Raw genomic sequence first — 57,671 nt, 5'->3', positions numbered from 1 at the left:
TTAAATACGATTTGCCATGGCGTTGCGCCCATTGCCTGTGCGGATTCGATAATGCCATCATTAACTTCAAGCAGAGAATTTTCAATCAATCGTCCCATGTAGGGGCCGATAAAAATCGTTAAAGGAACAATCGCAGCCCAAGTACCAATGGATGATCCGACAATCCATTTCGTCAATGGAATCACAGCAATCGCTAAAATGAAAAAGGGTAGAGAGCGCAAAGCATTAATAATCGGATTCAAACCATGATAAATGGCTTTATTGGGTAAGATGCCTTTGTCACGGGTGACAACCAACGCTACACCTTGAATTAAGCCCCAAATTCCGCCAAATAGGAAAGACAACAGCACCATTTGTATGGTTTCTTGCATGGCATCAACAAATTGATCCATGCCGAGCGGACTGGTCCAGAGTGGTTGTGTAATTACAGTGAGCCAATGCACAATGAATTCTTTCATTATTCATTCTCCGCTTGACTGATCAGAACATCATGCTTTTTCATATAGTCAACTGCTTGTGCAACAACATCGACACTGCCTAATATTTGGACAAACATCTGGCCAATAACCGTGCCATTAATTTCAGTCATATTGGAAAATAAAATATTAAAATCGATATCAAATTCACGGATGACCGTTTGAATCACAGGTTGATGTGCTGATTTGCCTAAAAACTGTAAACGGTAGATGGTATCAATTCCTTTATGTTGCAAATTATCCAGAATCTTACGTGGTAATTGTTGCTGAAACACGGTTTGAATAAAGGTTTTGGTCGTTGGGTGTTGGGGGTGGCTAAAAATTTGCACGGTTGGGCCATGCTCAATCACTTTACCTGCTTCCATTACCGCAACCTGATCGCAAATACGTTCAATCACATCCATTTCATGGGTGACGATAACAATGGTAATTCCTTGTTCTTCATTAATTTTTTTAAGTAAATCGAGTACAGATTTGGTGGTTTGCGGATCAAGTGCTGAGGTCGCCTCATCACATAATAGAATTTTAGGGTGATTTGCCAAAGCACGTGCAATACCAACGCGTTGTTTCTGACCGCCAGATAATTCATCAGGAAAAGCATTACGTTTATGTTTTAGGTCGATGAAATCCAGCAATTCTTCCAGACGTGCCTGACGTTTGGCTTTATCTACACCTAAAAGCAGCAGCGGCATTTCAATATTTTCTGCTACGGTTTTGGTTTGTAATAAATTGAAATGCTGAAAAATCATACCAATATGGGTGCGTTCTGTACGCAAATCTTTAGCACTCAAAGCGGTCATATCTTTTTGATTGACGATGACCTGACCTTCGCTTGGGCGTTCAAGTAAATTGATCAATCTTACGAGGGTACTTTTACCTGCACCACTATAGCCAATGATGCCAAAAATACTACCAGCAGGAATGGTCAGGTTAATTTGATCCAGTGCTGGAATGGTTTGCCCATTTTGAGTGTAGAACTTGGAGATATTCTTAAATTCAATCATATGATCTAGAGTGCTAAAAAAAGAAAAACAGGCAACACAGTGTGCCTGTTTGTGAAGAGGGTATTATATTACTGTTTTCCGCCAGTCAGGTAGCTGATTGGTTCATTTACATCAACTTTTGTGCCCTGAAATTTTTCCTGAATGAATTGTTTTACAGGTGCAGAATGATAAAGGTCTTTCAGCTTTAATAACTCAGGATCGTTTTGACGACCTTCTGCCACGGCAAGAACATTGACATTCATTTTGGTAGATTGATCTACAGGTTCATGGAAAATTGAATCTTTAAGCACATTCAAACCACCTTCCATGGCCAAGACATTACCCAATACAATGGCATCGACTTCGCTTTTTACGCGAACAGAAGTTGCCATTGGAATTTCTTTAATCACGAGTTTCTTAGGATTTTCAATAATGTCAGCAGGAGAGCCTTTAGCGACATCAAACTCAGGTTTTAACTTAATCAAGCCCGCAGTTTGAAGCAATAACAAGGCACGAGCTTCATTGGCAGGATCGTTTGGAACGGCAATAGTTTCGCCATTTGTGAAGTCTTCAATCTTCTTGATTTTATCTGAATAAATTCCCATTGGTTCTAAATAAGTTGTTGCCAATGGAGCAATTTTAGATTTGTTTCCCGCATTAAATGCAACCAGATAAGCATAAGACTGGAAGGCATTGACATCAATTTCTTTATTTGCAACAGCAGTATTCATCGAAACATAATCAGTAAAGTTTTTTACATCAAGTTCGATACCTGCTTGTTTGGTTTCTGGAAGTTGTGCGATAAAACGCCAGATATCTGTATCTGAACCACTAGAGGCAAGCGTAATTTTATGCAAAGCATTTGCAGGTGCAGAAGCTTTATTGTCTTCAGGTTGTTTTGAACAAGCTGCGAGAACAATGACTGCAATACTTAAAAAAACACTAAACAGTTTTTTCATTGCTTGAGTTCCTGGATTTAGTCAGGCTAAATCAATGTAAGAGTGAAAGCTAAGTAGAAAATAAGGAGCTGTTGATTTTAGCTATGCAACTATCTGTAAATTGTCAACAGACCCTACTATGCTTGAAATTTAAGCACAAAAATTGCTTTTAAATCAAAAAAAGTGAGTATAAAGATATCTTGTTATATGTCAAAAAGAAAAAGGGTAAATCATTAATAATTTCTGCTATGGTTATTAAGTTACAGTATAAAGTAGAAAATAACTTTATCACTTCAGATTTTTTAGCAATTTGATCAATTTTTGAAAAATAAAAAACCTCTATTTAATCTAAAAAAGAATAAATAGAGGTTTGAATTATTTAGTTATCTGCTTTTTCACGTGCGATAGCGCGATAACCAATATCACTACGATATTGCATACCTGCAAAAGTCACTTGACCACACACTTCTAAAGCATTCACTTGAGCTTCAAGGACACTGTCGCCTAAGGCTGTTACGCAAAGTACACGACCACCTGCGGTAACGACATGACCATCATCTTTCACGCTAGTCCCTGCATGGAAAATTTTAGTACCTTCAGGAGATTGACCTAAACCAGAAATAACATCGCCTTTACGTACAGTTTCAGGATAACCTTCAGCAGCAAGTACCACACCTATCGATTTGCGTTCATCCCATTCGGCTTGAGCAGGGAGTTTACCTGCGATACCAGCTTCAACCAGATCAACCAAAGATGATTTTAAACGCATCATAATAGGTTGTGTTTCTGGATCGCCAAAACGGCAGTTAAATTCAATCACACGAGGTTGACCCTGATCGTCAATCATTAAACCCGCATAAAGGAAACCAGTATAGATGTGACCGTCACGTGCCATACCTTCAACGGTTGGGCGCATGATTTCAGTCATGACACGATCAAAAACTTCAGAAGTCACCACAGGGGCAGGAGAGTAAGCTCCCATACCACCTGTATTTGGGCCTTGATCGCCTTCAAAAATTCGTTTGTGATCTTGAGAAGTCGCCATCGGTAAAATGTTTTGACCATCAATCATACAAATAAATGATGCTTCTTCACCTGCAAGGAATTGTTCGATCACCACACGCGAGCCTGCATCACCAAACTTATTGCCAGCCAGCATATCGTCAATAGCTGCAAAAGCTTCTTCATTGCTCATCGCAACAATCACACCTTTGCCAGCCGCAAGACCATCAGCTTTAATGACAATTGGAGCGCCATGCTTTTTGATATAGTCTTTAGCAGGCTCTACTTCAGTAAATACCTCGTAGAAAGCCGTTGGAATGTTGTGCTTTTTCAGAAAGTCTTTGGCAAATGCTTTAGAACCTTCAAGTTGTGCTGCATATTGAGTCGGTCCCCAAATTTTTAAGTCAGCCAAGCGTGCTGCGTCGACGATCCCGTTGACTAAAGGTGCTTCAGGGCCAACAATAATCAGATCAACATGGTTATTTTTTGCAAAGTTGATAATTTCTGGATTGTTTAAAATATCAATTTGAACATTTTCACATTTGTTTTCGGTTGCAGTTCCTGCATTACCAGGTGCAACAAAAACTTTGGTGACTTTAGCATCTTGCGCGATTTTCCAAGCAAGTGCATGTTCGCGACCACCACTACCTAAAACAAGAATATTCATTGGGTTCATACTCCATGAATCCATAAACTGATCTGGACTTTTACACGATTCTTGATGTAGAAGACCCTCTTCATAAGAAGAGGGCGATCAGCTTAAAGTCAAAAAAATTTCTTATACTTTAAAATTCAGTCAAATTAATGACGGAAATGACGCATACCAGTAAAGACCATCGCAATACCATGTTCATTGGCTGCTGCAATCACTTCTTCATCACGCATCGAACCACCTGGTTGGATGATACATTTAATGCCTGCTTTGGCTGCATTATCGATCCCATCACGGAAAGGGAAGAATGCATCAGAGGCCATTACTGCACCTTCAACCACAAGTCCTGCGTGTTCTGCTTTAATCGCGGCAATACGAGCTGAGTTTACACGGCTCATTTGACCTGCACCAACCCCGATGGTTTGACGATTTTTTGCATAGACAATCGCATTTGATTTCACATATTTTGCAACTTTCCATGCAAAAATCAGGTCATCAATTTCTTGTTCTGTTGGTGCACGTTCAGTCACGACTTTCAGGTCAGATGCTTTGATCATACCCAAATCTTGATCCTGAACCAATAAACCACCATTAACACGTTTATAGTCTAACTGTGGAGCACGTTCATCTATGGCAGGAAGCTCACCACACACCATCACGCGAACATTCTTTTTCGCGCCAGTCACTTCAAGTACGCCATCTGCAATGCTTGGTGCAATGATTACTTCAACAAATTGACGATCCACAATCGCTTGTGCAGTTTCAACATCTAACTCGCGGTTAAAGGCAATGATGCCACCAAAAGCAGATTCGGTATCGGTTGCATAAGCAAGATCATAAGCTGCTTTGATGCCATCTAATGACACAGCAACCCCACACGGGTTAGCATGTTTGACGATGACACACGCTGGTTTTGCAAATGATTTTACACATTCAAGTGCTGCATCGGTATCAGCAATGTTGTTATAAGACAATTCTTTGCCTTGTAACTGTTTTGCTGTGGAAACGGATGCTTCTTTAGCAGCAGGATCAACATAGAATGCAGCAGATTGATGAGGGTTTTCGCCATAACGTAAGTCTTGAGCTTTAACCAATTGAGTATTAAAGGTACGCGGGAATAAATCGGCTTCGCCCTCTTCTTTACCTACACGTGCACCTAAATAAGAAGCAATCATGCCATCATATTGTGCAGTGTGTTCAAAGGCTTTTACCGCAAGATCAAAACGCGTAGCATAAGACAATGCACCAGAATCTTTAAGCTCTGCAATCACAGTAGCGTAGTCAGATGCATTGACCACAATACCCACTGAAGCATGGTTTTTCGCTGCTGCGCGAACCATGGTTGGGCCACCGATATCGATATTTTCAATCGCATCTGCCAAAGAGCAGTCTGGTTTAGCAACGGTTGCTGCAAATGGATACAGGTTAACTACAACCAAATCGATAGGCGCAATATCATGCTCTTGCATGACCGCTTCGTCCAGACCACGACGAGCCAAAATACCCCCATGAATTTTAGGATGTAGGGTTTTTACACGACCATCCATCATTTCTGGAAAACCAGTATGTTCAGAAACTTCTACAACAGCGATATTGTTGTCTTTAAGCAACTTATATGTACCGCCAGTAGATAAGATTTCTACCCCTAAAGCTGCAAGATTTTGAGCAAATTCCACAATTCCTGTTTTGTCAGAAACAGAAATCAAAGCACGTTTAATAGTCATGATTAAATCAACGGTTTAAGTTTACAGATTAAAACAAATAGGCATAAAAAATGCCCACAGGACGTGAGCATTTTATCATTTATTCACTCATTAAGCCGTGAGCTTTTAACTTTTTGCGTAAAGTTCCACGGTTTAGGCCTAGAATCTCCGCAGCACGAGTTTGATTGCCACGGGTATATTCTAAGACGACAGATAAAAGAGGTTTCTCCATTTCTGCTAGCACCATGTCATAAACTTGTGATGGTTGCTCACCTTGCAATTGTGCAAAATAATGGCGAACTGCGCGATCCACGTGGATGCGAAGAGCAACATCAGATTGTGCAGTAAAAATAGGAGATTTGCTATTCATGCGAGTTAATCCGAAATCATATTACCGCTTGGGTAAAGCAGTATGTAAATGTGGTCTAAATAATGAACCCTGTTTTAGATCCTAAAACAGAGGCTCTAAAACATGGAAACAACAGCTTGCCACAACTCTGTATATTGTGCGAAAAATAAGCGTAACAATAGTTTAATATTTGTTACAGCCCAGATTCAAAAACAAAAAAGCCACGCAATGCGCTATCACTTGATAAAGCACAGATGACGACAGTAATTGTTGTGGATAAATCCGAAGATGTTGTAGGGTCAAGCTTTCGTGGCGCGTATGATACCATTGTCTAAGAAAAAGTGAGCAAATTAACTGCATTTTTTTTCATTTTTTTTATGTTTTTTTTAGTGATTAGGGGTGGACTATTTCTAAAGTATAATCATCAAAGCTTTTTCTGGGCTGATTAATGTTAAATTCGAACTTATAAGGCAGGTTTTTAGGAATACGCTGAATACCGTTTAGGCTGGCGGCTAAATAATCTTGAGGCTTTAAAATAATACTCTTATTCTCATGTTTATTTTTTAAAGTCAGCTTGAGTAGAGGAAGCTGTAAGCTTTTATCATGATAATTGACCAAAACACCTGAAAAACGAGTTTTATGCTGCTCAATGCTCACGACTTTAACTTTATTAATAGTCAAAAGTGCGTAGTTCTCTTCAAGTTTCTTACAACTAAATACACTGCATAATTGATTGAATACCGCGCCTAGTACAGGGCTATTATGCATCACTCTTGGGTTAAACCATAAAATTTGGAAGAACAGGATTCCCAATAAGACGATGTTAATAGAACTCCACATTACATAATATAGCAGGCTATGCTTTTTACGTTTTTTGGGACTATTGTCTAAACTTAGACCTTCGCTCTCGGCAAGATTGAGTTGGGGGAAACTGCTGATTTCCTCATTTTGAAAATAGTTTAAATTATTGAGATAGGTCAGCAGATCAATATTTGAATTTTCAATTCTACGATCAAAAATATCCAGAACATTAAAGTTATTGTATTGCAAAGCAGAGGGTGAAATCGCACATTGATTTAAAGCTGAATACTGAATCGAGCTGGCAGAATGATCTTCTGCCAGAATGAGATTAGTTAGTGCATTGAAGTTTAAATCACATTTGGGGCAACAAACCATACCCTGAGCAACTGTGAGCTGAGTTAGTGAGACTTTATATACTGTCAAACATTTGGGGCAGCGGGTTTGTTTTTCACTCATGGAACCGTCATCTACTTTTATTTGTTATTGGCGCTTCCCTGATATGCGACACCAGTTTTCTTCGCGCTTCTCGATATGTACTATATCAAAAAACTCAGAATAAACACCAGTAACATCAGCAACTTGCTCTTCGATTACGCCTGCAAGTGCGAACTCTCCCTCAGATTTGAGCAAAGTTGCAAACTCTGGCGCAAGTGCCATGAGTGGCGCAGCTAAAATATTGGCCACTAAAACATCCGCTTTTTGCGATTTAAATTCTGCATTAAACTCTTCAGGTAAACCGACAAATAAACGATCTAATACATGATTGAGTTCAGCATTTTGTTTGGTAGCTAATACAGCTTGCGGGTCGATGTCAGTGGCATAGACTTTTTTTGCCCCAAGCAACAATGCTGCGACACCCAAAATACCTGAGCCACAACCATAATCGATCACAATTTTATCTTTAAGATCAGTTTGTCCTAACCATTGCAGGCAAAGAAAAGTACTAGCGTGATTGCCTGTACCAAAAGCCAGACCCGGATCAAGTTTAATGTTAACCGCATTGCTGTCTGGAGCTTCTAACCATTCAGGTACGATCCAGAACTTTTCTGCGATTTGAATGGGTTCATAATAATCCATCCATGCGCGTTCCCAGACTTGATCTTCGAGTTGTTCATGGCGTATAGGTGCATCAGGAAGTTGTTCTTTTAGAAAAGCTTCCAGTTTTTCTACATCGATAGGGTCTTGATCATCTTCCTGATAAATCCCAGTTACAATCACTTTATTCCAAAGCGGAGTTTCTCCAGGAAGCGGTTCAAGCAATGCCTGATCTTCGGCATCATCTAGCGTTACACTTACTGCACCTAATGACATAAGTAATGTTTCTGTAAAATCCACTTGCGCTTGATCAACAGTAATGTGTATTTGTAACCACTTCACGGGAATAAGACCTAAATTCGATTTGAAACATCTATTGTAACGGATAAATGGATCACTCGAGAAATAATTTCAACGAGCGACCCATTGATCTGATGAGAAGGTTATTCATTTTTTGCAACTAAGTGAGTTTCGGCTCTTTGAGGCTCATAACGATTTAACAACGTCCCAAAAATAGCAGCAAATATGTACATAAATATTGAATAAACTGCCGCAGGCATTGCGATAGTAGTGCTTGCAAGTATGGTGAGAGCAATGGTCATGGCCAGCGTACTATTATGGATACCAATTTCAAAAGCACAAGCACGTGCTTGCGTACTACTGATCCCAAATATTCGTGGGATAAAGTAGCCGATCAATAAGCTTGCGATACAAAATAGAGATGTTGCCAGTCCAACCTGCATAATGTATTCCAATATACTATTTCGTTCTTTTGCCACAGCACCAATAATAATCAGTATTAAAAATACCACTGCAAAGGTACGCACTGGTTTATGTAATTTGTCCGCAACATTAGGTGAAAAATAGCGAACAAGCATGCCTAAACAAACAGGTACGATGATAATAAGAAAAACCTGAATGACTTTGCTAAACTGAAGTCCAAGCTGTTGACCATCATTAATAAAATGTTGAATAGACAGATTGACAATAACAGGCAAGGTAAATGCTGCAATTACAGAATTGATCGCTGTTAAAGTAATATTGAGTGCAATATCACCTTTATAAAGATAGCTAAATAAGTTTGCTGTAGGCCCGCCCGGTGACGCTGCCAGTAGCATCACACCAACGGCCAAAAGGGGAGGAAGGGCTAATAGCTTACAAATTACAAATGCGATACTGACCAGAATCACCAATTGACAAAATAAGGCCAAGAAAACTGCTTTAGGATGTTTTGCAACACGCTTAAAATCCTGAGGCCGTAACTCCAAGCCTAGTCCAGCCATAATGATTGCAAGTGCTATAGGTAGAAAAATCGTAATTATTCCAGAATCCATATGTTATTTCCTTTTGTTGTTTTATATCCCGATGTCATAATGATTCTAACTAAAATTGAATATATTTCAATCAGATAAATTACATTTATAAGTGGAATTATTATTTTTTCCATAAAAAAACACAGGCATAGTAAGCCTGTGTTTTACAGATTAAATTAAAGCAGTTTTACAATTATGGTGCAGGCGCTTTAAATTGCAATTTACCATTTTCATTCGGCTGACAAGTACCATTAAAAGTAACGCCTTTGTAGCCGTAAGTTGCCCAGTCACCTTGCTTTTTCTTGGCACATGCTTTGACTTGTGCATTAGTTTCTGCTTTGCTCACTGTTGCTTCTTCAGCATTTGCTAGCGTCATACCACCAAGAAGTAAAGCAGATACAGCGATTGTTTTTAACATGATGTTTTTCATTTCAATACCTTTTTTAAAGTTGATTTTAGGTTTTTAACTATAAAGCACTGACACAGTCTTATTCTAAGAGTCGGTTTTTAAAAAGTTAATTCGTTTTATGCTGAAATACTTATATAAAATGTCACATCTTGTATATTGCTGTAAATTTTGTGTCTTTATTTTTGTAAAAAAACCATATTGCTACAGGGTTTTTTGATATAATTTTTCGTCCTTTTTTCTTGGTGTTTTTCAGCCATGCATTACCCTAAAGTTTATGATGTTATTGTTATTGGTGGCGGTCACGCAGGTACGGAAGCGGCGCTTGCTGCTGCGCGTATGGGACGACAGACCTTGCTTTTGACGCATAACATTGAAACATTGGGGCAAATGAGCTGTAACCCTGCGATTGGTGGTATTGGTAAATCGCATCTGGTTCGTGAGATCGATGCTTTAGGCGGTGCCATGGCATTGGCTGCCGATAAAGGTGGTATCCAGTTTCGTATTTTAAATTCGCGTAAAGGCGCAGCAGTTCGCGCAACGCGTGCTCAAGCCGACCGTGTGCGTTATAAAGCCGCCATTCGTTATACCCTTGAAAATCAACCAAATCTGGATATTTTTCAGCAAGCAGCCGATGATTTAGTCGTTGAAGGCGATACGGTGAAGGGTGTGATTACCCAAATGGGCGTACACTTTGAAACTAAAACGGTGGTATTGACCACGGGTACGTTCTTGGGTGGTGTCATTCATATTGGACTCGAAAAGTCGAGTGGCGGTCGTGCAGGTGATCCACCCTCTATTGCGTTGGCACATCGTTTGCGCGAATTAAATTTACCAGTGGGTCGTTTAAAGACAGGTACGCCACCACGTATCGATGCGCGTTCAGTTGATTTTTCTGTAATGACTCCGCAACCGGGTGATTTTCCATCACCCGTGATGTCTTTTATGGGTGACGTTTCAATGCATCCAGAGCAAGTGAATTGCTACATCACACACACCAATGAAAAAACGCACGAGATTATTCGTGGCGGTCTTGATCGTTCTCCAATGTATACAGGTGTGATTGAGGGTGTAGGGCCGCGCTATTGTCCATCCATCGAAGATAAAATTCACCGTTTTGCTGATAAAGAATCTCATCAGGTGTTTTTAGAGCCAGAAGGTTTGGATACGCATGAACTTTATCCAAACGGCATTTCAACCTCTTTACCATTCGATGTGCAGTTTGAATTGGTGCGTTCGATTCGTGGTATGGAAAATGCGCATATTTTGCGTCCGGGTTATGCGATTGAATACGATTATTTCAATCCGCAAGCTCTGAAATTTACCCTTGAAACGAAAGCCATCAATAATTTGTATTTTGCTGGTCAGATCAATGGAACAACAGGATACGAAGAGGCGGGCGCACAAGGCTTGCTTGCAGGTCTGAACGCTGCGCGTCGTGCATGGGATCAAGAGCAATGGACACCAAAACGTGACCAAGCCTATATGGGCGTATTGGTTGACGATTTAATTACCTTGGGAACCAAAGAACCGTACCGAATGTTTACTTCTCGTGCAGAATATCGTTTAATGCTGCGCGAAGACAATGCAGATCAGCGTTTAACGCCAGTTGGTCGTGAGCTTGGTTTGGTCGATGATACTCGTTGGGCAGCTTACTGTGAAAAAATGGAAGCTGTTGAAACTGAAACAGCACGTTTGGCACATTTATGGGCTGCACCAAACAATCCAATGGGTAAAAAGTTTGTGGAAATGACGGGTGCGGATTTAAGTAAAGAATCCAGTGCCATTGATTTACTTAAACGTCCAAATGTGAATTTCACCCAGATTGCTCAATTAACAGATTCTCAAGTATCTCCGCATGTGGGTGAACAGATTGAAATAGCTGTCAAGTACGAAGGCTATATCAATCGTCAACATGAAGATGTGGCTCAAATGAAGCGTTTGGAAGAAACTAAAATTCCAGCAGATTTTGATTATGATGTGGTTTCTGGCCTGTCTCGTGAAATCACGCAAAAGCTGAAAACCGTGCGTCCTGAAACCTTGGCACAAGCCAATCGTATTCCAGGTGTAACACCTGCTGCGGTGCAATTGGTGATGATTACCATCCGTAAAAATAATCAGACCAAAAAAATTGCTTAAATCATGTGTTAAATAAAAATAATTGAAATATAAAAAGCTCAGTTAAAACTGGGCTTTTTATATTGTGTAAAATGATATATGAAAAAATCTTAAGAATTTAAATGCATTTATTCTGTCAATTTTGTTATTTCTTATACGACCTGAAATTTCTTATAGTGGCTTTACGTTCAAAACAAAGAGGTAATCAACATGACCATGAAGTCGATTCGTTATAATGGTTATGATTTAGCATGCTTATGTTAAATCATGGTTCTCAGCACGAATTGGTATCCATTTTCTTTGGTGTCGGGGCTTGGGAAAGTGGGTGCCAGTATTTTAATCACCAAGAAAAAGTAATATTGTTTGAATATCAAAAATTATAAAAACTCTAAGAGAGCAATGCTCTCTTTTTTTTATTCATTTTCAATTTCTCTGACCGCATGATGAACTTCAATTGGTTCTATATGCAGAATTTTTTTACCAAAACTGCGTAGCCACCAAACCAATTGAGAGGTAAAAGGGAGCGTTGCTCGAATTTCTACAATATTTTCATCGATGGGAGTAATGCTTTGGTCTTTACTAAGCTGACTTTCATAAAAGCTCTGTGCCGTATTTTCAGTCATGGTCAGCTTTAACTCAACAATTTCAGTCGGTTTGTTGTAGTCAACACGAAAACCTAAAGCGCCAGAGTCAATATATTGATCAATATCAAAATTTACTGGGTGTAAAGCGCGCGAATTTAGTACAGAAGCTGATTTAAAACGGTGCAAAGCAAAAGTTTGGACATCGGATTTATCGTGCCGTGTACAAATTAAATAAATAATCGCACCTTTTTGTACCAAAGCCAGCGGATTTAAAATATAGGTTTTTTCTTCAGCATGAATATTACGTGGTCGATAAATACATTCGATCTGTTTATCTTGGAGTAAACCTTCATAAACGGCTTGTTGTGCATGTTTATCGACCAAAGGCGGAATTAATGGTTGGCTTGCAGGCACAATTCGAACACGATTAATCCATTGGCGAACATTATTTTGAGTCGACAGGCTGCGACGTGCCAGATCAAACCATGGATTCATTTCTTCGATCAGACTGGGGGGTAACAGGTGTTTTAAATGTTCTTCGACCATCATAAATGTCACCGCTTGAGAACTGGTCATATGCGGCAGACTTTGAATAGGAGCATCAGAACGCCAGCGCCAGCCTTGCGGTACGGTCTTATTGCTTTCAATGGGAAAGCGTTGTGCAATCTGGTTTAAGTCACGCTGAATAGTGCGCAGGCTAATATCAACCCCTTCACGTTCCAGCATTTCCTGTAGTTCACGCGTTCCCATCCATTTACCTGTCGAAAGGCGCGATAGAATTTGCCATTGTCGGTGCAAACTATTGGAGGTTTCTTTTTCTTGTAAAGACATAGTCGATCGTAAGTAGGTCAATAATGTTTTGAATAGCAACACAATAGAAAAACTTGATCGTTTTGGCAAGAATGTAACAGAAATATTGCTTATATCCCGATACAACTTTCTACAAGAACCTCATTGAAGCCAGTTCACTTTTTTTCCAAAAATAAGGAAAGCATCTGCATAAATGGCACTGTATTTGCTTTATAGGATAATGAGTCAACAAGAAAAAAGGCAGGTAATTATGTTAGAAGAAGATAAAGAGATGCATGCCCTAGGTGAGCAATATATGAAAGATAAATTGAGCGGAGTAATCAACAGCCAGTCTTTATTCATTGACCAGTTAAGTGTAAATACCAATTTGTTTGAGCAGTTAAAATCAAAATTTTTTAACGAAATGCTAGATGATGTCAGCTCAAGTGGTGAAGTTTCTAAAAAGATAGAGCAATGGCTGTCAGTGCATAGTCTCGAACAATTGAAGCAACTGAATGCTGAGGCAAAGCAACATTTTTTATATGAAGGGATTACCTTTACGGTTTATGGTGAAGAAGAAGGCACGCAACGAACGATTCCATATGATCTCATTCCGCGAGTGATCGAAAAAAAGCAATGGGAGAAAATATCCAAAGGCTGCGAGCAGCGCGTCAAAGCTTTAAATTTATTTTTAGATGATATTTATCATGATCAGCATATTTTGAAAGAACAGATTGTTCCTCAAATGCAGGTGATGACACATGAAGCTTTTCAGCCTCACATGTTAAATCATGATTTAAAAGGAAAAATTTATTCTCAAATCAGCGGGATCGATATCATTCGTGATGGAAAAGGTGATTTTTTTGTTCTCGAAGATAATTTAAGAACACCGTCAGGTGTCTCTTATATGATTGAAAGTCGAAAAATCAGTAAAAAACTCATGCCAGAGCTATGTGCGGCAAACCCGTTACAAGAAATCGAACAATATCCAACATTACTCCGCGCAATTTTGGAGGAAAATGCTTATGTTGATCAGCCTTTTATAGTGGTGTTAACCCCAGGACGCTTTAATAGCGCCTATTACGAGCATGCTTTTTTAGCCCGTGAAATGGATGTGCCGCTAGTCAGTAGTCGCGATCTTTTTGTTGAAAATGATCACGTCTATGTCAAAACTATTCGAGGTCGTCAACGTGTCGATGTGATTTATCGCCGTGTTGATGATGCATTTCTCGATCCACTTGCTTTTAGACCTGATAGTACTTTAGGTGTCGCAGGTTTGATGTCTGCTTATTTGCAGCACAATGTCGTGATTGCAAATGCTCCGGGTACAGGGGTTGCGGATGATAAATCAATCTATCCTTATGTGGATGATATGATTAATTTTTATCTGAATGAAGCACCAATTTTGAAAAATGTGCCAACCTTTCAATGTCGACGTGAAGATGAACTGGATTATGTAGTTGCCAATCTGGAACAACTGGTCGTCAAAGAGGCACAGGGTTCTGGTGGATATGGAATGCTGATTGGGCCACAAGCAACCAAAAGTGAAATCGCGGAGTTCAGAAAAAAAGTTTTGCAACATCCGCATTTATATATTGCACAGCCGACACTCGAATTATCTGTGGCGCCAACTTTGACTCAGGATGGCATCGCAGAGCGGCATATCGACTTACGTCCTTTTGTATTGTCATCGCCTTATCGAACCGAGATTGTACCGGGAGGCTTGACACGTGTGGCCATGAAAGCTGGCTCACTTGTTGTGAACTCATCACAAGGTGGTGGCATCAAAGATACTTGGGTTGTTGAAGCACTACATTCTTGATCAATGTTCATTTAACAAGGAAGAAATTATGATTTTACTGAGTTCAAATGCACAACATATTTACTGGTTAGGCCGTTATTTGATGCGCATCAACTTTTTTTGCAATCGGATTCCATTTACACAGGATCAGGCTGCAATTGAATTTTGTCATGCTTTTTGTTTACCTGCTTATGATGCAGCATCACTGAATGAATTGGCACTAGATCCTGAGCAACCGTATTCATTGATGAAACAATTTAGCTATGCAAGTGACAATATTCATGAATTACGCGCTGTTTTACCTGCAAAAGCCTATGCTGAACTTAATGCTCTTATTCGAAATGCAGGTGAACAATCGGGTTATATTTGTAATGTAGTCCAAGAGTGTAATGAGATTTTGGAAGCAGAAACAGATACCGATATTTTACTGTTTTTTGGTTTGGGTCAAAAAATTGAGCAATTAGATGCGACTTTGCGCTTTAAACAAAATCCTGAAAATTTAATTGATGAACTCGACAAAACCGTTGCAGCTTTAAAAAATTATGGCTGGTTGGCTCTTGAAACAGCATGGCTTGATTTGAAGCAACAACCTGATTTGATGTCTTTTTATCATTTTCATGATCAACTTCATCTCATGTTTGAGGCGCCTGTATGAAACTTATGGTGAATCATCAAACACATTACACTTATAGTGAAAATGCGTGCAACAGTATCCAATATATTAAGATGATTCCTCAAAGTTCACAGCACCAATACGTTCATTACTGGGACATTAGTGTTCCGGGTGAACGGGTACTTAAAAAGGATGTTTTTAATAATCTATGGCTGACTTGTTCACAGCGTTTTGACTATCAACATTTAACCATCATGGCGCAAGGGATCGTTGAATTACATTGTGGTGGAAATGAGGGACACCAAGCAAGTTTACCGTTGTCACTATTTTTGCAGCCGACACATGCTACGTTGTGGGACGCGAATATGTTGGAATTTGCCACCCAATTTGTGACGATGGGTTCGTTGAAAGAACTTATTGTTTTAGCAGAACAAATTTTGTTGAAAGTTCCTTACTGTCCGCATGCAACCACAGTTCAGTCCACAGCAAAAGAAGCATTTTACGCAGGTCTAGGGGTGTGTCAGGATCATGCACATTTAATGATTGCCATGTGTCGGGCTTTAAATTTACCAGCGCGATACGTTTCAGGCTATTTGTATGATAAAAATACGCCTCATCTAGCAAGTCATGCATGGGCTGAAGTATTTTTGAATAAACAATGGTATTGTTTCGATGTGAGTAATCAATTGTTTGAACCTTCTTCACATATTTACGTCGCAATTGGTCGTGATTATTTTGATGTTGCGCCAGTAAGGGGTATTCGTGAAAAAGGTGGTGTGGAAAAAATGCGATCAACAGTGCAGGTACTTGCTTGTTGAATGGAATGAAAAAAATGACTTATTGTTGTGCTTTACGGCTTAAAGATGGCTTGGTCTTCATTAGTGATACGAGGACCAATGCGGGTGTAGATCAGATTTCAGTTTTTCGAAAACTTTACACTTTTGGGAAATTAAAAGAGCGCTTTATTGCGATTCAAACAGCGGGTAATCTGGCAACAACACAGGCTGTGATCGGTCATTTGCGAAATCAGCTTGAATTACAGGAACAACCCAATCTATACACTGTAAATACCATGTTTGAAGTTGCCCAATTGGTCGGGCGAACTTTGCGCAAAGTCATTGAAGATGTGACCGAAGATACGCTTGAACAAAGTAATTACTACTGTAGTTTGACTGTGGGTGGTCAAATTGGGGAAGGAGAGCATCAACTTTATAATATCTATCCACAAGGGAATTTTATTTGTGCAACTAAAGACACACCTTTTTTTCAGATTGGTGAAAGCAAGTACGGTAAACCAATACTAGATCGTGCTTTAACTTATGATATGCCTTTGGATGAAGCACTGCGTTGTAGCCTACTTTCATTCGATTCTACCTTACGTTCGAATGTGTCAGTGGGATTGCCGCTTGATGTATTGGTGTATCATATTGATAGTCTGGAAATGCCAAAAGGTAAACGTGTTACTCAAGATGATGAGTATTTTCAAAAAATCAGTAAACAATGGTCGGAAATACTGCGTGCAGGTTTGCATGAAATTCCAAAACCTTCAGAGGATTATTTGGAATAATTGAAAACGGCAGGCATAATTAATTTATTAACAGATAAAGAAATATAATTATGAATTATCAAATTTGTTATGCAAGTCAAACCACCTCATCGCATGAGCAACTTATGGTTGATCTGAGAGAAATTCTTTCAACTGCGATGCATTTCAATTATATTCACAAAATACAAGGTGTTTTATATTTTGCGGATAACTATTTTTTTCAATGTCTTGAGGGCGAACAGCAACAAGTTTTGAAGTTACTGGATTCTATAAAGAAAGATCCGCGTCATTCACATTTTCATGTTCTTGATGAAAGAAGTGCTGAACACGCCAACTTTAAAGACTGGTCGATGAAATATGTGCGTAAACGTAGTGAAGTAAAAAGTTTTTTTGCTGAGCTCGGGAGCAACACTTTTAATCCATATCTACTTAATCCAACTTCGCTAGAACGTTTGCTCGAAATTTTAAAAGATGTACAAGCAGAAACCCATGGTTAAACATGGGTTGATCTGATTTAATTTTCAATTTTTCGGCGAATCGGTCGGTTGCTTAAACGGCAAAGTAACTCGTAACCAATCGTTCCATTCGCTTCGGCAACGTCGTCAACCAAACGATGTTGCCCCCACAGCTCAACTTCATGATCTAACGATACATTTAATCCCGTCACATCAATCGCGATCATATCCATGCTAACACGTCCGATTACTCGTGTAAGACGTCCATTCACTGCAACGTAGTTTTGTTTAATATAAGCGCGTGGATAGCCATCCCCATAGCCAATTGAAACAATGGCAATATCCATTGCTTCGTCGGCGGTAAACCATGAGCCATAACCGACTGAATCACCTGCTTGAATATGGTTAAGCGCAATGATTCGGGCAGTAAAGGTCATGACTGGTTTTAAATCCAGCTCATGTACAGTTTTGTCTGCAAAAGGACTAGCGCCATACAGCATGATGCCGGGACGTACATAATCAAAATGAAGTTCTGGCCAGTTAAAAATTGCAGCTGAATTGCAGCATGAAACCTCAATTGGCGCACAGCTTTCTTTAATGGTGAGTAGTTGTTGAATTTGTTGCTGATTCATTGGATGTTCTGGAACATCGGCATTGGCAAAATGCATTGCAAGTACACAATGGAAACCTTCAGTTTTCAAATGTGTGATGACATCAATAATTTCATCTATTTTAAAACCTAAACGGTTCATTCCACTATTGAGTTTGATCCAGACTTTTAAGCCTTGTTGAATATATTCAGCTTTATATTGTAATAACCATTCTACTTGCTGCTGCTGATGTACGACACATTCAAGTTGATGTTGTAAAACAGCATGCATTTCATTGGCATTGAAAATACCTTCAATGAGGGTAATCGGATGCTTTGAGCCTTGAGCACGAAGCTCGAGTGCTTCTTCCAGAGTGGCAACACCGAAAGCATCGGTGTTATTTAAGGCTGCTAAACAGTCTTTGACTCCATGTCCATAAGCATTGGCTTTGACCATACTCACGATTTTTGAGTTTGGTGCAAGTTGTTTGACACGGTTTAAATTATATTGCAGCGCAGCGCTATCAATATAAACTGTTGCTTGGCGCACCCTGATTTCTCCTTTGGGACGACATGGAAAAATTTTAAAGAGGATAAATAATTAAGACCTTATTCCTCATCATCATACTGACTGTAATACTCAGGTGAGAGGTTACTAAAGCGGGTATATTGACCTTCAAAAGCCAAACGGACTGTTCCAATCGGGCCGTTACGCTGTTTACCAATAATAATTTCGGCAGTACCAGCTTCTTTAGATTCTTTATTGTAGACTTCATCCCGATAGATAAACATGATCAAATCGGCATCCTGCTCGATCGCACCCGATTCACGTAAGTCAGACATGACAGGACGTTTGTTGGGACGATTTTCCAGACTACGGTTTAACTGAGACAGTGCTATAACAGGACAATTCATTTCCTTAGCCAGTGCTTTTAAACTTCGCGAAATTTCTGAAATCTCGCCTACACGGTTATCACCCATACCTGGAACTTTCATCAATTGCAAATAGTCGACCATGATGCAGCCAATTTTACCATCATGCATTTTAGCAATACGTCGTGCGCGGGAGCGTACTTCCGTCGGCGGGAGTGCAGAGGAATCATCAATATAGAGATGTTTTTCCTGAAGCTGCAAGATCGTACCTGTGACTTTCGACCATTCATCGCCATCCAGTTTGCCTGAACGTAAATGCCCTTGGTGCACTTTGCCATAGGAGGAAATCAAACGCATTGCGATGGAATCAGCAGGCATTTCCATCGAATAAACCAGTGCAGGCAAATTACTATTGAATAAAACACTTTCGACTAAGTTCATGGCAAAAGTGGTTTTACCCATTGAAGGACGTGCGGCAACAATGATGAGATCTCCTGCCTGCATCCCATAGGTTTTATTATCAAGTTCTAAGAATCCAGTCGTTAGACCTGTGATATTGCCATCAAGTTTAGAAAGCTCATCGAGTTTACTAATAACATCAGCAGTCACTGAGCTAATCGATTTTGGTCCCGCGTCTTTCTTATTGTTATTGTGTTGTTCTGCCAATGAAAAAATGTTGGTTTCAGCCAAATCCAAAATTTCACTGACTGCACGACCCTTAGTGTCATAAGCATTTTGCAAAATATCAGTACTGACTTTAATCATACTACGCAGTGTAGAAAACTCTTTAATTTTGCCTGCATAAGTTTCCAGATTGTAAAAACTCGACGGGGAGTCCGCCATAAGCTGCATCAGGTATTCTTCACCGCCAATGGCATCGAGTAAATTTTGCTTCACCAACCAGTCATTGACCAATACTGCATCATAAGGTGAGTTTTCTTGTGCCAGTTTCTCAATAGCACGGAAAATATATTTATGACGAGTTGCATAAAAATCACTTTCTTTGAGTAAATCACCCACTTGTTCAAATGATTCAGCAACGGTCATCAGCGCTGCTAGTACTGCTTGTTCAATGGCAAGGTTATGCGGAGGAGTGCGAAATTCTTTTAGTTGACCTGAGTCATTCACTTTATTCTCTGTATTGGGAGAATTTTTTGTAAAATTGGCATTCGCCTGTGACATAACAAGACCTAATCAAAAGATGAAACGATACCGATGGGCTATCTTAATCCAAATAAAGGTCATCGGGACAATTTAATTCGGTGAAAATTGTATAAGTGGCGAAAAATTGTAGTGGTCGCGTGAGAGCTGATGTGATGCATTTCATTTGAGTATCGAATCATGTCTCATCAAAGGTATTACAGACAGCACGTATTTAGCGAAGCGGTATTTGCAAATGGGTGAAATCGAAGTACAGGTCAGTTTGGAAATAGGGCAGTTAAGCATTCAAAAAAAGGCATCTGATAAAGATGCCTGCTTTATTTAAGGCTATTTAACCCGAAATATACTGCTGTAATTGATCAATCAAGTTTTTTTGATCTTGCATCGCTGCTTTAACTAAATCACCAATGGAGATGAGTCCAACCAACTTATTCTCTTCAACCACAGGTAAATGACGTAAATGTCGGTCTGTCATCAGTTGTAAACATTCTTCAACTGTATTTGAACGTGAAATAGTTAAAACCTTTGCGGTCATAATTTCACTCACCGTCGTATCATAAGAGGAGCGTTCCATCAGGGCAACTTTGCGGGTGTAATCACGTTCAGACAAGATTCCAACGACTTCATTATCTTGAGTGACAACTAAAGCTCCAATCCCTTTTTCTGCCATGATCGAAATTGCTTCAAGTACGGTTGCGTCTGGCGAAACAGTATAAATGGCTTGTTCAGCTTTATCTTGTATAACTTGAGCAACGTTTGTCATCTTTTATGTCCCTCTGGCGAGTGTTATCATTTTAAATTAACTTAGCGCGATTTGAAGAAAATGCAAAGCCTTTGAAAGTATAAATGAATAATATTTTGCCAAATGGCGTTGGCGTTTTGTATTGAGTTTTACCGATTAAAACTCAATACACATTATTTTATGCAATTTTTAAATTCGATGCGGGTGCAAAGAAAAAATGTCGCATTTGTTGTGTCGATAATTTAAATTTGCGTTGATTCGAATTAAACAAAGCAGGCGTAACATTTAAACGGGTCAATGTAGGTAATAAAGACTCCTGAAAATCTTGGGGCGTAATTTTTTTGGGAACATAATTTGGCCAGTGTTTTTTAGCGTAACGATGTGCTTGCACACCATTGAGCCAAAAAGGAAAAACAAAATCATCTTGATCTGATTTAATTGCCCAGCCTTGATGGTATAAACCCCAAAGTGCGCCGCAATACATCATGGTTTTTAAAATAGAAATTTTAATTATCAAGTCTTTAGATACAGGATTTAACTGTGTGTAGGTTTTCATGGTTTTGCTGCGATTTAAATTCGTGTTTATTATAAAAAATAAATACTTAATTTCAGTTACTCGTTTGCTTTAAATCGTAATAAAGTTTTACAGCGGCATTAAAAAACGCCACCTAGGTGACGTTTGATTATGCTTGCATGGTGGCCATTCGTTGCCAGTATTGTGCTTTCAATGAATCTCGTTCTACACGAAAGCCTTGGTAGTAAAGTTCAGCCAGAAACATCGCTGCTTTACCGTGTCCTGCACGTGCTGCATCTTCAAGCTGCTTCACAGCGTCTTGAAAGTTCATCTGTGATTGAATTGTATTGACCGCAGATGCGTACACATGTTCTAAGTCATGATGAGAAATTTGTTGAATCATATTAAAAACTCCTTATAGTTGTAATTATGATCACATCAACTCGGCTTACTTGCCTCGCAAAACTAATTTAGCAGTTGATTGTTAAACTAATATTACAATAAGCGTGATAAGTCAAGTAATAAATGGGGCGTGTTGCCCGAATTACAAGCTTACATGATTAAACATTCAACAAAAATATTTTTTAGTAAAATCAATATAACAATTAAATATGACATGACAAGGAGAACAACATGCTAACAACGGTCGATGGTTTTAATTTTGAAGTTCCTCCAGATGAGTCTCAAATTGTGGCTTTGGCACAATATCATCGCAAACAACTTGATGAGGCCATATTTCATCAAGAGATTCATTTAGGTGATTACTGTCTGGCACAGCGTAAGCGTGTGCATGATTTTACCCAACAGCTTGATCCGCAAACCAAGGCATGGTTTTATCGCGTCTATGATGGTGAATTATTGCGTTTGGCGGATGAAGAAGATTTGCATCCAGCAGATGCAGAAACAGGTTTGAGTTATTTCGCTATTTTGATTGTTTTGGCGATTATTGCCTTTATTTTATATTTTGCCGTTATTCGTGCGTTAATCAGCTAACTTTTATTATTTGTTCGGATGTCAAAGTACCTAATCTTCTATTTTGTTAGGAGAATGAGGCACTTTGACTTGTGTGTAACTGAAATGAGCCATACACTACATTCATTCGAGGTAAGGTATGCTCATATCAAAATATAATTTTTTAAAATTTGTAAATGAAATCAAATTAGATCGCATTTACAACAGTATCGTCGCCATCATGATTATTGCGATGTTACTGTTGGCTTTTATTGCATTACAACGTCCTATTTCTCATCCACAATATCAAATTGTCGTAAATTTATCCGACATGGCCAATAACCCAGAAACCCAAAAAATGGCACGTCGGTTATTGCATGAACAGACGATTAACCGCGCGAAATATTTTAAATTGATGCGGGCGTATCAGTTTGAGAATGCAAAGGCTCGGCACTATCCTGCGATGGCTTTAGAGGATGAATAATCTGTGGGTCAATCTGTACAGGCTTAATCGGTTCTAAATGATTTTGAAGATCTTTTAATAATTGTTCTTTATCTAGCTTTTCACTGGCAATAATGACTGTAAGGTTATCAGGGTGAATGTGTGTTCTAATTGCCCGTTGTACATCTTGTGCTGTCAATTTACGGAGCTGTTCTGGATACTTCGATAAATAATCTGAGGGTAATCCATAAAAACCAATGGAGCCAAGTTGTGCATTAATATTGGCATTGCTGCTATAGGTCATTGGAAAAGCCAGTAACATTCCACTTCGTGTTTCTTCAAGCTGTTTTTTATCGATAGGTTGTTTGACAAAATCAAGCAAAGTTTGATGTGCAACCCGAATACTATCCATCAGCTGATCTTGTTGAGTTGAATAGTTTAAACTAAAAATGCCGCTTGTCTGCGTAAAGCTAAATGTACTATATGCGCCATAAGTATAACCACGTTTTACCCGAAGCTCTTTCATGAGCAATGAGTTAAATCCTGAACCACCTAGCATTTGATTGGCAAGTTCTAGAGCTAGCTGATCTGGATCATTTCGACTTACACCCAAATGTCCCATCGTGACATAGCTTTGTGTGGACTGATAAGGAATGTGCTGAATGTTAAAGCCCTGCTGTAGCTTGGGTTGAACAAGCGGTGGAGCAGCATGCCCTTGGGGTAAGGATTGAATGATTTTAATGCTGAGATCACTGGCTTGTTGTGTGGTGAGTTGTCCTGTCATTGCGATATTCATATTTTGTGCGACCAGTAACTCTTGGCGAAACTGTTTGAGCAATGCAGGAGTAATCTTACGAATGCTGGCATGAGTTCCCGTGATTGGTTCTGCATAGGGGTGTGTTCCATATAAAGTACGATAAAGTTTAATATCAATTAAACGATTTGGATTTTCTTGCAGCTGGCGTTGACCAACTTGCGTATTGCTATATATAAGATTTAAGCTGGATGGATTAAATGTTGCGTGATTAAGTACTTCTAGCATGAGGTTGATAGCGGACTGCATTTTTTGGGGATCTGACATCACTCGTAAACGCACGACAAACATATCTCGATATGCTTTGACACTAAATTGTGCACCGAGTTGTTCAAAGGTATTGGCGATTTGGGCAGCAGTATAGTTTTCGGTTCCTTCAGTCATCAGATTGGCAGCCATATTGGCAATACCAAATAAACCTTTGCCTATACGCTCATCTTGTGCCGAACCCGCATTAAAGGTGAGTTGTATATCCACAATCGGCAATGCTTGTGATTCAACAAATAGTGTTCGCACTTGATTGGCATTTTTTAGATCATGCACATAAGGTGCTTGTTCAGCAGTACTTTTTGAAATATTTTTGAGACTACTCAGTTGTGAAATGGATTTTAGTTGAGACGGATCATCTTGTTCAGCAACACTTTGATCCACAATATCTGCAAAGGCTGGACTAGAGAGCAGGGATGTCAATATGAGCACGAGTAGGGTATTGTTCATTATTAATCCTTTATTTTTCTTGTTCTGGTTCTAGGTATAAAGTGGTGAGATTGCTTTTAACAAAATAAGCATTAGCTACTCGTTGAATATCTTGTGGTGTTACCGTCTGATAATGTTCAGGCAAATTATCCACCAGCCGATAACTCAAACCATTAACTTCAAGTAATCCAATCATATGTGCCTGACCAATAATATCGTCTTGGCTATAGATCAGATTGGAAACAAAGTTATTGGTGACACGCTCTAGTTCAACGGGTTCAATCAGTTCAGTTTTAAGGGAATCTATTTCTTTTTGAATGGCTTCTTGAGCAGATGAGAGACTGATCCCATCCGCAGGCAAGGCGGTAATTGTAAATAAACTGTCACCACGATTATAAGGATCATAATTGATACTTATCGAGCTAAGAATTTTTTTGTCACGTACCAGTTTTTGTTGCAAACGTGAAGAAATATTGCCATCCAAAAGTGCCTGAATAATTGTTAGTGCATAGGCATCTTGCGGATTTTTGGCGGTCTTGATAGAACGAACATTCCAGGCCATATACAAATTCGCTACATGGACAGGCAATTCAACTTCCATGTGTCGATAGCCCACACGATCAAATTCCAACACGTCATTACGCTCGCCTGAAACCTGTTTGGGAATCTGTCCGAAATACTTTTGAACCTGTTTGAGCGTTGCCTCTGCATCCACATCACCAATAATCACTAAGGTGGCATGATTAGGGCTATACCAAGTTTTGTACCATTGTTTAAGGTCTTCTAACTGAATGTTTTGCAGATTTTTCATATAACCAATTACAGGTTGCCGTGCATGACTGGTGGGGAAAGCCAGCCATTTAAAACGTTCAAATGCGAGCGCGCGAGGATTATCGTCGGTACGTTGACGACGTTCTTCCATGACCACATTCATTTCAGTTGAAAAATCGCTTTGACGTAATACCAGATGGGTCATCCGATCTGCTTCAAGTTCCAAAGCCATAGGTAGATAAGCTTTGGGATAAAGTTGATAATAATTGGTATAATTGCTCGAAGTGGCCGCATTGACTCGACCACCATAAATGCGGCTTAAACGGGTAAACTCATTATCAGGAACTTTAGTTGTTCCTTTAAACATCATATGTTCAAGCGCATGAGATACCCCTAAAATATTGCCTGATTCGTCACTGCTACCGACTGCATACCAAATTTGACTAATTGCAATCGGGGCACGATGATCTTCCCGAATAATCACTTTCAAACCATTGGTGAGTGTGGTTTCAAAAGTAGTGCGTCCAAGTTGGCTTTGTGTTTCTGCATGACTTGTAGTCAGCGTTAAGAAAATTAAAGAAAAATGAAGTACAGGGAGTTTAAGACATTGTCGTAACGATTTGAACACAAGCCGTCCATAGGTATTTCTCATATTTCAATCTATTTTTAAAAAAATAACGTTTAAACTCAAGAATATCCTGTTGTGTTTTAGTGAAGTTTCTTTATCTGGATGATCGCAAAACACCTTGCAATACCAATCATTTTCAGGGCTAATTGCACTTTAAAAGCAGTTTGAATAAGCTCAGGCAATACAGAGAATCTGTGCTAAACTCTTTGTTTTTTAACCCGCTGCTTTTCAAGGGAATCGGTATGCAACAGCAATCGAATATGCAAAATAAATTCTTGATTGATGCTGACATTGGCGATGACGATGTCACATTACCAAACTTACCTGCTGTCAATGTTCCAATTATTGATGATGCTGTAAAAACACAAGAATCCGCTTTACCTGCTGCTGTTAAATCTGAAACCTATGATCTTGAAGATACTGAGCAAAGTTCGGCTGAGACCCAATCTAAAGGTGGCTTCTTTAGCCGTATGAAAGATGGATTGACCAAAACTCGCCGTAATTTGGCTGATGGTATGGTCAACATCCTGATTGGCGGTAAAGAGATCGATGATGAGCTTTTAGAGGAAGTTGAAGAGCAATTATTGGTTTCTGACATTGGCGTAGACGCCACCAAAACCATTATTACCAATTTGACTGAGCGTACTGCGCGTGGTGATTTGATCTATTCACATTCACTTTATAAAGCGTTGCAGGAAGAACTGGTGGCTTTGCTTGCACCAAGAGTTAAACCTTTACATATCGACCCAAATAAAACACCTTATGTGATTTTAATGGTGGGCGTAAATGGTGTAGGTAAAACCACAACCATTGGTAAATTAGCCAAGCGTTTACAAGGCGAAGGTAAAAAAGTCATGCTAGCAGCAGGAGATACCTTCCGTGCTGCGGCGACTGAACAGTTACAAATCTGGGGTGAGCGCAATAATATTCCAGTAGTGGCACAAGGGCATGGTGCAGATAGTGCATCGGTGATTTTTGATGCTTTTGAAAGTGCACGCGCGAAAGGAATTGATGTATTAATTGCCGATACAGCAGGTCGTTTGCATAATAAAAGTAACCTGATGGAAGAGCTTAAGAAAGTTAAGCGCGTAATGCAGAAAATTGATGCGACTGCACCGCATGAAATTATGCTGGTGGTAGATGCGGGCACAGGACAAAATGCCATCAATCAGGTTCAGGAATTTGATCAGGCAGTTGGTTTAACAGGAATTACCATTACTAAACTGGATGGTACAGCGAAAGGTGGAGTGCTTTTTAATATCGCCAGTCGTACTCATGTACCTATTCGTTTCATTGGTGTGGGTGAAAAAATTGATGATTTACGTCCATTTTCAGCCAAATCTTTTGTGGCAGCATTATTTGAAACCGATAAATAATCTGATCTAAACTTTGAAACTCCACTTCGTGTGGAGTTTTTTGTTTTGATGACGCGCTAAAGCATGAAACTGTTCTAAAAATAAAACAGTATGTAACCCGAATCCTGCTTAAGCTAATGATTCCATAACTTGAATTGTTGGCTTATTCCGATGAGTTAATTGATATGCACATAACGATGCATAAATTCCGCTAAGAAATCCATGAATACTACGTGCTTTACTCGTCACTAAATTGTATTGTCCTTTCAATAAGCTGAATAACGTTTCTATCTTATTGCGTTGTTTTAAATGATATTTATCTGATGAACAGAGTTGAATAGCCTGCATGTTCTTTCTATGGTAAGTAATCAAATCAACCCCTTGATCTTTTAACCTGCTTTTTAAATTTTGACTGATATAGCCACGATCCGCATAAAGCTTTGCGTCTAAGCCTTCAACCAATTGTTCAACCATTTTTATGTCAGCAACATGCCCATTAGATAAGCCTGAGCTAACGATCTCACCGAATTGATTCATCACGATATGTAACTTACAGCCATAAAACCATCCCATTGAACTTTTACCGCGAGATGCAATCTTGGCTAATGATTTATGACGCTGAATACGCTGATTTTTACAGACAGGCAGAGTCGTTGAATCAATCCATAAATATTGTTTGTATTCACCTTTCATCAAAGCGACATGTAAAGCATGTAGAGCTAATTGATGCATATTGATCAGGTGAATCATCCTTTGGTAACAGGGTAAGCGTTTAAATAAATGATTTTTATCCTGCTTCAACCATGAAAAGAAAGCTTTGAAATTGTTGAAATGAGAACACTTATACCAAATGGCGATAAAATGTATTTCTGAGAGACTCAGCTGGGCTGGTCGAATTCTTACAGAGCGACGACTTTGTTTGAGAAACTTCCAATAAGTTGCTTCAAATTTAAGAAAGAAATCATCAATGATGCAGAATAATTCGGTACTATTGAGCCTGTAAATTATTTTGTGTAAGTTCTATTTTTTATAAATGATCTTTTAATCGATCATCGAACTGAATCGTAAACCAATTCATTGCTAAACGCCAATTTTGAATTGGCATTGTCCATTTCTTAGCAGCATTGGTTGTTGCTAAGTAAATGACTTTTTTGACTGAATCATCTGACGAGAAGATCTTTCGCTTCTTGGTTGAATGGCGAATTACGCTATTCAACGATTCAATTGCATTGGTTGTATAAATCGCATGACGTATTTCAGCTGGATAGCTAAATATTGTACGGATATTTTCCCAATTGGCTCTCCAGGATTCTCCAATTTTCGGATATTGATGATTCCATTGATCACAGAAGATATCTAGAGATTTTAAGGCATTTTCTTCTGTACTTGCTTGATAGATCGCTTTTAGACCAGCTGTAACAGCCTTGTAGTCTTTCCAGCTTACAAATCTCAGGCTATTGCGTACAACATGCACGATACACAGCTGAATGTCCGTATGAGGATAAACAGAGGCAATGGCATCAGGAAAGCCTTTTAACCCATCTACACAGGCAACAAGAATGTCCTGTACCCCTCGATTTTTGAGTTCTGTCATGACGGATAGCCAGAATTTGGCACCCTCTGTCTGAGCAATCCACATACCGAGTAATTCTTTTTGCCCATCCATATTGATGCCCAAAGCAAGGTATACAGACTTGTTAATCACATTGGAGTGTTGACGGACTTTTACAACAATACAGTCGAGATAGACGACTGGATACAGACTATCTAATGCTCTATTTTGCCACTCAGTCACTTGCTCAATCACAGCATCGGTCACTTTGCTTATAAGTGATGCTGAGACATCTGCATCGTACATTTCTTTGAAAAATGCGACAATTTCTCTATTGGTCATTCCTTTGGCATACAGGGAAAGAATTTGGTCATCCATACTGGTAATGCGTGTTTGATGTTTTTTGATAATTTGTGGCTCAAATGAACCTTCCCGATCACGTGGAATATCTAAAGCCAATTGCCCATCTTGAGTTGAAACAGTTTTTGAGCTAAAACCATTTCGGCTATTTGAGCCTTTTTTCGGCTGATGCTTTTCATAACCAAGATGATCTGAAAGCTCTGTATTGAGTGCAGTTTCGATCATGAACTTTTTAAATATGGCGGTCATTTGGTTTAAGTCTTCTGGTGTTTTTAGACCCTTAGCCAATTCAGCAGCCATACTTTTGATTGTTGCTTCATCCATGTGAAGTACCTTTTGTAATTATCCTCTGAAGGATAAATGAAAATTAAGTACTTACACAAAATTTAGAACAGTCCCGTACTATTGAACATCATGAACCGTACCGGGTTTGTCGGAGACTTTTTTATTTAAGTTAGGCCACCTGACCTAACGGATTAATCTTATCATAGTACATTGCTTCAAACTCAAAAGGCGATACATAACCCAGTGCACTGTGTACACGCTTTTTGTTGAACCAATCTACCCAATTTAATGTCGCAAGTTGTACATCCGCTAAACCTTGCCAATCTGCTTTTAAATATTCAATCACCTCTGTTTTGTATAAGCCATTCACCGTTTCAGCCAAAGCATTATCGTATGAATCACCTGTCGTACCGACTGATGCTCGTAAATTTGCTGCTTCTAAACGATTGGTATAGCGAATAGAAAGATATTGAACACCTCTATCGGAATGATGAATTACATTCTTTGGCATGCCTCGATCGTGCAATGCTTGCTCCAATGCATCGAGCACCATATCTGTATTCATCCGTGTAGATACTTTCCATCCAACAATTGCTCGCGAGAACACATCAATAATAAATGCAGTGTAGACCCAGCCAGAATTGGTTTGAATATACGTAAAGTCACTGACCCATAATTGGTCAGGTCGATCAGCACTAAAATTCCGTTTCACTAAATCATCTGCTCGTTTTTGATCATCTCGGCTGCGGGTAGTTTGTTTGTTCTTACCACGCCAAACACCTTGTATATCTAGCTTCTGCATCAATCGAGCAACTGTACAACGTGCAATAACATAGCCTTCACGTTTCAATTTTTGCCAGACTTTACGTACACCATATCGACCTGAACTTTCTTTCCAAATACGTTTGATTTGTTCTGCATGATGTAAATCATGCTGAGCACGTTTCGCTCGATGTTCTGGGTTATCAACGAGATCTAAAGCCCGATAATAGGTCGAAGCTGCAATCGGTAAAATTCTACAAATCGCTTCAACACCATATCGATCTTTATTGTTATGGATAAAATCCACCATTATTTGTGTGGGCGGTCGAGCTCCGCCTGGGCGAAAAAAGCGGCTGCTTTACGTAGAATTTCATTGGCACGTTTTAATTCTTTAATTTCACGTTCCATTTGCTTCATTTTTTCTTGGTCAGATATCTGTTGTACTTTGGCAGGATTTAGTTGATCCATATGCTTTAAATACCAAACACGCAATGTTTCAGGAGTACAACCAATCTTAGGTGCAATAGCTGTGATTGCTGCCCAAGTAGAAGGATAATCTTTTTCAGATTCAATTAGTAATTGAACCGCTCTTTCTCTAATTTCGGGGGTATAGTTTGGTTTTTTCATCGGAATAGTCTCTCAGAATATTGACCCTCCGACAAACCCGGTACGGTTCATCAGGGCTAGAGCTTTAGGTTTGGTGTGGTAACTCAACTGATGGCTCTAGTCCCCTTATTTTTCAAGTCAATTGCTTATCCGCGATTCGGGTTATGTAATAAAATTAGTAATGAAGACGCCATAAGAGTTGCATAAACTAATCATCATTCCAGATCACGACCGATTAGGTCAAATGTACACAGGACATAACAAATGACATCGTTCTTAGATAAAATTAAAAATCGTCGCAGTATCTATGCAATCGGAAAAAATGTTGCATTAGAACAAGCTGAGATTGAGCAAATCATTAAAGATGCTGTAAAACACAGTCCATCTTCATTCAACTCACAATCTTCACGTGTAGTGATTCTATTTGGTGATTCGCATCATAAATTTTGGGAAATTGTACGTGAAACTTTAAGAAAAATTGTTCCTGAAGCTGCTTTTGCCGCGACAAGTGGCAAGCTTGATAGTTTCTCTGCGGGTTTTGGCACAGCGCTATTCTATGAAGACCAAGCTGTGATTAAAGGTTTACAAGAACAATTTGCATTGTATGCTGATAACTTCCCAGTTTGGTCTGAACACTCAACTGCGATTGCACAATTTGCAGCGTGGACAGCATTGGCAGAACATAATGTCGGTGCGTCACTTCAACACTACAATCCAATTGTGGATGATGAAGTTGCAACAACTTTTGGTATTCCACATAACTGGAAACTTCGCGCGCAATTGGTCTTTGGTTCAATTGAAGCAGAAGCGGGCGATAAAGATTTTATGAGCGATGATGAGCGTTTTAAAACCTTTAACTAAGCTTTAATATTCTTTTAAACATCAAGAGCGCGTTTACGCGCTCTTTTTTATGAGGATGTATTGGAAGTTATGTTTAGCATTGATGCATACACCTGATGACTAAGTATTTAAATATTATTATAAAATTTAATAGCTTAGTCATATATTTGAAATATTTGTCATAAAATTGTCACAACTGCGCTGCATAGTGCTCATGGTTTAAAAAAATGTAGAGAAATCCGACAATGACTTCAAAATTCACACTCGCCGCATTAAGTTTATGTTTAAGTAGCTCTGTTTTTGCAGCTGCGACGATTACGGCTCCAGAGGAAATCGTAATATTGGCGGTCAATGACCAAGAGGTGAATTCAGGGTTATTGCGTAAAAAAGAAAATGATTACAAAGTTGATGCTGGCGAAATCAGTATTAGTGTTCGTTATCAGGAATTTTTTCAGCATTTAGATGGTGAGCACGATATTGTTAAATCTGGAATAGTAACGTTAAAAACGCCACCCCTAAAAGATGGAGCAACTTATCAACTAGATTTGGTTAATGCGCCGTCAAATTTTGAAGATGCAAAAAAATACGCTGAACAACCAACAATTGGTCTTTATAATGCAAATCACCAATTACTTGTTCAGCAAACAGGTGCCAATACAGAAGCTAAGCCTTGGTTTAACAGAGGGCTTTTTGGCAAAGCTTATGATTTAACTCAAACTAAATCTGCACCAGCAAATCAACCTGCACCCGTATATGCAACTCAAACTGTAGTGGCTAAAGAAAGCGTTGCTGTTCCAACCACAGTGATCAACCCTCAAGCTTCGAATGCAGTTAAAAGCAACGATCAACAATTGGTTGAGTTATGGCAAAAATCTTCAAAAACAGAACGCCAAAAATTTATGGCGTGGCTAGCAGGGCAGTCAAATTAAGATAAATCTTAAGCATAAAAAAACCTCCGAAATTTCGGAGGTTTTTTATTGAGTGACTATTATTTAACAAACCATAGATAATAACCAATCAACATCAGTGGCCATGAGATGTAAGGACTAAATAACCATTTCCACAACCAAAATTGGGGAATGTAGCCTACACCATGAATAAAGCCGCCTGAAATTCCTAGCATAACCAGCATAAGAACACTGTGATTGTAGTGTCCGTTTGCATCTAGCATCATGCCAGGATGGACCAACAATACAGCTGCAAGTGGCAATGCCAACAAAAATGAAATTACCATCGCAATGGTCTGCGCTTTACTTCTTTTTACTGTTGTCACTGCTTCAGCCATAATGTTATTCCTCATCTAAATTTTGATGATGCTCAATATAAAGAGCGCTTAGAACACCTGCAAAACAAGCCATCAATATTCCAAGAATCCATGCGAAATACCACATATATTTCTCCTCGTGACCTTAGTACAAACTATGTGAATTAGCTTGAATGTCTTTATTGGTAATGACACCCCACATTTTATAGTAGCACCAGAAGGTATAACTTAATACGATTGGTACAAAAATACATGCAGCAACGGTCATGACACCTAGTGTTTTATGACTTGAAACAGCATCCCACATAGTAAGACTTGAAACAGGGCTGATACTAGATGGCATAAGGAACGGAAATAATGCAAAACCAGCAGTTAAAATAGTTCCAACAATCGCTAAAGCAGACCCAAGAAAGCTTAATCCTGCTTTATTTTTACTCGAAGCAAATAAAGCAATCAGACCACCAAGAATACCCACAATAGGTGCAACCATAGTGATTGGATATTGGCTATAGTTGTTTAGCCAACCGTGATTCGCATTGGTCACTACTTCTTTTGCTAAAGGATTTGCAACACCGTTGGTATCAAAAGGTTGTACCAAGGTATAACCTTCAATGTTACCAAAATAAAGCCAAGCACCAGCAGCAATAAAGCAAATAAGGTATACAACAGACATAATTTGAGTTGCTTTAGCCGCACGGCGATGTAGCGCAGCATCTGTACGCAGCATGAGCCAAGCTCCACCGTGGGCACACAACATAGCAACACTCACTAGACCACATACCACAGAGAATGGGTTAAGTAAGCCAAAGAAATTACCGTCATAGTGAGAACGGACAGTTTCATCCAGACTAAAAGGTACACCAACCAGCATGTTGCCGAATGCTACACCAAATACAAGTGCTGGAACAAAACTACCAATACAAAGTCCCCAATCCCAAGAGTTACGCCATTTGGTATTTTCAAGTTTAGATCGATAATCAAAACCAACAGGTCTTAGAAAAAGTCCAAACAGAACGAGCAATAAGGCCCAATACATCCCCGAGAAAGCGACCGCATAAACCATTGGCCATGCTGCAAAAATTGCACCACCCGCAGTAATTAACCAGACCTGATTACCATCCCAGTGCGGAGCAATCGTATTAATTGCTACGCGACGTTCATTATCAGTCTTACCGACGAAAGGCATCAAAATCATGGCACCCATGTCGAAGCCGTCAGTTAGGGCAAGCCCGATCAGGAGTACCCCGACCAAGACCCACCAAATTATTTTTAGGAGTTCATATTCGATCATGATTGAGCCTCCTCAGCGACCAAATTCGAGTTCTCTTGTTTTTCAAAATGGTATTTACCAGTATGAAGTGAGCTTGGACCTAAGCGTGCAAACTTGATCATTAGATACATTTCAATAATGAGCAGTACTGTGTAGAACGCTGCAAGTGCAATGATTGAGCCCCATACATCTCCAGTACTTAAACTAGATGCTGAGAGGTGAGTAGGTAATACTTCACCGATCGTCCAAGGTTGACGACCACCTTCTGCTACATACCAGCCAGTTTGAGCCGCAATCCACGGTAATGGCAAAGCAAACAAAGCAAACTTAAGTAACCACGGTTTATCTTCAGCATTGCGTTTAGCCACAGACCATGCCGCCAAGATGAAGAGCAAGAGCATGAGGAAGCCACAAGCAACCATGATACGGAACGTAAAGAATAAAGCAGGAACGTTCGGAATACTGTCTTTTACAGCAGATTGAATATTGGCTTCAGTCGCATCAGTGACATTTTCGGTATATTTTTTCAATAATAAACCGTAGCCTAAATCTTTCTGGTTTTCTTTAAATGAGTTAAGCAAATCTGGAGATTTATCGCCTGCACGAAGTTTCTCAAGCTCGCTATACGCCACCATACCATTACGAATGCGTAGTTCATGTTCTTTCATCAAGTCGGTAATACCAGTGACTTGCTGATCGGTTGAACGTGTTGCAATTAGACCTAATGCGTAAGGAATTTTAATCGCATAATCAGTGCGCATTTCTTGCTGATTTGGGATACCAAATAGAGTAAAACTGGCGGGTGCTGGTTGAGTTTCCCATTCGGATTCAATAGCGGCAAGTTTTGCTTTTTGGACATCGCCTAATTCATAGCCAGATTCATCACCTAGTAAAATAACCGATAATGTAGAAGCTAAACCAAAAATAGCAGCAATGGCGAAAGAGCGACGGGCAAATGGCAAGTCACGTTTTTTCAACAGGTAATAACTAGAAATCGCTAATACAAAGATCGCACCAGTGACATAGCCTGCCGAAACAGTATGTACAAATTTAACCTGAGCGACAGGGTTAAAAATAAGCGCTGCGAAATCGGTCAGTTCCATACGCATGGTTTCATAGTTAAATGCAGCACCGACAGGGTTTTGCATCCAGCCATTTGCGACCAAAATCCATAGTGCGGACATATTTGAACCAATAGCAACTAACCATGTCACACCAAGATGCTGTACTTTTGATAAACGATTCCAGCCGAAGAAGAACAAACCAATAAAAGTCGATTCTAAAAAGAAAGCCATTAGACCTTCAATCGCTAGTGGCGCACCAAAAATGTCACCTACATAGTGTGAATAGTAAGCCCAGTTAGTACCAAACTGGAATTCCATAGTCAGACCAGTCGTTACACCTAAAGCAAAGTTGATACCGAAAAGTTTTCCCCAGAACTTAGTCATATCTTTATAAATTTCTTTACCAGAAATGACATATGTCGTTTCCATAATGGCAAGAAGAAAAGCAAGGCCTAAAGTCAGAGGGACAAAAATGAAGTGATACATTGCGGTCATAGCGAACTGGAACCGCGAAAGATCGACCACGCTTTCAGAAATCATCAACGTGTCTCCTTGATTTGGGAATTTGTGCCAGCGATACGCTCGGCAACTTGATTGTCAAAATTTTTAGGGATAGTAGGGGCGTCAAACCAGATATGTTTAATTGTCAGTAAAAGAACAATCTTAATTATTAATATGATTGTAATTTCTTTGACTAAACGTTGATTAAAATCTTTTTTCATTAAGCTCATATATACAAGCCTATCTGGATGGATTAACTATATTATTAATGACATAAACAAAAAAATAAACAATTAAAACAATTAAAATAAAAATATATTATTAATTTGTTTTATATCAAACACTTGTAGATATATTTTTTGATTTAAAAAATAATGAAAAGCATATTAAATCAGTCTTGTTTAGGCTGAAATAAATCAGACTAAAATGGTTGTATTTAATATTTTAAATCCGACTAAAATAGTAATAATTAAATTTCAGGCAAAATTAAATAACCAACTAAAATGGTCGGATTGTAGTTATGCGGGTGTAGCTAAATATCGAGATTAAATTTTTAATTTACTCATTATATTTGAATGATCCTAAGTCAATTTTTCTTATTGATTAAAAGATATACATGATTATTGTTGTGGTGTAAATAAGTGATTTGATACTGCAATTTTTTTGGCGATGTAATGAGTTTGTTTAAAACGAATTAAAATCACTTGTGAACGAAATTCTAATTCCCCAAATTCTGGTTCAACTTGTACATAATGAATCTGACCAAATTCATCCCGAATGCGGGCTTGTGCTGAAAATCCCGGACGAGCATTGCCGCTTGAGATGGTTGCAAGTCGCCCAAGTAGACTGGTGTTGTGATGTTCGATCTGTGGCTTGATGACTTGATCAAGACAGTGAATCATAAAAACCGTGAAAAAGATGGCAATAATCAGTGCAGGAAAAATCAGATAGAAGGGCGAAATAAAGCTGTGCTGTTTGGCAAAAAAAGCAAGTTGTAAAAAATAGCCAGCAAAACTGAAATTGATTAAAAGAAAAACAAGAATGAGAACTTTTGAAAACTTGACATTAAGAAGTGGTGAATACACAAGCCAATTTGGAGAAACTTTCTGAATAATTGTACTGGGACGTATCCCAATATAAATACCAATAGTTTCTGCCATGCTGAGAACAATTAAAGCAACCACACTTAAATGAAAAGGAAGCAAGTCGTAGTTGAAGAAAAATTCTGACATGGCAAAAACCTGAGAAATTATTCTGTTAAGTAAATTCCACCATCTGAATGTATCTGAATTTCAACTTTCGTCAAAAATTCACCCAAACAAGGACCTGAAATACATTCACCCGTTTCTACATTAAACAGCGCACCATGTGTTGAACACTCGATAAATTCCTGATCTTGATCTAGAAATTGATTTTCCAGAAATTCAAGTTCAACTTGTAGGTGCGGGCAGATATTTTGATAAGCAAAAAAAACGCCATCACGTTGCGTAATAAAAATAGTCTCTCCCTGAGGCGTTCCATAAGAACGCGCTTCACGCTCAGGAATATCCTCGGTCATGCAAATTTTTTCCATATTTATGCACATTCAGTCTGGAAATTTTTAAGCAGTTTAGCATAGTTTTCAATATCTAAACGCGGGCCATATTGGGCAACCACTTCACTTGAAATCAAAATAGCAAGCTGAGTTGCATCTTCAAGAGACATGTTTTGATTAAGGGCATATAAGAATGCACCTGCAAAGGCATCACCCGCACCATTGGCATCAACAGCAGTAACACGACGACCACCTAAATGAAAATGTGTGTTAGCTGAATGTACCGAAGCACCTTTGGCGCCTTGTGTAATGACAATGGTATGATTTTTTAATTTCAATTTGGCAAAAGCTTCATCCAATGTATGTGTTTCTGTATACATCAAGGCCTCTTGTTCATTACAGAACAACACATCAACGCCTTCATCAATCAGTTCATTGAGACCTTCGCGGGCGTATTGAACCATCGCAGGATCCGAAAGCGATAAAGCAATTTTGACTCCATGTTCACGTGCAATCTGGCGTGCTTGTTTGACAGCTAGTCGAGCTGAAGGACTAGTCGAAAGATATCCTTCGATGTAAAGCCATTTTGCTTTTTTCAACGGTTCGTAATCGACCTGTTCCGCAGAAAGCTCGGTGGTGATCCCCAAATAAGTATGCATGGTACGTTCTGTATCTGGGCTAATCAGTACCATACAAGTACCAGTCACGCCATCCGTTTTTGATTTTGTGGAAGTGTAAATATCGGCGTCATTTAAACCATCAAGGTAAATTTGACCGAGTTCATCATTTCCCACTCGACAAGCATAAAATGCAGAGCTGCCTAAAGCACTAAATGCGACCGTGGTGTTTGCCGCAGATCCACCACTGGCTTGACCTTTATAATCCTGAGAATTGAGCAGGTTTTGATATAATGCGGCTTGAGTTGGACCATCCGTTAACTGCATGGTGCCTTTTTGCAAGCCTTGTTGAATTAGAAAATCATCAGAAATTTTAAATTCTTGGTCAATAAGTGCATTTCCAATTGCAAAAAGATCAACAGTTGCCATGATTGTCTTCACAGGTAAAATCAAAGCACACAGTTTACACGATTGTTCAGTTTTACTGTAGTTCGATGAATAAATTTCATTGGTTCAGCACATAAGCCGTTATGGATTGAGTTGAGCCACTTCATTAAATTTTTATTTAATATTGATTGGGTAAATATGCTAACTATCAATAAAATTTTAAATTTACCCCACGATTTCAATGTATTAGTTGAATATTCTGTGCATGAGAAGTTTCGTTTCCTAAAGCGTTTGTATGATGAGTTTGAAATGGGGAAAAATCAGTTTTCAGGTGTTGGCGAAGCATTATTTGAAGCGCGTTTGAATCAGCAACTTGTCGCAATATGTGGTTTAAACCAAGATACATTCTCGCAAGATGATCAGATTGGTCGCTTAAGGCGTTTTTATGTACATCCAGAATATCGCCAACAAGGTATTGGTCAGGCGACGCTTGAGGCTGTAGAAGCTTATGCCCACAATTATTTTAAGGTTTTACACCTTTACACAGATACGGAAAATGCGGCTAAATTCTATAGAAAGATGGGCTATAGCTTTTTTGTTGATGAGCAAAGTAATTATCGAAAGAATCTTTTAAATTTTTAAAAATTTGCTCAGTTATTTGATGAAGAGTAAAAATATAGTTTGAATTTTAATGATCTTTTTAAAACACGCACAAAAATACAGCAAAACAAAGAAATTGTGTCAGATTAAAACTACCAAAATGGCATCTGACTAAGGCTATAATGGAGACCAATTATCAAAGCGAAATTTTAGGAGATCACATGACGGTAGATGTCACTGGAACTATTAATCAAACTGTACATCCTGCGTTTCAGTTGGTACGTCAACATCATGTTGAAGCTTTGGATATTTTAGTTTCTGAATATGCTCATAAAGTGACGGGTGCTGTTCATTATCATTTAGCCACTTCACATGATGAAAATGTTTTTTTAGTGGCGTTTCGTACTCAACCCATGGATTCAAAAGGGACAGCACATATTCTTGAGCATACGGCACTGTGTGGTTCAGAGAAGTTTCCTGTACGTGATCCATTCTTCTTGATGATTCGCCGTTCATTAAATACATTTATGAACGCATTCACGGCGGCAGACTGGACGGCTTATCCATTTGCAACACAAAATAAAAAAGATTTTCAAAACTTATTATCTGTTTATCTGGATGCTGCGTTTGCAGCAAATTTGAACCCGCTTGATTTTGCTCAAGAAGGGATTCGTATTGAGTTAGAAAATGGCGAACCTGTTTATAAAGGCGTGGTATTTAATGAAATGAAAGGCGCGATGAGTGCACCTTCAGATCAGCTTTATCACCAACTGGCTTATCATTTATTCCCAGAAACGACGTATCATTATAACTCTGGTGGTGATCCGAAAGACATTCCAGATTTAAGTTATGAGCAATTGGTCAACTTTTATAAGTCGCATTATCATCCAAGCAATGCGGTGTTTATGACTTTTGGAAATCAAAGTGCTTATGATCTGCAAGAGCAATTTGAAAAACTGGCTTTGGCAAAGTTTGAAAAGGGTACGACACTTTATTCAACACCAGAAAGACGTTTGGCTGCACCCATCGAAGTGACTGAAACCTATGCAGTCGATAGTGAAGATTTAACCGACAAAACCTATCATGTATTGGCTTGGTTATTACCACAAGCCAGCGATATCAAGTTACGTTTAGGGATGCGTCTGGTCGAAGGTATTTTACTGGAAAATTCGGCTTCACCTTTGCGTCATTATCTGGAAACTTGTGGTTATGCTCAATCGACGGGTCCGCTCATGGGGGTGGATGATTCTAATTTTGAGATGACTTTCTATTGTGCAGTGCAAGGTTCAAATGCTGAGCATGCTGAGGAATTTAAACAGGGCGTGCTTAAGGTTTTGCAGGATGTTGCTTCTAAGCCGATCGATCAGGCCTTGGTTGATGCAATTTTGCATCAGATCGAATTGCATCAGCGCGAAATCAATGGCGATGGTATGCCTTATGGTTTGAGTTTGATCTTAAATGGTTTGAGCAGTGCGATTCACCATAATGATCCGATTCATGTTTGGGATGTAGATACTGCCATTGATCAGGTTAAAGAAGAACTCGAAGACCCAATGTGGTTGTCGAATTTGATTCAAACCTATCTTTTGGACAATCCACATCGTGTACAAATGACCCTGATCCCAGATGCTGATAAGTCTGTGAAAGAGCAAGCGGATGAAAAAGCACGTCTGACAAAAATTGCTGAACATTTAACCGATGCTGATCGTGCTGAGATTGAGGCTAAAACCCAAGCATTAAAGGAACGTCAGGATACACCTGATGATCTGGATTTATTGCCAAAAGTCGGACTTGAAGATGTTCCAGCAGATTTGCACATTGTTCAGGGGCAGCTTCGGGAAATTATTTCCAATCGCCATGATTATCCTCTGAATTTATATCATGCGGGAACCAACGGGATTTATTATCAACAGGTGTTGATTGAGATTCCAGAGGAAGTGGTGCAGTCGCCTTATTTTAGTTTATTGTCAATTTTGATGGGTGAAGTGGGTGCGGGCGAATATGATTATTTGACTCTGCAACAAGTACAAACGGCCTTGAGTGGTGGTTTGGGCATGGGCGCTTCATTACGTAGTAAAGTGGATGATAAAGGTAAAATTAGTGCGTGGTTGACATTGACCACCAAATCCTTAAATGAGCGATTAGATGCGATTGGTTTGTTAAAACTGGCTTTTGAAAAGCTTCGTTTTGATGAAAAAGATCGAATTATTGAGTTATTACAACAACGTAAAACACGTTGGAAATCACGTTTGTCTGGCTCTGGTCATAGCTATGCGATGCAAGCTGCATCACGCAATATGAGTGCATTGGCGCAGCGTGATTATCATAATACTGGCTTGGATGCTTTAAACTGGCTAAGTGATCTGGTCGATGATATTGAACAAAACGATACGGCTTATGATCAATTGCTTAATGAATTAAAAGCGATTCATTTGAAGCTGTTGCAAGCACCTAAACAGTTTTTATTGGTCTGTGAGGAACAACTTTCTGAACAACTGATTGAAGAAATCCAAAATGTTTGGGATAAAGTTGAAATTGATGCACAGCTTCCCGAAATTCAGAATATTTCGCATTCAGAAAATGATCAGGATGAAGCATGGTTAATTCAGACCAATGTTCAGTTTTGTGCATCTGCTTATCCAGCCATTGAGGTTGCACATCCTGATGCAGCGCCGCTGATGGTACTCGCAGCCTATTTGCGCAATGGTTATTTGCACAGCGCGATTCGTGAAAAAGGCGGAGCGTATGGCGGTGGTGCAAGCTACGATGGCAATGCTTGTTCATTCCGTTTTTATAGCTATCGTGATCCACGTCTGGCTGAAACATTTAAAGATTTTGAAGCCAGTGTGGAATGGCTTTTGCATACACAGCAACAACCCCATCAACTTGAAGAAGCCATTTTGGGGTTGGTATCGAGCATGGATAAACCAGGTTCACCTGCGGGTGAAGCCATAACGGCATGTTATGCGCTGTTGCATGCGCGTACGCCAGCCTTTAGGAAAACTTTGAGAGAGCGTTTGTTAAATGTCACACTAGAGGATTTACAACGTGTGGCGCAACAATATTTAATTGATCAGAAACCCATAAAAGCTGTGGTTGCACCGTTTGCAAAACGAGAGCAACTTGAACAGCTTGGTTTTCAAATTAAACAAGTAGATTAAAAGAAAAACTGGAGAAACTTATGTCGTTCAAATCTTTTGAACGAACACCGCTACAACTGAGCATGCTGAGTATACTCAGTTGTATGGGGGTGTCTGTTGTACATGCAGAAATGTCGGTGACATCGAATCAAACACCAAGCACTGTTGTTAAGACAGTTGAAGCACCTGCCGCACCAGCAAGTGCCAAAGCATGTGTCGCATTGGATTCAAATGCAGACCGTCTGGCTTGTTATGATGCGATTTTCAAAGCGCCTGTAGATACTCGAAACGCAATTGCAGCTCAGCTTGCTGCACCTGTTGAGCCTAAAGAGGATAAAGCGAAACCTGAGACTTTAAAAGCCAAAGTTGAAGAGAAGGTAGGAAGTTTATTTGCATTGGAAGCTGACCCGATTGATCCGAATGTGTCTTTATTGGATAAACGTTGGGAACTCTCTGAAAAGGCAAAATTGGGCACATGGAATATCCGAGCATTCAAGCCAGTATATTTAATGCCAGTTTTCTGGACGACCAAGAAAAATGAATTTCCTTCAAGTCCAAACCCAAATAATACGGTGACAGAAAATCAAAATTTAGATTCGCTTGAGTCGAAATTTCAGCTTTCACTGAAAACAAAAGCTTGGGAAAACATCATTGGTAATAATGGCGATTTGTGGCTTGGATATACGCAGTCTTCACGTTGGCAGGTTTACAATGGTGACGAGTCACGCCCGTTTCGTGAAACCAATTATGAGCCTGAAGCAAGCTTAATGTTCCGTACCAATTATAAAGTATTTGGTTTGGATGGACGTTTGCTTGGTGTGACTTTAAACCATCAATCGAATGGTCGTTCTGATCCATTGTCGCGTAGTTGGAACCGTGTGATTTTTAATGTCGGATTTGAAAAAGACAATTTTGCTTTAATGCTACGCCCGTGGGTTCGCATTCAGGAAGATAGCAAAAATGACAACAATCCAGATATTGAGGATTATATTGGACGTGGTGATCTAACCGCATTTTATAAATGGAATGACCATGACTTTTCTTTAATGCTACGTCATTCTTTAAAAGATGGTGATGATTCACATGGTGCAGCGCAGTTTGACTGGACATTCCCCATCAGTGGAAAGTTACGTGGACACTTTCAGGTCTTTGATGGTTATGGTGAAAGCCTGATTGACTACAACCATCGTGCTACGTATTTTGGTTTGGGTATTTCGCTCATGGATTGGTACTAATCCAATATAAGCGGTATCATGATTTATGTTTTATCAAACGCTCAATAAACTTATTGGGCGTTTTTATTCAATCGATGTATTAAAAATTAAAGTCGATTATTAACCAATTTGAATATCTGCACTCGGATGCTTAAGTCGACTTTTCTTGGGTGTTGCAATGAGATACGCCAGCGTAAGAGGGCCTAAACGACCTGCAAACATCAGTAAACTTAGTACAAATAAGCTACCGTTATGTAATTCTCCTGTAACTCCACGAGATAAACCCACAGTGCAAGCCGCGGATACTACTTCGAAAAATAAATCCAGAAAATTTTTGTGTGGTTCCAAGATTAAGATCGTCATGAAACCGATAAAAATGAGACTTAACGTAATCACGACAACAGCAAGTGCTTTAAACGTACTTTCATAGGAAATAGAACGATTAAATACCCGAATTTCATCATTTCGACGTAAAAAAGAAATAACACTCAATACTAAAATGAAAAAAGTACCGACTTTGATTCCACCTGCGGTACTGAGTGAGCCGCCCCCAATAAACATGAGAAACATGGTCAGTAGAGTGGAGCTATTCATCAAAGATGCGGTATCGATAGTATTGAACCCAGAAGAACGAGGTACAGTCGCCTGAAACCACGCATTTACGGCTTGCTCGCCTAGATTCATTTGCATGAGCGTCAGTGGATTATTGGCTTCAATTAACCAAATGAGTAAAAAACCACTGATATTTAAAACGGCAATGGTCGATAACACGACTTTGCTATTGGTGCTGAGCTTTTTCCAACGCTTATTTTGTTTGATATCCATCAATACCATAAAGCCAATGCCGCCAAGTATGTACAGGAAACTAATCGCAAGACATGCAAGATAATGACTTTGAAAAGTAACTAAGCTATCGGGGAATAAAGAAAATCCCGCGTTATTAAAGGCGGATACACTATAGAAAAAAGCATAATACAAAGCATGAGCGAATCCGAAGTCTGGTGTCCAGATTGACGTTAAAATGATGATTCCTGTGACTTCGAAGAATAAAGAATAAAAAAACACGGACTGTGCAATGGTGGTAACTTTAGATAAACTGGTTTGCCCCAAAGAGTCCTGCGCCATCATTTGTTGCTTTAGTCCCAATTGTGGAGCAAGACTCAATGCTGCCAGTATCGCGAAAGTCATAAAACCAAGACCGCCACACTGAATCAAAAATAGTAAAATAAGCTGACCTGTAGTGGTCAGCGATTGACCGATATTAACAACGGAAAGCCCCGTAATAGTAACTGCGGAAGTTGCTGTAAACAAAGCATCCATCCAGCTTAAGTTACCGTTATTGGCAAAAGGAAGTTTAAGTAAAAGTGTTCCAATGATGATAAAACTAAGAAATCCCAACGCCAAAAGAGAAGGTGGACTGAAATTAAAGGTTTTATTCTTAAGTTTAGCTTTCATCATAGCCTAGAAATCGTTTAGATAGTTTTTTGAGTGGTTCAAGATGACCTTCTATGATGAGAATATCTTTGGATTGTACCGCACAAGAAGGTTCTGGATCGTAAATGATATCTTTACCACGTTGTAATAAAATCGTTTTAATATGATGGGTGGCATCAATTAAACCTAATAAATGTACTCCGTTTAGATGTTTAGGAATTTCTACTTTGACGATGAAATGATCATCATTGAGTGCCATATACCGACTCACCATCGGATAGTTTAAAGCCTGCGCGACACGGACGCCCATATCTTCTTCAGGGTGAATAATTTTGTCGACATGCAGATGTGACAAAATCATATGATGCGCTTTGGTTTTTGCTTTAACCCAAATTTTAGGAACACCTAAATTTTTTAGATGTAGCACACATAAAATACTGGCTTCAATATCTTCGCCAATCGCGACCACTACAGCAGCACAATTTTTAATATTGAGTTCTTCAAGCACATGTTCATCACTCGCATCGGCGATCACCGCATGTGTCAGTTGATCGCCAATGTCTTCAACATTGCGTTTAATCGTATCTATTCCAATGACATCATGATTAAGCTGCGCAAGTTGTAATGCAACCGTTGCACCAAAACTACCTAAACCAATGACAGCGAATTGAGCCATAAAAAACCTGATCTTTGTATAATAAGTTAAATTTTAAAATTTTGGATAATGCATAATGATGAGGTTAGTTTATTATTTTTGAATAAGTTTTAGTGCAAAGAAGTGTTAAAAAAACCGATAAGGCAGGTTGATCCAAATCCAAATCGGTTTATGGTTGAAAACGCTGAAAAATTATTTCAAGAAACGCTGATAACCAATATTGGCTGTGATTTCTTCATAAGGATACGTAATGTTTTCCAATGTTTCGATTAATACATCTGGATTTTCCTGCGTATCTGTCGCCTGTAATCCAACCAGTACGCGACCTTCGGCAGCGCCGTGATTGCGATAGTGGAATAAGCTAATATTATGCGTTGGACCTAAGCGCTCAAGGAAAGTAAGTAGGGCACCTGGGCGTTCAGGAAATTCAACACGGAATAAACGTTCATTTTCAATATTGGCATGACCACCAATCAAATATCGAATATGCAGTTTAGCCACTTCATCATCAGACAAATCATCGACTTCATACAATTCTTTAAGTGAATTAAAGATCTCGATACGTTCAGCCTGACCTGATTTTAGACTGATACCGACAAATACCTGAGCTTGGTTGCTATCACTTGCACGATAATTAAATTCGGTAATATTACGGCCATGTAAAGCACGGCAGAAATTTAAAAATGCGCCTTTTTGTTCAGGAATGGTAACTGCAAAAATAGCTTCTTTATGTTCACCCAATTCAGTACGTTCAGCAATATACCGTAAGCGGTCAAAGTTCATGTTTGCGCCACAGACGATTGAGACAATATTTTTATCTTGAATTTGATGTTGTTCGACGTATTTTTTAATACCTGCAAGTGCCATTGCCCCTGAAGGTTCGACAATGCTACGGCATTCATCAAAAGTATCTTTAATGGCGGCACAAATCTCGTCTGTATTAACTAATACAACTTCGCGTTCAACAATTGGCCCAGAATTGTCTGATTTTTGCAGTTGAATCACTTCAAATGGTTTTTCACCAATTTGAGCCACCGCAGTACCATCGGCGAATAAACCGACATGCGGCAAGATCACTCGTTGATTGTGTTCAAAGGCTGCTTTCAAACAGGCTGATTCATCATATTCAACTGGAATCACTTTGACATGTGGTGCAACATCACCTAAATAAGCGGCAACCCCTGCAATTAAGCCACCACCACCCACAGCAACAAATACATATTCCACATCGCGCCATTGACGTAAAATTTCATTGGCAATCGTGCCTTGACCCGCCATGACCAGTTCATCGTCATAAGGTGGAATAAAGGTCATGCCTTCATCTTTGGCACGTTGAATCGCGTATTTATTGGCGACATCAAAAGAGTCGCCGTGTAATACGACTTCACCGCCTAAACGCTTTACGGCTTGTACTTTAATATCGGGAGTGGTTTTTGGCATCACAATAATGGCGCGTATCCCTAATTTTTGACCAGACAGAGCGACCCCTTGTGCATGGTTTCCTGCTGAAGCGGTGATGACACCACGTTCCAATTGGGATTTTGGGAGCTGGCTAATACGGTTATAAGCACCGCGTAGTTTAAAAGAAAAAACAGGTTGTAAATCTTCGCGTTTAAAACGAATGTTATTATTGAGTTTTTCACTAATTCGTGGCGCTGCTTCGAGTGGGGTTTCGATTGCAACGTCATATACCGTTGCCTGTAAAATTTGTCGAACCAAACGAGACAGCATGTTAATCTTCCATCTAACAGTTTAAAATAAACGATTATTGTAACAAACCCCTAGGCATTTGCGCCGATTAATTCGTCCTAATGTCAAAAATAATAGTTGAGTGATGTCATGAGCCTGTATGCAACCCAAGATGAGAAAAAACAAGCTGCTGCGAAAGCAGCTTTAAAACACTTGCCAAGAGGTGGCATTTTAGGAGTGGGAACAGGCAGCACAGTCAATTTTCTGATTGATCTACTACCTGAATTACAGCTCGAAGCAGCTGTTGCCAGTTCTCAGGCCACTGCCGAGCGCCTACAAAAGTTAGGCATTGAAGTAGTGGATATGAATCATGTCGGTGGCTTGGATGCATATGTTGATGGCGCTGATGAAATTGATCGCCATATGCATATGATCAAGGGTGGAGGTGCTGCGCTCACACGTGAAAAGATCGTGGCATCTATTGCCAAAAAATTCGTATGTATTGTCGATGATTCAAAATGGGTGGAACAATTAGGTCGTGAATTTCCATTACCTGTTGAAGTAATTCCAATGGCACGTTCTGCTGTCGCACGTAAAATTGTTACTTTAGGCGGTGATCCAGTCTACCGTGAAGGTGTGGTCACCGATAATGGCAACGTGATTTTAGATGTTTATAATTTAAATATCCTAAATGCCATTGAACTTGAAAAGACATTAAATGATATTCCTGGTGTGGTCACTAATGGTATTTTTGCGCTGAATCCTGCATCTGTTGCGATTGTGGCAACCAATAGTGGGATTGAAGAACGTACAGCGATTTAATGCTTTTGGAATTATTACCCGAAATTAAGATGGTCAGACATGTAAGGGCAAGACATTTGCGTTTACGTGTCGAACCGCATCAAATTCGTTTAACTGTGCCGTTATTTTGTACAAAAAAGCAAATTCAGCAATTTTTGGATCATTCGCAAGAGTGGTTATTACAAACTTGGCAGAAACAGACTCAGCAACAACAACTTGCAAGTTCAAATTTTCAGCAGATTCATTTTTTTAATCAGGATCAGCCTTATCAGATTATTTTGCGTAAACAGCATAAAAATTATCTGATTGATCATCAACAAGCGTGTGTCTTTATTCGAGAAGATAAAGGCAATACCGTGTTGAAAGGTATGATCTATGACTATGCAAAACAATATTTGCCTGTATATCTGAAGGAAATCAGTCAGCAGGTTGGACTTTCGTTTCGTGATTGTAGCATTCGAAGACCTAAAACCCGATGGGGAAGTTGCAGCGCACAGCACAATATTATGTTACATGCAGGCTTGGTCTTAATGCCGCCTGAAATCGTACGCTATGTTTGCGTACATGAATTGGCGCATACGCGTTATTTTAATCATAGCGTGCAGTTCTGGGCTGAAGTTGAAAAATTCGATCCAAAATATTTCATGCATCGTAAGCAACTGAAAAGTTATCAATTACCTGTGTGGTGGTATTAGGAGCCATAATGCATTACGGCTCCTAACCACATTTAATTGAAATTACAGCTTAATTGTTCGGTTTCGAGTTGTGCAGGTGAAGTATGTTTATCTAAACCCGCAGTTGCAGACAGAATTTTGTTAGCCTTAATTTTAAGCTGAATAAACGGATATTGTTGAGAATTATTGCTCGGTTCAGCAGAGCCGCTATTTAGAATATAGTCGTTTGTGGATGCATTGACTTGCAGCAGGTTATCTGTACTTCCGCCGTTTAAGCTAGATTTATAAGTCTGTTCGCCCTGACTGAGTTCAATTTCGCCTGTTGCGCGGACTTTTAAAATACAGTTATTGGCTTCATAGCGACCCACTAAATATTCAATTGTGGGAAAGTTAATATCTGTATTTTCAGTATTTATTCCGGTAATGCCTTGCTTACATGGATAAATAGAATCTCCACATATACTTGAAGTTGTAAATCCAACTGCACGTCGATAGTCACCCGCACCACTCGTTCGAATATTAACAGTATTATAAGCGATATTCGGCGTTCCACTGTAGGCGCGCTCGTTCAATGCTTTATAGCCTATTCCATTTAAACTGGGTTGCAGTTGACGAGCAGCTAAGTCTAATACCGCATTTTTTAGACGGCTTGCAAACAGTTCTCTAACAGTTTTTTGATTTGCTCCAATATCAGGAGCCGTATTTAATCTTGCTTCCGTATTTTCGACAGTACTCACCATTGGCGCAAAATCAGTGGTATTACCATTCACTGCTTTTCCATCCAGATAGCCATCTGCCAAATCGAGTGCAATGTTTTGAGTAAATTCTGAATAATAGTTGCTACTTTGATTATGTGAGTTATACCAATACACAAAGTATCCAAAACTTAAATAACTATCTAAATAAAGATTCTGAGGAGACGCAGTATAACTCAGATTGGTTAATGCATTAGCATTGCTTAAAGTCGGGGTGTTTTCATTTTTAAATGCATTGAGTAGTGCGGCATTTACATCTTGCATTGCCATCGTAAAATGCGTGTCATTAATTTTTGAGTTTTCGATATTTTCATTTGGAAGTTGACCTGCGCGGACTAAAGCTCTTTGGTAAATGGCCTCAGATACAGGACTCGCAAAAAATATACGTGACTCAGTGGATGTTGGCCACAACAATGCATGATAAGTGCCCACAAAGTTTATAAACTTATCATTAATAAAATCATAAATTTGTGAGTTTTGATTGGTCGTCATCTCAAGACGATAGATTCGATTTGCTTTTTCAATTGGAAACTTCAAAATTGAAGATGTTCCGCTAAAAGAACTGACCTCAGTAACGACTTGATTATTGGTATTGTCATAAAGTTTAAGATTCACATCATGTACTTCCAAAGGGAGTTTAATTAGAACTTCGTTTGGTTGTAAAATTTGATTGTTTGAATTTTCGTTATTTTGCTGTGTTGTTGGAGGGGTGTTGGAACTTCCCCCACAACTGGCAAGATAACTACTCAATATTACGATGCCAATTGATTTGAATAGATTGCTATATTGATATTGTCTGCTTTTAAAAAAAGGCATTCCTTCACCCCTGAAGTTTTAGTCATCCGTGTCAAGTAAGGAGTCAGTTTTATATACTGACAAATCATCATTAGACTTCTTTCATCATTATTTAAACCTTCTTTATTTTTCTCGCGTATGGAGAAATAAAGGGGATTTATCAAAGAAGCCTATTTAAATTTTAGATTTAAATCCTTGTCATTTAACGACATCAAATACTTTTTAGAACTTATTTTGCGATTACAAAGTTTTATTCAGTTTAAAATGTCGGCTTTAGTTTCATTTTATGCCATCTCAATATAATGGCTAAAGTAATTTTTGACCAATGGTCGGATATGTGACAAATACTTTATTACAAGGCTAATTTGAAGCGCCTTTAAAAAGCTTTTTTTAGGTCTCTGAGTCGATTGTAGAAATCCGAGTAAACTGCCATACTATCCGCCATTCGGTTGAAATTTAGAGGTAATAATCGTGGTCTCTGTCGGAATTGTTGGGGGAACTGGATATACTGGCGTTGAATTATTGCGTCTTTTATTACGACATCCGCAGGTCACTGTTCGAGTCCTTACTTCACGTACTGAAGCTGGTAAACGCGTTGCCGATATGTTTCCAAGCCTGCGCGGTCATACTGATCTTGAATTTTCAGATTTGAATCTGGATCTATTAAAACAATGTGATGTGGTGTTTTTTGCTACACCGCATGGTGTGGCGATGCAACATGCACAAGAACTACTTGCTGCCAAGACTAAAGTTATTGATCTTGCTGCCGATTTTCGTTTACAAAATCTAGAACAGTTTGAAAAGTGGTACGGTTTACAGCATAGCTGCCCAGATGTCTTAAAAGACTCGGCTTATGGTTTAACCGAGCTAAATCGTGAAAAAATTAAAAAGGCCAGTGTTATTGGTAATCCTGGTTGCTATCCAACCACGGTACAGTTGGGTTTAGCACCGTTATTGAAATCTGAACATCATTTAATCAATCCTTCTAGCATTATTATTGATGCCAAATCGGGGGTATCTGGTGCTGGTCGTAAAGCAAGCATGGGAATGATCTATTCAGAGAATGCCGATAATTTTAAAGCCTATGGGGTGAGTGGACATCGCCATCATCCTGAAATTGTGGAAGCACTCGAAAATATTTCAGGTCAAAAAGGGGTTTTTGATCATATCGTGTTTGTTCCGCATCTGGTGCCAATGATTCGCGGTATGTTAAGCACTATTTATCTTGATTTGACTGAACAGGGTGCAAATACAGATATTCAAGCGCTTTATGAGCAATTTTATGCCGATGAAAAATTTGTAGATGTGATGCCGCCAAATAGCTCACCTGAAACGCGCAGTGTACGCGGAGCAAATGAATTACGCATTGCATTGTACAAACCTCAACCCCATAAATTGATTGTACTATCGGTACAGGATAATTTAGTAAAAGGTGCTGCGGGGCAGGCTGTACAAAATATGAACCTGATGTTTGATTTTGCCGAAGATGCAGGTCTAACAGGTATTGGTTTATTACCATAAAAAACGCTTTTAAGCTTCACACACATTTAAATATCGATTTAAATGTGTGCTTTGGTTCTATCTTCAAACAGAGATGGCGATGCAGAATACTGAACAAATAAATAATGATGATCTACACACACCCAAGCCATCATTTTGGCATACGAACAGACCCTTAGTGATTGGAGCGATTGTTCTGATTTTGGGTAGTGTTTCGTTGGGTTATACCGTTGGACATCGTCAAGGATTGACTGTAGTAGGTTACGATGCAGATGCGGAACAATTGGTTGAAGTGGTTCAAAAGCAGAAAACTGCTTTAGATGCTGTCAATAAAAGTTTGAATGCAACTGTACAAGAACGAGATGTTGCAGTGAGCAATGCCAATGATTTATATCAGGGGATTACTCAAGCAAAGAATGATAAGGCGCAAATGGAAGGTATGAGTGCGCTTTATCGTGAGATATTACGTCAACGAGGCGGTTTGAGCTTAACGATTCAAGATTTGGCAATTAAACCATTGCCTGAAAATGCCTTTGAATATCAGCTTGATTTGGTACAAGTTAGCCCAAATAAACGTCGTGCAACAGGCTCGGTAGAGATGCGTCTGATACAAGGTGATGAGATTTTAGTAGTGCCACTAGAAGACAACAATTTCAATTTTGATGATTTTGAACGTTTAACAGGACGCTGGACGATGCCTAAAGGTTTTACTCCGCAGTTTATTGAAGTTCGATTGACAGGAGCTACACCTGTTACCAAACGTTTTAGCTGGCAACGTGGAAAACCAGTTGAGGCGGAATCTGCTTTTGTTGCAGAAATCCCGCAAGCCGAAGCAAATGCAAATTAAGAGTGAATCAAAGAGTATATGCGAACCAATAAGCGACAAATTAGTTTAAAAGACGTGAAAGCTTCCTTTTACCAATCTGGATATGTCGATTGGCATATCAATCCGCGCTTAAGTGATTCGCAAAGTAACGAGCCAGAAGGTGATATTGCAGTACAAACTGCTGAGCCTCAGCTAAAACGTCCACCTCTATATGCGGTAGTATTGTTGAATGATGATTACACCCCAATGGACTTTGTAATTGAAATTTTACAACAATACTTTGCATTGAATCTTGACCAAGCCACTCAAGTAATGCTAACTGTACACTATGAAGGTAAAGGTGTTGCTGGTGTTTATCCGAGAGACATTGCGGAGACGAAGGCAAACCAAGTAAATAATTACGCTCGATCCCAAGGTCATCCATTACTTTGTCAGATCGAACCCAAAGATTAAAGGGGGTCGTATGCTCAGTCGTCAATTAGAAGTATCCTTACGTTTGGCTGTAAGCATGGCTCGTCAAAAAAGGCATGAGTTTCTCACTGTAGAACACTTATTGCTGGCTTTGCTCGATAATGATTCGGCTGTTAATGCACTTAAGGCGTGTGGCGCTGATATAGTTTCATTGCGTAAAGAACTAGAAGAATATGTAGAACAACATACACCGAAGCTTGGTGAAAATAACGACCAAGCTCCACATCCGACTGAAAGTTTTGACCGAATTTTACAGCGTGCTATTTTTCATGTGCAATCTAGTGGCGGTGATCGTACCGTTGAAGGTGCAGATGTATTAGTGGCGATGTATTCTGAACGTGATTCTTTTGCGGTTTATCTTCTAAAGCGTCATCAAATCAACCGATTGACCTTAACGCAGTATCTCTCTCATGGAACCCGTAAAGAAGATATTCAGGCAGAAGAAGAGGTTGAAGATATCGAAGGAGATGCTGCTTCATCTTCAAATGCAGGCCCTTTAGAACAATTTACGCTAAATCTCAACAACGAAGCGCTTAAAGGTAAAACAGATCCTCTGATTGGGCGTGAAAAAGAGATAGAGCGTACCGCTCAGATTCTTTGCCGTCGTCGTAAAAATAATCCACTGTTAGTGGGTGATCCTGGCGTGGGTAAAACCTCAATTGCAGAAGGTTTGGCATGGCTTATTGTCAATGGCAAAGCGCCAAAACCACTTGCAAATGCTGAAGTCTATAGTCTGGATATTGGCGCCTTAGTTGCAGGAACCAAATATCGTGGTGACTTTGAAAAACGCTTGAAACAACTGCTCAATGCGTTAAAGAAAAATCCAAATGCGATTTTGTTTATTGATGAAATCCACATGATTATTGGTGCAGGCTCAAGTATGGGCAGTACCATGGATGCATCTAACCTCATCAAGCCGGCATTAGCCAATGGTACTTTACGTTGCATCGGATCAACCACTTTTCAGGAATATCGTCAGGTTTTTGAAAAAGATCATGCATTATCGCGCCGTTTCCAAAAAGTCGATGTGAATGAACCAAGTATTTCTGAAACCATCGATATTTTACGCGGTCTTAAAACCAAGTTTGAAGATTTCCATCATGTTGAGTATGAAGATAAAGCTTTAGTTGCAGCAGTAGAGCTATCTTCCAAATTTATCAATGATCGTTTCTTGCCAGATAAAGCCATTGATGTAATTGATGAAGCTGGTGCACAGCGCCGTTTAAAAGCAGAATCAGACGATAGTTTGATTACCATTGAAAATATTGAAGATATTGTTTCTAAAATTGCCCGTATTCCACCGAAAACAGTCTCTAAAGATGATAAAGCAGTGCTTGAATATCTTGAACGAGACTTAAAACGCGTGGTGTTTGGTCAAGATGAAGCGATTAGCGCACTTGCTTCTGCGATTAAATTATCTCGCGCAGGATTAAAAGCACCAGATAAGCCTGTCGGTAGTTTTGTATTTGCAGGTCCAACTGGGGTGGGTAAAACAGAAGTCACCAAACAATTGGCAAAATTGTTAGGCGTGGAATTGGTACGTTTTGATATGTCGGAATATATGGAACGTCATGCGGTTTCACGTTTGATTGGCGCACCTCCAGGTTATGTAGGATATGATCAGGGTGGTTTGCTGACTGATGCGATTCACAAAAATCCACATTGCGTATTATTGTTAGATGAAATTGAAAAAGCGCATTCGGATGTATTTAATTTATTGCTGCAAGTGATGGATCATGGTGCATTAACGGACAACAATGGTCGCAAGTCTGATTTTAGAAATGTGATTATTGTTTTGACCACGAATATTGGGGCCGAAAGTATTTCAAGAACCAGTATCGGTTTCACTGAGCAAGATAATAGCAATGATAATCAGGAAGCGATGAAACGTGCATTTGCTCCTGAATTCCGTAACCGTTTAGATGGCGTTATTCAATTTAAAGCTTTACCAACTTCAGTGATCGAATCAGTGGTTGATAAGTTCTTGACCGAGCTACAAGCACAACTGGATGATAAAAAAGTAGTGCTTGAAGTTGATCAATCTGCTCGTGATTGGTTAGCCACCAATGGTTATGATCGTCAAATGGGAGCACGTCCGATGCAGCGTCTAATTCAGGAACATTTGAAAAAGCCGCTTGCTGAAATGATTTTGTTTGGTGAGCTGGCTGATCATGGCGGCAATGTCGCTGTTTCTGTGAAAAAAGAAGATGGTAAAGAAGTTGGATTACAGCTTTCTGTCTTTGAAGACCAAACGGCTGAGCCTGCTTAATCGATGCTAGAAGATTTCTCAATCACCCGAATACTCAGTGTATTCGGGTTATTTTTAATCACTGCTATTGCTGAAATATTGGGCTGCTATTTTCCCTACTTAATTTTAAAAGAGGGGAAAAGTACATGGTTATGGATTCCTACCATAGCTAGCCTTGCATTATTTGTATGGCTTTTAACCTTGCATCCAACTGCTTCAGGACGCATTTATGCTGCTTATGGCGGGATCTATATTTTCACAGCGCTGATGTGGTTGCGTTTTGTTGATCAGGTTGCATTAACACGCTGGGATTTGTTGGGTGGCATCGTGGTTTTAATTGGTGCGAGTTTAATTATTTTGCAGCCGCAAGGTTTGATCCGATAATTGCTTTTAATTTTAAACATAAAAAACGCTGTTTTAAAACAGCGTTTTTTTACATCAAACATCTTATTTTGATTATTCGTTTAGCAAGAATTCCATCAATGCCTTTTGCGCATGTAGGCGATTTTCAGCTTCATCCCAAACCACAGAATTTTTATGATCTAGCATATGTTCAGAGATTTCTTCGCCACGATGCGCGGGTAAACAATGCATAAATAAGCAATCTGGATGTGCTATATCCATGAGTTTTTCATTGACTTGAAAGTTTGCAAAAGCCTGTTCGCGTAGCTTTTGTTCTTCTTCTTGTCCCATACTTGCCCAAACATCGGTCACAATCAAATCTGCATTGACGGCTGCATCTTCTGCATTGTCAAAAACTTCAACACAATGTGCAAATTCAGACAAAAATTCAGGTTTTGGTTCATAGCCTTTAGGTGAAGCAATTTTCAGTTTAAAGCCCATCATATGTGCAGCTTCAATATATGAATTACACATATTATTACCATCACCAATCCATGCCACAGTTTTACCTTCAATACTGCCACGATGTTCTTGATAGGTTTGTAGATCAGCTAAAAGCTGACAAGGATGGTGATCATCGGTTAAGCCATTAATCACGGGCACTTTAGAGTACGAAGCAAATTGTTCAACAATTTCATGCCCAAAAGTACGGATCATGACAATATCAAGCATGCTTGAAATAACACGGGCAGAATCTTCAATCGGTTCACCGCGACCTAATTGGGTATCACGTGGTGAAAGAAAAATTGCACTGCCACCAAATTGATTAATTCCAGCCTCAAAAGAAATACGGGTACGTGTACTTGATTTCTCAAAAATCATTCCTAGAACTTTACCAACAAAAGGCTGAAATATCTGTTTCTCATGCTGTAAGCGTTTTAGTTCACTTGCACGAGCTAAAATGCGTTGAAGTTCTGAAGAAGATAAGTCACGTAAAGTTAAGAAATGCCGTAGAGCCATGGTTACTCCACAATAATTGTTGTTAAACAACAATTAGTTGCTGATAAATGAACGAAAAAAGAATCGAATACTATACTACACGTGATTGAAAATGCAAAGAAATTAGCTGATTCTATGACCGTTTAAAAAAACATCAACGCAATATTCGATATGATCCAAAATTTCCTGATCATCAATTTTCATGGGAACGCCCATCGTCACTTTCCATTCAATATTACGTAAAATACCAAAATACATAATTGCAGAATGAAGCGGTTGCGAACAGTTGATTTTGCCTTGTTGAGTCGCTTGTGCCAAAGCACAAGCTATTGTTTTTTGAACGTATTCAGTGCCTCTTTCATGAAGATACAAAGCCAACTCTGGATCACTTTGCGAGCGTTCAATGACAAGACGCATAAAGGCTGCATTTTCTACACAGGTAATTTTCTGATAAAACCCAATTAAAGTCTGGATGAGATAACTTCTCAAATCCTCATGACTATTAAACGCCACACATATATTTTTAAAAAAAAGTTCACGTCTGTAGTCACAAATGGCCTTAAAAAGACCTTCTTTACTACCAAAATATTTATAAATAGACGCTTTTGAACCACCTGCATGATGGACAATATCATCCAGAGATACCGCATCGTAACCACGTTCCAAAAAAAGCTCCGTTGCACTGAGCAAAAGTGCCAAACGTCGTTCGTGACCTCGTTTGGTTTGTGGAAGTTCGCAACAGGCATTTGGAATCATAAGGAAGTTAGTTCTCTACATAATAAATTGAATATTTAAGACATCAAATATTCAAAAAAACAGTATAGCAAAAAAACTCAATGCTGACTGTAAAGACGGTTTACAGTGCAGTGAGAGACTCTATCTATATGGTTTCAAATATGAATAAATCAACGATATTGTGATGATCATCAGCTCATAATCTATAAATGGTATTCATCTTCAGTTTTCAAGAGCGCTTTTCACAAAAGAGAGCATGCAGAGTCAACGTGCCATGGAGTTGTTTATTAAAAGTCTATATTTCTAAACGCACAATTCAGGTAAGGATGATTGATAAAAAGAATTAAACAATAGGTGCTTTTAAAATTTGACAAAAATGTAGCGTAATTTTATAGGCGATGAAATTGCTCCAGAGATGTCAGTGATGTTGGTTTTTGTGTTGAAATGCTCATTGATGTTGCATTTTTTTAAATTTGTGCACAATTGAGACGTATTTTTTTAAGATGATTTAAATAAACTGTTTAAAAAAAAGACACTTAAGCTAAAAACAACCATAACTAAAACTAAAGTATAACAAAAAAGGAATTTTTTAACCTTTTCATTTTTTTTCAAAAGCGTATAAAAAGAGCTATTATCAATCGATAATAAGTA

Annotated in this window: 57 protein-coding genes and 1 other annotated feature (1 of these 58 only partly in view); of the genes, 22 read left to right on the top strand and 35 right to left on the bottom strand. The window is 39.1% G+C overall.

Features of this window, described 5'->3' with window-relative positions:
• The 10 genes from EGS47_RS16760 to EGS47_RS16715 all read right to left on the bottom strand — a co-directional run.
• Window positions 1–458, bottom strand: partial view of a methionine ABC transporter permease gene (locus tag EGS47_RS16760; protein WP_005004035.1) — the 5' portion only. It extends 238 nt beyond the left edge of the window; only the first 458 of its 696 coding nucleotides appear in the window; the start codon lies at window positions 456–458; its stop codon lies off the left edge, out of view.
• Window positions 458–1,480, bottom strand: a complete 1,023-nt coding sequence (locus EGS47_RS16755; RefSeq protein ID WP_005004036.1) for a methionine ABC transporter ATP-binding protein — start codon at window positions 1,478–1,480, stop codon at window positions 458–460. Before EGS47_RS16755 ends, EGS47_RS16760 begins: the two co-directional genes overlap by 1 nt.
• A gap of 68 nt (window positions 1,481–1,548) precedes the next feature.
• Entirely contained in the window at window positions 1,549–2,418 is an 870-nt protein-coding gene (locus EGS47_RS16750) for a MetQ/NlpA family ABC transporter substrate-binding protein (RefSeq protein ID WP_005004037.1), read from the bottom strand.
• Between the two features lie 358 nt (window positions 2,419–2,776).
• Window positions 2,777–4,066 carry a phosphoribosylamine--glycine ligase gene (gene purD, locus EGS47_RS16745; RefSeq protein ID WP_005004038.1) on the bottom strand — a complete coding sequence of 430 codons (1,290 nt, stop codon included), beginning with the start codon at window positions 4,064–4,066 and terminating at the stop codon, window positions 2,777–2,779.
• A 134-nt stretch (window positions 4,067–4,200) separates the two neighbouring features.
• Window positions 4,201–5,775 (bottom strand): bifunctional phosphoribosylaminoimidazolecarboxamide formyltransferase/IMP cyclohydrolase, encoded by a 1,575-nt coding sequence (purH, locus tag EGS47_RS16740; protein WP_005004040.1) that lies wholly within the window; start codon window positions 5,773–5,775, stop codon window positions 4,201–4,203.
• Window positions 5,776–5,854: 79 nt separating this feature from the next.
• A complete protein-coding gene (gene fis, locus EGS47_RS16735; RefSeq protein WP_001086304.1) occupies window positions 5,855–6,124 on the bottom strand; it encodes a DNA-binding transcriptional regulator Fis in 270 nt (89 codons plus the stop codon).
• Between the two features lie 372 nt (window positions 6,125–6,496).
• Window positions 6,497–7,360, bottom strand: coding sequence for a DUF3426 domain-containing protein (locus EGS47_RS16730; protein WP_005004043.1), 864 nt, complete (start codon window positions 7,358–7,360; stop codon window positions 6,497–6,499).
• A 24-nt stretch (window positions 7,361–7,384) separates the two neighbouring features.
• Complete coding sequence (prmA, locus tag EGS47_RS16725) at window positions 7,385–8,281, bottom strand: 50S ribosomal protein L11 methyltransferase (RefSeq protein WP_005004045.1); 897 nt, start codon at window positions 8,279–8,281, stop codon at window positions 7,385–7,387.
• A 101-nt stretch (window positions 8,282–8,382) separates the two neighbouring features.
• Window positions 8,383–9,273 (bottom strand): bile acid:sodium symporter family protein, encoded by an 891-nt coding sequence (locus EGS47_RS16720; protein WP_005004047.1) that lies wholly within the window; start codon window positions 9,271–9,273, stop codon window positions 8,383–8,385.
• Between the two features lie 172 nt (window positions 9,274–9,445).
• Complete coding sequence (locus tag EGS47_RS16715; protein WP_004989326.1) at window positions 9,446–9,682, bottom strand: hypothetical protein; 237 nt, start codon at window positions 9,680–9,682, stop codon at window positions 9,446–9,448.
• A gap of 234 nt (window positions 9,683–9,916) precedes the next feature.
• Here EGS47_RS16715 and mnmG point away from each other — a divergent pair, with 234 nt between their 5' ends.
• Window positions 9,917–11,797 carry a tRNA uridine-5-carboxymethylaminomethyl(34) synthesis enzyme MnmG gene (gene mnmG / locus EGS47_RS16710; protein WP_005004050.1) on the top strand — a complete coding sequence of 627 codons (1,881 nt, stop codon included), beginning with the start codon at window positions 9,917–9,919 and terminating at the stop codon, window positions 11,795–11,797.
• A gap of 392 nt (window positions 11,798–12,189) precedes the next feature.
• Here mnmG and EGS47_RS18540 read toward each other — a convergent pair whose 3' ends face one another.
• A complete protein-coding gene (locus EGS47_RS18540) occupies window positions 12,190–13,191 on the bottom strand; it encodes a helix-turn-helix transcriptional regulator (RefSeq protein ID WP_005004053.1) in 1,002 nt (333 codons plus the stop codon).
• Window positions 13,192–13,465: 274 nt separating this feature from the next.
• Between EGS47_RS18540 and EGS47_RS16700 the strand changes: the two genes are divergently transcribed.
• From EGS47_RS16700 to EGS47_RS16680, 5 genes are read left to right on the top strand one after another with little or no spacing between them, the layout of a single operon-like run.
• Window positions 13,466–14,971: a circularly permuted type 2 ATP-grasp protein gene (locus tag EGS47_RS16700; RefSeq protein WP_370685022.1), complete on the top strand. Its 1,506-nt coding sequence runs from the start codon at window positions 13,466–13,468 to the stop codon at window positions 14,969–14,971.
• 28 nt (window positions 14,972–14,999) lie between these two features.
• Window positions 15,000–15,605 (top strand): alpha-E domain-containing protein, encoded by a 606-nt coding sequence (locus EGS47_RS16695; RefSeq protein ID WP_005004061.1) that lies wholly within the window; start codon window positions 15,000–15,002, stop codon window positions 15,603–15,605.
• Window positions 15,602–16,381 (top strand): transglutaminase family protein, encoded by a 780-nt coding sequence (locus EGS47_RS16690; RefSeq protein ID WP_005004063.1) that lies wholly within the window; start codon window positions 15,602–15,604, stop codon window positions 16,379–16,381. The genes EGS47_RS16695 and EGS47_RS16690 overlap by 4 nt, the downstream gene beginning before the upstream one ends.
• A 14-nt stretch (window positions 16,382–16,395) precedes the next feature.
• Window positions 16,396–17,130 (top strand): proteasome-type protease, encoded by a 735-nt coding sequence (locus EGS47_RS16685; protein ID WP_004989316.1) that lies wholly within the window; start codon window positions 16,396–16,398, stop codon window positions 17,128–17,130.
• A gap of 50 nt (window positions 17,131–17,180) precedes the next feature.
• Window positions 17,181–17,606: a BLUF domain-containing protein gene (locus EGS47_RS16680; protein ID WP_005004065.1), complete on the top strand. Its 426-nt coding sequence runs from the start codon at window positions 17,181–17,183 to the stop codon at window positions 17,604–17,606.
• Window positions 17,607–17,623: 17 nt separating this feature from the next.
• Here the strand turns inward: EGS47_RS16680 and alr are convergent, their stop codons facing one another.
• Together alr and dnaB are read right to left on the bottom strand one after the other, a co-directional pair.
• Window positions 17,624–18,703, bottom strand: coding sequence for an alanine racemase (alr, locus tag EGS47_RS16675; RefSeq protein WP_005004067.1), 1,080 nt, complete (start codon window positions 18,701–18,703; stop codon window positions 17,624–17,626).
• Between the two features lie 59 nt (window positions 18,704–18,762).
• The gene (gene dnaB, locus EGS47_RS16670) at window positions 18,763–20,208 is read right to left on the bottom strand and encodes a replicative DNA helicase (protein ID WP_004989311.1); all 1,446 of its coding nucleotides are present in this window, start codon (window positions 20,206–20,208) and stop codon (window positions 18,763–18,765) included.
• A gap of 145 nt (window positions 20,209–20,353) precedes the next feature.
• Here dnaB and EGS47_RS18465 point away from each other — a divergent pair, with 145 nt between their 5' ends.
• Window positions 20,354–20,512, top strand: coding sequence for a hypothetical protein (locus tag EGS47_RS18465; protein ID WP_171455404.1), 159 nt, complete (start codon window positions 20,354–20,356; stop codon window positions 20,510–20,512).
• 6 nt (window positions 20,513–20,518) lie between these two features.
• Here EGS47_RS18465 and EGS47_RS16665 read toward each other — a convergent pair whose 3' ends face one another.
• The 3 genes from EGS47_RS16665 to EGS47_RS16655 all read right to left on the bottom strand — a co-directional run bounded on the left by EGS47_RS16665 (window position 20,519) and on the right by EGS47_RS16655 (window position 21,846).
• Window positions 20,519–20,950: a CBS domain-containing protein gene (locus EGS47_RS16665; RefSeq protein ID WP_004989309.1), complete on the bottom strand. Its 432-nt coding sequence runs from the start codon at window positions 20,948–20,950 to the stop codon at window positions 20,519–20,521.
• Window positions 20,951–21,107: 157 nt separating this feature from the next.
• Window positions 21,108–21,485, bottom strand: a complete 378-nt coding sequence (locus tag EGS47_RS16660) for a DUF2750 domain-containing protein (protein WP_004989308.1) — start codon at window positions 21,483–21,485, stop codon at window positions 21,108–21,110.
• Window positions 21,486–21,612: 127 nt separating this feature from the next.
• Window positions 21,613–21,846: a hypothetical protein gene (locus EGS47_RS16655; protein ID WP_004989307.1), complete on the bottom strand. Its 234-nt coding sequence runs from the start codon at window positions 21,844–21,846 to the stop codon at window positions 21,613–21,615.
• A 230-nt stretch (window positions 21,847–22,076) separates the two neighbouring features.
• On the opposite strand from EGS47_RS16655, the gene EGS47_RS16650 reads away from it, so the two are divergent.
• Together EGS47_RS16650 and EGS47_RS16645 are read left to right on the top strand one after the other, a co-directional pair.
• Window positions 22,077–22,436, top strand: coding sequence for a hypothetical protein (locus EGS47_RS16650; RefSeq protein ID WP_004989306.1), 360 nt, complete (start codon window positions 22,077–22,079; stop codon window positions 22,434–22,436).
• A gap of 118 nt (window positions 22,437–22,554) precedes the next feature.
• Window positions 22,555–22,878 carry a hypothetical protein gene (locus EGS47_RS16645; protein WP_005004071.1) on the top strand — a complete coding sequence of 108 codons (324 nt, stop codon included), beginning with the start codon at window positions 22,555–22,557 and terminating at the stop codon, window positions 22,876–22,878.
• Here EGS47_RS16645 and EGS47_RS16640 read toward each other — a convergent pair.
• Both EGS47_RS16640 and EGS47_RS16635 read right to left on the bottom strand, forming a co-directional pair.
• The gene (locus EGS47_RS16640) at window positions 22,802–24,367 is read right to left on the bottom strand and encodes an insulinase family protein (RefSeq protein ID WP_005004076.1); all 1,566 of its coding nucleotides are present in this window, start codon (window positions 24,365–24,367) and stop codon (window positions 22,802–22,804) included. The genes EGS47_RS16645 and EGS47_RS16640 overlap by 77 nt on opposite strands.
• 10 nt (window positions 24,368–24,377) lie before the next feature.
• The gene (locus EGS47_RS16635) at window positions 24,378–25,745 is read right to left on the bottom strand and encodes a M16 family metallopeptidase (protein ID WP_005004077.1); all 1,368 of its coding nucleotides are present in this window, start codon (window positions 25,743–25,745) and stop codon (window positions 24,378–24,380) included.
• 242 nt (window positions 25,746–25,987) lie between these two features.
• Between EGS47_RS16635 and ftsY the strand changes: the two genes are divergently transcribed.
• The gene (ftsY, locus tag EGS47_RS16630; protein ID WP_005004080.1) at window positions 25,988–27,121 is read left to right on the top strand and encodes a signal recognition particle-docking protein FtsY; all 1,134 of its coding nucleotides are present in this window, start codon (window positions 25,988–25,990) and stop codon (window positions 27,119–27,121) included.
• Window positions 27,122–27,229: 108 nt separating this feature from the next.
• On the opposite strand, the gene EGS47_RS16625 is transcribed toward ftsY, so the two are convergent.
• The 3 genes from EGS47_RS16625 to EGS47_RS16615 form a co-directional block, all read right to left on the bottom strand.
• Window positions 27,230–28,105 (bottom strand): IS982 family transposase, encoded by an 876-nt coding sequence (locus EGS47_RS16625; protein ID WP_125269833.1) that lies wholly within the window; start codon window positions 28,103–28,105, stop codon window positions 27,230–27,232.
• A 22-nt stretch (window positions 28,106–28,127) separates the two neighbouring features.
• On the bottom strand, window positions 28,128–29,336 hold the full coding sequence (locus EGS47_RS16620) for an IS256-like element ISAba26 family transposase (RefSeq protein WP_004987597.1): 1,209 nt from the start codon (window positions 29,334–29,336) through the stop codon (window positions 28,128–28,130).
• Window positions 29,337–29,466: 130 nt separating this feature from the next.
• Window positions 29,467–30,686, bottom strand: a protein-coding gene (locus EGS47_RS16615) for an IS3 family transposase (protein WP_125269079.1) whose coding sequence is annotated in 2 segments (ribosomal slippage) — window positions 29,467–30,410 and window positions 30,410–30,686 — 1,221 coding nt in all. Because the reading frame shifts where the segments join, the coding sequence is not laid out codon by codon here.
• Window positions 30,295–30,411, bottom strand: a sequence feature (AL1L pseudoknot). It overlaps the preceding gene by 117 nt.
• A 243-nt stretch (window positions 30,687–30,929) precedes the next feature.
• On the opposite strand from EGS47_RS16615, the gene EGS47_RS16605 reads away from it, so the two are divergent.
• Window positions 30,930–31,526 (top strand): nitroreductase family protein, encoded by a 597-nt coding sequence (locus EGS47_RS16605; protein WP_004989296.1) that lies wholly within the window; start codon window positions 30,930–30,932, stop codon window positions 31,524–31,526.
• A gap of 224 nt (window positions 31,527–31,750) precedes the next feature.
• The gene (locus tag EGS47_RS16600; RefSeq protein WP_004997457.1) at window positions 31,751–32,434 is read left to right on the top strand and encodes a DUF2057 family protein; all 684 of its coding nucleotides are present in this window, start codon (window positions 31,751–31,753) and stop codon (window positions 32,432–32,434) included.
• A gap of 59 nt (window positions 32,435–32,493) precedes the next feature.
• Here the strand turns inward: EGS47_RS16600 and EGS47_RS16595 are convergent, their stop codons facing one another.
• From EGS47_RS16595 to EGS47_RS16560, 8 genes are all read right to left on the bottom strand, one after another.
• On the bottom strand, window positions 32,494–32,790 hold the full coding sequence (locus EGS47_RS16595; protein WP_004989293.1) for a cyd operon YbgE family protein: 297 nt from the start codon (window positions 32,788–32,790) through the stop codon (window positions 32,494–32,496).
• A 4-nt stretch (window positions 32,791–32,794) separates the two neighbouring features.
• Window positions 32,795–32,896, bottom strand: a complete 102-nt coding sequence (gene cydX / locus EGS47_RS16590; protein WP_000270276.1) for a cytochrome bd-I oxidase subunit CydX — start codon at window positions 32,894–32,896, stop codon at window positions 32,795–32,797.
• An 18-nt stretch (window positions 32,897–32,914) separates the two neighbouring features.
• Complete coding sequence (gene cydB / locus EGS47_RS16585) at window positions 32,915–34,060, bottom strand: cytochrome d ubiquinol oxidase subunit II (protein ID WP_005004082.1); 1,146 nt, start codon at window positions 34,058–34,060, stop codon at window positions 32,915–32,917.
• Window positions 34,057–35,643: a cytochrome ubiquinol oxidase subunit I gene (locus EGS47_RS16580; protein ID WP_004989287.1), complete on the bottom strand. Its 1,587-nt coding sequence runs from the start codon at window positions 35,641–35,643 to the stop codon at window positions 34,057–34,059. Before EGS47_RS16580 ends, cydB begins: the two co-directional genes overlap by 4 nt.
• Window positions 35,643–35,834, bottom strand: a complete 192-nt coding sequence (cydP, locus tag EGS47_RS16575) for a cytochrome oxidase putative small subunit CydP (RefSeq protein WP_004989285.1) — start codon at window positions 35,832–35,834, stop codon at window positions 35,643–35,645. Before cydP ends, EGS47_RS16580 begins: the two co-directional genes overlap by 1 nt.
• 390 nt (window positions 35,835–36,224) lie before the next feature.
• Window positions 36,225–36,836: an OB-fold-containig protein gene (locus tag EGS47_RS16570; RefSeq protein ID WP_119686994.1), complete on the bottom strand. Its 612-nt coding sequence runs from the start codon at window positions 36,834–36,836 to the stop codon at window positions 36,225–36,227.
• A gap of 17 nt (window positions 36,837–36,853) precedes the next feature.
• Complete coding sequence (locus EGS47_RS16565) at window positions 36,854–37,162, bottom strand: Rieske (2Fe-2S) protein (protein WP_162897735.1); 309 nt, start codon at window positions 37,160–37,162, stop codon at window positions 36,854–36,856.
• Window positions 37,163–37,179: 17 nt separating this feature from the next.
• Entirely contained in the window at window positions 37,180–38,184 is a 1,005-nt protein-coding gene (locus EGS47_RS16560; protein ID WP_119686996.1) for an adenosine kinase, read from the bottom strand.
• A 156-nt stretch (window positions 38,185–38,340) separates the two neighbouring features.
• Here EGS47_RS16560 and EGS47_RS16555 point away from each other — a divergent pair, with 156 nt between their 5' ends.
• From EGS47_RS16555 to EGS47_RS16545, 3 genes are all read left to right on the top strand, one after another.
• A complete protein-coding gene (locus EGS47_RS16555; protein WP_119686830.1) occupies window positions 38,341–38,784 on the top strand; it encodes a GNAT family N-acetyltransferase in 444 nt (147 codons plus the stop codon).
• A gap of 179 nt (window positions 38,785–38,963) precedes the next feature.
• The gene (locus EGS47_RS16550) at window positions 38,964–41,903 is read left to right on the top strand and encodes an insulinase family protein (RefSeq protein ID WP_119686831.1); all 2,940 of its coding nucleotides are present in this window, start codon (window positions 38,964–38,966) and stop codon (window positions 41,901–41,903) included.
• Window positions 41,904–41,923: 20 nt separating this feature from the next.
• Window positions 41,924–43,117: a phospholipase A gene (locus tag EGS47_RS16545; RefSeq protein ID WP_119686829.1), complete on the top strand. Its 1,194-nt coding sequence runs from the start codon at window positions 41,924–41,926 to the stop codon at window positions 43,115–43,117.
• Between the two features lie 99 nt (window positions 43,118–43,216).
• On the opposite strand, the gene EGS47_RS16540 is transcribed toward EGS47_RS16545, so the two are convergent.
• The 3 genes from EGS47_RS16540 to ilvA form a co-directional block, all read right to left on the bottom strand.
• Window positions 43,217–44,551, bottom strand: coding sequence for a TrkH family potassium uptake protein (locus EGS47_RS16540; RefSeq protein ID WP_005004086.1), 1,335 nt, complete (start codon window positions 44,549–44,551; stop codon window positions 43,217–43,219).
• Window positions 44,541–45,206, bottom strand: coding sequence for a potassium channel family protein (locus EGS47_RS16535; protein ID WP_005004087.1), 666 nt, complete (start codon window positions 45,204–45,206; stop codon window positions 44,541–44,543). The genes EGS47_RS16540 and EGS47_RS16535 overlap by 11 nt, the downstream gene beginning before the upstream one ends.
• Before the next feature lie 171 nt (window positions 45,207–45,377).
• The gene (gene ilvA, locus EGS47_RS16530; RefSeq protein ID WP_005004090.1) at window positions 45,378–46,916 is read right to left on the bottom strand and encodes a threonine ammonia-lyase, biosynthetic; all 1,539 of its coding nucleotides are present in this window, start codon (window positions 46,914–46,916) and stop codon (window positions 45,378–45,380) included.
• 108 nt (window positions 46,917–47,024) lie between these two features.
• Between ilvA and rpiA the strand changes: the two genes are divergently transcribed.
• Together rpiA and EGS47_RS16520 are read left to right on the top strand one after the other, a co-directional pair.
• Entirely contained in the window at window positions 47,025–47,696 is a 672-nt protein-coding gene (gene rpiA, locus EGS47_RS16525; protein ID WP_004989265.1) for a ribose-5-phosphate isomerase RpiA, read from the top strand.
• Window positions 47,696–48,370 carry a SprT family zinc-dependent metalloprotease gene (locus EGS47_RS16520; protein WP_125269832.1) on the top strand — a complete coding sequence of 225 codons (675 nt, stop codon included), beginning with the start codon at window positions 47,696–47,698 and terminating at the stop codon, window positions 48,368–48,370. The genes rpiA and EGS47_RS16520 overlap by 1 nt, the downstream gene beginning before the upstream one ends.
• Before the next feature lie 32 nt (window positions 48,371–48,402).
• Here the strand turns inward: EGS47_RS16520 and EGS47_RS16515 are convergent, their stop codons facing one another.
• Window positions 48,403–49,920 (bottom strand): hypothetical protein, encoded by a 1,518-nt coding sequence (locus EGS47_RS16515; RefSeq protein WP_125269831.1) that lies wholly within the window; start codon window positions 49,918–49,920, stop codon window positions 48,403–48,405.
• A 444-nt stretch (window positions 49,921–50,364) separates the two neighbouring features.
• On the opposite strand from EGS47_RS16515, the gene argC reads away from it, so the two are divergent.
• From argC to EGS47_RS16490, 5 genes are all read left to right on the top strand, one after another.
• Window positions 50,365–51,420: an N-acetyl-gamma-glutamyl-phosphate reductase gene (argC, locus tag EGS47_RS16510; protein ID WP_171455441.1), complete on the top strand. Its 1,056-nt coding sequence runs from the start codon at window positions 50,365–50,367 to the stop codon at window positions 51,418–51,420.
• A 73-nt stretch (window positions 51,421–51,493) separates the two neighbouring features.
• Window positions 51,494–52,246 (top strand): DUF6776 family protein, encoded by a 753-nt coding sequence (locus EGS47_RS16505; RefSeq protein WP_104794893.1) that lies wholly within the window; start codon window positions 51,494–51,496, stop codon window positions 52,244–52,246.
• A gap of 18 nt (window positions 52,247–52,264) precedes the next feature.
• Complete coding sequence (gene clpS, locus EGS47_RS16500; RefSeq protein ID WP_004989257.1) at window positions 52,265–52,678, top strand: ATP-dependent Clp protease adapter ClpS; 414 nt, start codon at window positions 52,265–52,267, stop codon at window positions 52,676–52,678.
• A gap of 10 nt (window positions 52,679–52,688) precedes the next feature.
• Window positions 52,689–54,965, top strand: coding sequence for an ATP-dependent Clp protease ATP-binding subunit ClpA (gene clpA / locus EGS47_RS16495; protein WP_004989255.1), 2,277 nt, complete (start codon window positions 52,689–52,691; stop codon window positions 54,963–54,965).
• Between the two features lie 3 nt (window positions 54,966–54,968).
• The gene (locus tag EGS47_RS16490; RefSeq protein ID WP_004989254.1) at window positions 54,969–55,328 is read left to right on the top strand and encodes a YnfA family protein; all 360 of its coding nucleotides are present in this window, start codon (window positions 54,969–54,971) and stop codon (window positions 55,326–55,328) included.
• A 72-nt stretch (window positions 55,329–55,400) separates the two neighbouring features.
• Here the strand turns inward: EGS47_RS16490 and argF are convergent, their stop codons facing one another.
• Together argF and EGS47_RS16480 are read right to left on the bottom strand one after the other, a co-directional pair.
• Entirely contained in the window at window positions 55,401–56,306 is a 906-nt protein-coding gene (gene argF / locus EGS47_RS16485) for an ornithine carbamoyltransferase (RefSeq protein ID WP_004989252.1), read from the bottom strand.
• Window positions 56,307–56,408: 102 nt separating this feature from the next.
• Entirely contained in the window at window positions 56,409–57,041 is a 633-nt protein-coding gene (locus tag EGS47_RS16480) for a TetR/AcrR family transcriptional regulator (RefSeq protein WP_125269829.1), read from the bottom strand.
• Between the last annotated feature and the right edge of the window lie 630 nt (window positions 57,042–57,671).

This window comes from Acinetobacter sp. FDAARGOS_515 (assembly GCF_003938865.1).
Taxonomy (GTDB): Bacteria; Pseudomonadota; Gammaproteobacteria; order Pseudomonadales; family Moraxellaceae; genus Acinetobacter; species Acinetobacter ursingii.
The sequence above is the reverse complement of the archived record's forward strand: the minus strand, read 5'-3'. Positions and strand labels throughout refer to the sequence as shown.

Excerpts from the sequence above, each read along its gene's own strand:
- EGS47_RS16605 (WP_004989296.1), top strand. The coding sequence starts at position 30,930 with ATGACATCGTTCTTAGATAAAATTAAAAATCGTCGCAGTATCTATGCA.
- EGS47_RS16665 (WP_004989309.1), bottom strand. The coding sequence starts at position 20,950 with ATGACAAACGTTGCTCAAGTTATACAAGATAAAGCTGAACAAGCCATT.
- EGS47_RS16700 (WP_370685022.1), top strand. The coding sequence starts at position 13,466 with ATGAAAGATAAATTGAGCGGAGTAATCAACAGCCAGTCTTTATTCATT.
- cydX (WP_000270276.1), bottom strand. The coding sequence starts at position 32,896 with ATGTGGTATTTCGCATGGATTCTTGGAATATTGATGGCTTGTTTTGCA.
- ilvA (WP_005004090.1), bottom strand. The coding sequence starts at position 46,916 with ATGCTGTCTCGTTTGGTTCGACAAATTTTACAGGCAACGGTATATGAC.
- clpA (WP_004989255.1), top strand. The coding sequence starts at position 52,689 with ATGCTCAGTCGTCAATTAGAAGTATCCTTACGTTTGGCTGTAAGCATG.
- purD (WP_005004038.1), bottom strand. The coding sequence starts at position 4,066 with ATGAATATTCTTGTTTTAGGTAGTGGTGGTCGCGAACATGCACTTGCT.
- fis (WP_001086304.1), bottom strand. The coding sequence starts at position 6,124 with ATGAATAGCAAATCTCCTATTTTTACTGCACAATCTGATGTTGCTCTT.
- cydB (WP_005004082.1), bottom strand. The coding sequence starts at position 34,060 with ATGATCGAATATGAACTCCTAAAAATAATTTGGTGGGTCTTGGTCGGG.
- EGS47_RS16750 (WP_005004037.1), bottom strand. The coding sequence starts at position 2,418 with ATGAAAAAACTGTTTAGTGTTTTTTTAAGTATTGCAGTCATTGTTCTC.
- argF (WP_004989252.1), bottom strand. The coding sequence starts at position 56,306 with ATGGCTCTACGGCATTTCTTAACTTTACGTGACTTATCTTCTTCAGAA.
- dnaB (WP_004989311.1), bottom strand. The coding sequence starts at position 20,208 with ATGTCACAGGCGAATGCCAATTTTACAAAAAATTCTCCCAATACAGAG.
- EGS47_RS16715 (WP_004989326.1), bottom strand. The coding sequence starts at position 9,682 with ATGAAAAACATCATGTTAAAAACAATCGCTGTATCTGCTTTACTTCTT.
- EGS47_RS16540 (WP_005004086.1), bottom strand. The coding sequence starts at position 44,551 with ATGAAAGCTAAACTTAAGAATAAAACCTTTAATTTCAGTCCACCTTCT.
- purH (WP_005004040.1), bottom strand. The coding sequence starts at position 5,775 with ATGACTATTAAACGTGCTTTGATTTCTGTTTCTGACAAAACAGGAATT.
- EGS47_RS16600 (WP_004997457.1), top strand. The coding sequence starts at position 31,751 with ATGACTTCAAAATTCACACTCGCCGCATTAAGTTTATGTTTAAGTAGC.
- cydP (WP_004989285.1), bottom strand. The coding sequence starts at position 35,834 with ATGAGCTTAATGAAAAAAGATTTTAATCAACGTTTAGTCAAAGAAATT.
- EGS47_RS16490 (WP_004989254.1), top strand. The coding sequence starts at position 54,969 with ATGCTAGAAGATTTCTCAATCACCCGAATACTCAGTGTATTCGGGTTA.
- EGS47_RS16545 (WP_119686829.1), top strand. The coding sequence starts at position 41,924 with ATGTCGTTCAAATCTTTTGAACGAACACCGCTACAACTGAGCATGCTG.
- rpiA (WP_004989265.1), top strand. The coding sequence starts at position 47,025 with ATGAGCCTGTATGCAACCCAAGATGAGAAAAAACAAGCTGCTGCGAAA.
- EGS47_RS16695 (WP_005004061.1), top strand. The coding sequence starts at position 15,000 with ATGATTTTACTGAGTTCAAATGCACAACATATTTACTGGTTAGGCCGT.
- mnmG (WP_005004050.1), top strand. The coding sequence starts at position 9,917 with ATGCATTACCCTAAAGTTTATGATGTTATTGTTATTGGTGGCGGTCAC.
- EGS47_RS16580 (WP_004989287.1), bottom strand. The coding sequence starts at position 35,643 with ATGATTTCTGAAAGCGTGGTCGATCTTTCGCGGTTCCAGTTCGCTATG.
- EGS47_RS16650 (WP_004989306.1), top strand. The coding sequence starts at position 22,077 with ATGCTAACAACGGTCGATGGTTTTAATTTTGAAGTTCCTCCAGATGAG.
- EGS47_RS16640 (WP_005004076.1), bottom strand. The coding sequence starts at position 24,367 with ATGAACAATACCCTACTCGTGCTCATATTGACATCCCTGCTCTCTAGT.
- EGS47_RS16685 (WP_004989316.1), top strand. The coding sequence starts at position 16,396 with ATGACTTATTGTTGTGCTTTACGGCTTAAAGATGGCTTGGTCTTCATT.
- EGS47_RS16505 (WP_104794893.1), top strand. The coding sequence starts at position 51,494 with ATGGCGATGCAGAATACTGAACAAATAAATAATGATGATCTACACACA.
- EGS47_RS16520 (WP_125269832.1), top strand. The coding sequence starts at position 47,696 with ATGCTTTTGGAATTATTACCCGAAATTAAGATGGTCAGACATGTAAGG.
- clpS (WP_004989257.1), top strand. The coding sequence starts at position 52,265 with ATGCGAACCAATAAGCGACAAATTAGTTTAAAAGACGTGAAAGCTTCC.
- EGS47_RS16480 (WP_125269829.1), bottom strand. The coding sequence starts at position 57,041 with ATGATTCCAAATGCCTGTTGCGAACTTCCACAAACCAAACGAGGTCAC.
- EGS47_RS16560 (WP_119686996.1), bottom strand. The coding sequence starts at position 38,184 with ATGGCAACTGTTGATCTTTTTGCAATTGGAAATGCACTTATTGACCAA.
- EGS47_RS16565 (WP_162897735.1), bottom strand. The coding sequence starts at position 37,162 with ATGACCGAGGATATTCCTGAGCGTGAAGCGCGTTCTTATGGAACGCCT.
- EGS47_RS16690 (WP_005004063.1), top strand. The coding sequence starts at position 15,602 with ATGAAACTTATGGTGAATCATCAAACACATTACACTTATAGTGAAAAT.
- EGS47_RS16720 (WP_005004047.1), bottom strand. The coding sequence starts at position 9,273 with ATGGATTCTGGAATAATTACGATTTTTCTACCTATAGCACTTGCAATC.
- EGS47_RS16570 (WP_119686994.1), bottom strand. The coding sequence starts at position 36,836 with ATGTCAGAATTTTTCTTCAACTACGACTTGCTTCCTTTTCATTTAAGT.
- EGS47_RS16660 (WP_004989308.1), bottom strand. The coding sequence starts at position 21,485 with ATGAAAACCTACACACAGTTAAATCCTGTATCTAAAGACTTGATAATT.
- EGS47_RS16680 (WP_005004065.1), top strand. The coding sequence starts at position 17,181 with ATGAATTATCAAATTTGTTATGCAAGTCAAACCACCTCATCGCATGAG.
- EGS47_RS16555 (WP_119686830.1), top strand. The coding sequence starts at position 38,341 with ATGCTAACTATCAATAAAATTTTAAATTTACCCCACGATTTCAATGTA.
- EGS47_RS16755 (WP_005004036.1), bottom strand. The coding sequence starts at position 1,480 with ATGATTGAATTTAAGAATATCTCCAAGTTCTACACTCAAAATGGGCAA.
- EGS47_RS16595 (WP_004989293.1), bottom strand. The coding sequence starts at position 32,790 with ATGGCTGAAGCAGTGACAACAGTAAAAAGAAGTAAAGCGCAGACCATT.
- EGS47_RS16535 (WP_005004087.1), bottom strand. The coding sequence starts at position 45,206 with ATGGCTCAATTCGCTGTCATTGGTTTAGGTAGTTTTGGTGCAACGGTT.
- EGS47_RS16515 (WP_125269831.1), bottom strand. The coding sequence starts at position 49,920 with ATGCCTTTTTTTAAAAGCAGACAATATCAATATAGCAATCTATTCAAA.
- EGS47_RS16730 (WP_005004043.1), bottom strand. The coding sequence starts at position 7,360 with ATGAGTGAAAAACAAACCCGCTGCCCCAAATGTTTGACAGTATATAAA.
- ftsY (WP_005004080.1), top strand. The coding sequence starts at position 25,988 with ATGCAACAGCAATCGAATATGCAAAATAAATTCTTGATTGATGCTGAC.
- EGS47_RS16620 (WP_004987597.1), bottom strand. The coding sequence starts at position 29,336 with ATGGATGAAGCAACAATCAAAAGTATGGCTGCTGAATTGGCTAAGGGT.
- EGS47_RS16655 (WP_004989307.1), bottom strand. The coding sequence starts at position 21,846 with ATGATTCAACAAATTTCTCATCATGACTTAGAACATGTGTACGCATCT.
- EGS47_RS16550 (WP_119686831.1), top strand. The coding sequence starts at position 38,964 with ATGACGGTAGATGTCACTGGAACTATTAATCAAACTGTACATCCTGCG.
- EGS47_RS16645 (WP_005004071.1), top strand. The coding sequence starts at position 22,555 with ATGCTCATATCAAAATATAATTTTTTAAAATTTGTAAATGAAATCAAA.
- EGS47_RS18540 (WP_005004053.1), bottom strand. The coding sequence starts at position 13,191 with ATGTCTTTACAAGAAAAAGAAACCTCCAATAGTTTGCACCGACAATGG.